The sequence below is a fragment of the Burkholderia anthina genome, assembly GCF_001547525.1.
GTDB lineage: Bacteria > Pseudomonadota > Gammaproteobacteria > Burkholderiales > Burkholderiaceae > Burkholderia > Burkholderia semiarida.
Genome location: NZ_LNJP01000003.1, coordinates 1,139,000 through 1,196,670 on the forward strand (window position 1 = coordinate 1,139,000; position 57,671 = coordinate 1,196,670).

Sequence of the window (57,671 nt, forward strand, 5' to 3'; positions counted from 1 at the left end):
TCGTCGTATCGGAAGACGGCCACGACAGCGACTACAACGACGGCATCGTCGTGCTCCAGTGGCCGATCGGCTGACCTGACGCACGATCGATGGCCGTCCCCGCCGGTGGCCTCCATGGCGGCCGGCGGGTTGCGCCGCGTTCAGCGGGCCCCGCCTGCTCCAGACCCCCTCATCACCGGAGACTTTCATGCCGCTCCTTTCGGCTTCGATCGTCAGCGCACCCGTCGTGACATCGGAGACTTACGTCGACATCCCGGGCCTCTACATCGACATCGCGAAGGCCGGGATTCGCGACGGGAAACTGCAGGTCATCCTCAACGTGCCGACGCCTTATGCGACCGGCAACAACTTCCCCGGCATCTATTTCGCGATCGCGACGAACAAGGGCACCGTCGCGGACGGCTGCTTCACCTATTCGTCGAAGGTGCCGGAGGCAACCGGCCGCATGCCGTTCACGCTCGTCGCGACGATCGACGTCGGCAACGGCGTCACGTTCGTGAAGGGCCAGTGGAAGAGCGTGCGCGGCAGCGCGATGCACATCGATTCGTACGCGAGCCTTTCCGCGATCGGGGAGACAGCCGCTCCCCCGTCGTCGCAAGGCGGCGGCAACCAGGGCGCCGAAACCGGGGGCACGGGGGCCGGCACCGTCGGCGGCGGCGGCGAGCGCGACGGCACGTTCAACCTGCCGCCGAACATCAAGTTCGGCGTCACCGCGCTCACCAACGCGGCGAACGACCAGACGATCGACATCTACATCGACGACAACCCGAAACCCGCCGCGACGTTCAAGGGCGCCGGCGTCCACGACCAGAACCTCGGCACGAAGGTGCTCGATTCCGGCAACGGGCGTGTGCGCGTGATCGTGATGGCGAACGGCAGGCCGTCGCGGCTCGGCTCGCGACAGGTCGACATTTTCAAGAAGTCGTACTTCGGGATCGTCGGATCGGAAGACGGCGCCGACGACGATTACAACGACGGCATCGTGTTCCTGAACTGGCCGCTGGGTTGATCGGCGGCCGTCACGAACGATCGCAATGGCGACGGGCACGACCACGCATTGCGCATCGTTCGGGCAGTCATTTGCAGTCCCACGCTTTGCTCCGCGCGCGGCCCGGTGAAATCCGTTCACCGGGCCGCGCGATGCGAGACCTTCCATCGAGACGAGGACGACATGTCACAACCCTTTACCCACGACGACCTGTACGCACTGCTGCAACTCGCGGGCAACGACGCCACCGCCGTGCAGGCCAACGGCGATCAGGCCGTGCTCGACCGGATGCGCCAGTTCATGACCGCGCAGCTCGTCGAGAAACTGCCGCAATACGACGTGTTCGTCGATATCGCGACGATCCCGTACAGCTTCGACCTCGGCAGTTGGCAGAACAAGGTGAAAACCGATGCGGCAGGCCAGGTCGTCGCGTGCACGGTGACGTGGGCCGGCGCGCCGGGCGTGCTGCCCGGCGCCGCGGCGAAGTTCGGCGTCGGCGCGGTGGTCAATTACTTCTCGAAGGCGACGCCGCAACCCGTGCAGCCGGAGCCCGTGCCGAGCGGCGGCGGCGAACGCGACGGCGTCTTCAACCTGCCGCCGAACATCGCGTTCGGCGTGACCGCGCTGGTCAATTCGTCGTCCCCGCAGACGATCGAGGTCTTCGTCGACGACAACCCGAAACCGGCCGCGACGTTCCAGGGCGCCGGCACGCAGGACGCGAACCTGAACACGCAGATCGTGAACTCGGGCAAGGGGAAGGTGCGGGTGGTCGTAACGGCGAACGGCAAACCGTCGAAGATCGGCTCGCGTCAGGTCGACATCTTCAAGAAGACCTACTTCGGGCTGGTCGGATCGGAAGACGGCGGCGACGGCGACTACAACGACGGCATCGCGATCCTGAACTGGCCGCTGGGTTGAGTCGCGTCAGTCCGACGAGCATCGCCACGCCGCCCGGCGTGGCGATGGGAAACGTTCCCGGGACGGGCCTGCCCCGTCCCGGTTCTTGAAGTTATTGGTTATCAGCAAAGCCGTTTCGCGAAACCGTGCCGCCTTGCGCTATCTCGATCGCCGCGCCTCGTCGTCACCACGCCCACCGCACGCCCGCATTCCCGGTGATCGTGCGCTGATGCTCGCCGCCGAGATTCGTCAAATAGCTGACCGTCGCATACACGCTGCCGCGCTTCGTCAGCTGTGCGACGAGCCCCGCGCCGATCTGCCCGGCCGTCTGCCCGATCTGCGTGCCGATCGCCGTCGAGCCGCCGAACGTCGTCTTGTCGTCGGCGCCGAACGCGCGCAGCACGTTCACGCGCAGGTACGGCTTCCAGTGCACGCCGCTCGCGTCGAACGCGTATTGCAGCCGCGCGCCGATCCGGCCGAGGAACGTGTTGCCGTTGTTCCACGCGACGCTCGACACGCCGTCGTCGAAGCGATCGAGCGACAGCCATTGCCACACGAGCTGCGCCTGCGGCTCGAGCGTCAGTCCGTTGCCGAGCGCGATCGGCAGCCCGGCTTCGATGGAGCCCGTGAACGCGTTGCCGTTCGTCGAGCCGTTCACGTTGTCGTTCGAATGCGAGCGCACGGTCAGCGCGCTGCCCATCAGCACGGCGTCCGTGTACCAGCCGCCCGGGCCGATGTGCGTCCAGTAGCCGCCGAGGTTGTACGCATTGACCTGCAGCGAGCCCACGCCCAGATCGCGCTGTGCGAGCGCGAAGCCGTTCACGTCGCCGACCGCGCGCGAGAAGCCGACGAAGAAGCCATAGTGATTGCGATGGCCGCTGGCGGTCGTATCGGCGTAAAGATCCTGGCCCACCTGCATCCCCCATACGGCGCCGTCGAACGACGGCGTCGCGTCGCCCTTCTGCTTGATGTTGCCGTGGCCGCCCCACACGCGGCCCCACGACGCGGGCACCGAACCGTTTTCGGCCAGCAAGCCCTGCTCGCCCTGCCGGTCATGGAACGTGTCGATCTGCAGCAAGCCGAGCTGGCGCGCGATGGCCGGCGCTTCCGCGTACAGCGGCACTTCCGGGCGGTAGATCGGTTCCGGATTGCCGCCGGTGCCCGCATGGTCGACCGCTTCGACGATCGATTCCGGCGTGCCTTCGGCGGCCGTGATCGGCGGCTCGGCGGGCGGCGTCGGCTGGCCGGGATGAACGACGGGTGTTTGCGGCTTCGGCGGCACCGTGTTGCGCAGGTACCAGTTGTCGCCCGTGCCGGTCGATGCACCGCCCTTCGCGAGGAAATACGTATAGGCGCCCGCGCTGACCGTCCCGCCGGACAACGAGAACGCGCCCGCGCTCGTCGTCGCGCCGTCCGCGGCCTGCACGACCTGGATGCCGTCGCCCGTCGTCTGCGCGCCCGCGCCGCCGACGTTCGTCACCTTCAGCGTGCTCGCGCCGCTCGCCGTGCCGCCGCTGACGACGAGTTTGTCCGACGGCGCGCCATCGCCGGCAAGCGTCGTGTTGAGCGCGAGCGTCGCGTTCTGGCCGACGTAGTTGCCCGCGACCGTCAGCGTGTTGCCCACGCCGCTGCCGCCGAGCTGCACGAGCCCCGCGTTGGTCAGGTTGCCGTTGATCCGGAAATTGCCGGTCGCGCCGCCGCCCAGGCTCGCCAGCGCGTTCGCGACCGACAGCGTGCCGTTGTTCGTCACGTTGCCCGTCACGCTGCCGTAGCCGCCGAGCGTGGCGCCCGCCGCCACGGTCACCGGCCCGCCGCCGCCCAGCGTCGCCGACGCGCTCGTCGCATCACCGACGATCACGGTGCCCGCATTGACGTTCGTGCCGCCCGCGTAGCCGTTCGTGCCATTCATCGTCAGCGTGCCGCTGCCGAGCTTCGTCAGCGAGCCCGCACCCGTGACGCCCTGCGTCAGCGTCGAGTTGAAGCCCTGCGTATCGATCGTGCCGTTGTTCGCCGTGATCGATACCGCCCGGCTCGAAGCGACGTTGAACGCGCTGCCGAGTTGCAGCGTGCCGCCATTGAACGCGAGCCCGCCCGACGCCGCGCCGAGCGCAGTGTCCGCGGCCACCGACAGCGTGCCCTGCGTGATCGTCGTGCCGCCCGAATAGGTGTTGCCGCCGGCCGATGAAGGCGCCATCGTCAGCGTGCCCGCACCGGTTTTCTCCATCGCGCCCGAACCGCCGATCGTGCCCGTGTACGTGCCGGCGCCGTCCTGCTGGAAGCGCACGAGCCCGTTGTCGGTGACGGACAGCGGCAGGTTCGACGCATTCGCCTGTAGCGCCGCACCCGCGTCGACGGTCGCGACGACCGATGCCGTCGTCGTGCCGAGCGTGCCCGTGAGATTCAGCGTGCCGCTTTGCACGAGCGCCGTCGAGAACGTACCGGTGCCGGCCCACGTCCAGTCGGTGCCGGCCATCGTCAGGCTCTGGAAATTCGCGAACGCGTTCGATGCGGTGCCCGAGCCTTGCAACGTCACGGTGTTGGCGCCCGCGCCGCCGTTGGCCGTGCCGACGATCTGCGAGCCCGTCTGCAGGATCAGCGTCACGTTGCCGTTGCCGCCCTGGATCGCGGTGCCGCCACCGCCCTGGATCAGCCCCGCGTTGGTGATCGTCGTCGCGCCGTTGGTCGAGCGCACGCCGATCCCGTTGTTGCTGATGATCCTGCCGCCGGCCTGGTTCGTGATCGTCGCGGTGAACGAGCCGCCGAGCGTGTTCGACACGACCGCGTCGACGCTGCCGCCGCTCGTCGCGGTGCCCGTCGTCTGGATCGTGCCGCTGTTGACCAGCGTGTCGTTGTTGCCCTGCATGTAGACGGCCGGCGCATCGCGGCCATTCGACGTCAGCGTGCCGCTGTTGGTGATCGTGCCGTTGCCCCCGAGCAGCGACGCCGCACGCGCGTTGTTGCCGGAGGTCGTCACGGTGCCCGTGTTGACGATCTGATTGCCCGACGCGCCGGGATTGCTTTGCCCCCATGCGGCCGTCATCCCGTACGCGTTGTTGCCGGTGGTCGTGATCGTGCCGTTGTTGACGAGCGTGTTGTCGTTGCCGTTCGCGGCCATCCCGTCGTTGTAGGTGCCCGACGTCGAAATCACGCCGGTCGCGCCGTTGGTGAGCGTGTTGCCGTTGTTCACGCCGAGCAGCACCGCGCCGCGATTCGCGACGCCCGTGCCGTTGCCCGACATCGACAGGTTGCCGTTGTTGGCGATCGCGCTCGATGTGTCGACGGAGAACGGGGTCGGCGCGGACGTCAGCACGTAGCTGCCCGTCACGGTCGAATCGAGGTTGATCGTCACGTTGGTGCTGCCGCCCGTGGCCACGACCGACGGTGCGTTCGCGCCGGTACACGTGACCGTCGTTCCGCTGCCCGGCGCGGTAGCCGAGCACGCCGCATACGCACTGACCGGCACCGCGCCGCTCAGGATCGCCATTCCGCCCAAACCCAGATTCCACGCCTTTCTTTTCATTTTTCCGCTCGCATTTATTGGTGACGTTATTGCTGCAAATCGGTGCGTGGAACGGGTTATAGCACCTGTCTTGAAACAATCGCAAGATCAGAATGCGTGATACCGGCAATCACGCCGCGAATCATTTCGCATCGGGAAATAAATGGAGTGGAATTGCCGCCATGCAGCATGCGAAGCCGCAGCCGGGGCGTGGGCGGCTTGGCGAGACGAGAAGTCGGTTGAATTTACCGACACTCGCTTAGCCATACTCATCGAACGTGATGCAATCCGAATCAATCGGAAAATTTGACGCGATTCGATGAATGACGGAAGGCGCGGACCATTGCGCGCCATTTGACGATGTTGCTTCGCACGATCGCGCGCCGTTCAAACACGGGCGCATTGCCGGATATCCGCGCGTCGACGAAAAACGCGCCCCACCGATACGATGCCGACCACCGCGGCCGGCATCCGGCGAACGATCAACCGGCCCGCGCCGGGACGGCCTTCGACATCGCGACCGGTTGCGCGAACGTGGCCGACGCGAGCTGCGTGCGCGCATCGCGCGCCACGCGGTTGAACGCCATACGTTGCGCGCCCTTCAGCCTCGCCGCCTTGGCCGCGTGAACGAGTTCGATCGGATCGACGAGGCGGGCATGCCGGCGCACCTCGAAGTGCAGATGCGGGCCGGTCGCGGTCCCCGTGCTGCCGACCGCGCCGACACGCTGGCCGCGCATGACGCGCGCGCCGGCTCGCAGCGTCGGCTCGAACGCCGACAGATGCGCGTAGTACGACGCGTAGCCGCCGTCATGCCGAATCACCACGTATTTGCCGTAGCCGCGCGGCTCGTTGCCGATGAACGTCACGACGCCGCGCTCCGACGCATGAACGGCGCGGCCTGCCGGCGCAGCCAGATCGACGCCCGAATGCACATGGCGCACGCCGGTGACCGGATGCACGCGTGTGCCGAAGCGCGAGCTGATGCGCTTCGCATTGACCGGCATCGCAAACCGCGCGCCGGCGAGCGGCATGCCGTCGAAGTCGTAATAGGCGCCCGGCGCACCCGCCTTCGGCGCGAACCACACGCCCGCGACGCGCTGGCCGCGAAAACGGACGTCGAGCGCCGTCACGCGCATGCGGCCAGGCCGCCCGGCGCTGTCGTCGCGTTCGAAGGCGACGCGGAAGGTATCGCCGGCCGCGGCGCGCTGCTTCGGATCGATGCGCCCGGCCAGCATGCGGGTGATCTGCGCGGCGACGCCGGCCGGCAGATCGGCGCGCGCCAGCGACGCGCGCAGGTTGCCGACGATCGCACCGGCGCGCGTGCCGCGATCCGGCTCCGCGAGCGTGAACGGCTCGGCCGATGCCAGATCGACGGTGCCCCGCTCGGCCGCCGGGTGTGCGTCCATCGCGGGCAACGCCGACGCCAGACCGTAATCGAACCGCGACGCATAGCCGCGCTCGACCGCGTCGCGCGCCGCCTCGCACAGCACGCGGTAAGCCACGCACGCGCCGAATCGAACGGCGAGATCGTCGCGATCGGCGCCCGCCGACAGGCCCGGCGCATGCGCGGCGTACGCGACGTCGAGCGGCACCGCCGCCGATGCGCGCAAGCCACCCCATGTCGTCCGGGCGGGATTGAAAAAGGGCACGTCGACAAGGTCGGGCGTTGCAGCCGTCACGGGCGCAACGGGCGCCGAAGTGTGAGTCGCCTGTGCCACCATGCCGTGTGTGCCCGCCATACAGGCCGTCACGACGGCACCGCGCAACAGCGCGCGGCTAATCGGGAAACACGGGACGCCGCGCCGGGCGGATTGACCTTGTTCGCGTGCGAGACGGAAACGCAGGTTCAACCGCATGACGTCGTCACTCGCTATCGAAGAAAAATCGGGAAAAGCCGGGTATCGCGGAAGAACGGCCGTCACGATCCGGCAACCTGGAAGCGAGTGTATCGGCGCACGCAAAATGACCAAATAGGCCTTGTCCTATTTGGCGGGACATACGCTTCGTACACGAACGAAATCGCAATTTCGCCGCGGCTCGTATTCGACCCCTTCATTCGCGCGAACCACCCGGCGCCGTGTACAGTCGAACGCTGCCGGCGGGTGAGCACAGCCACGCGCCGAACGATCTGTCTTCAACACGGAATCCCGTCATGTTTCTCGAACATCTTCATCCGGAACGCTGGACGTTCCTGTGGAATGCATTGTCCACGCTCTCCATCAAGCTGGCCGCCGGCCTGGCGCTGCTCGTCGCCGGCTGGTGGCTGTCCAAACGCGTCGGCAACTGGCTGAACCGGCTGCTCTCGAACAAGGAGCGCGTCGACGACACGCTGCGGCCGATCCTGTGCGACGTCGCCGTGTGGGGCATCCGCATCGTCGCGATCGTCGGCGCGCTGTCGCAGCTCGGCATCGAAACCGCGAGCATCGTCGCGGTGCTCGGCGCGGCCGGCCTGGCGATCGGGCTCGCGCTGCAGGGCACGATGCAGAACATCGCGGCCGGCATCATGCTTCTGCTGCTGCGGCCGTTCAAGGTCGGCGACTACATCGACGGCGGCACGGGCGTCGCGGGTACCGTCGAAGAGGTCGGGCTCTTCATGACGCGCCTCACGAAGCCGGACGGCATCTGCGAGTACGTGCCGAACAGCGCGCTGTGGGGCAGCTCGATCCGCAACTACACGCGCAACCCGACGCGCCGCCTCGATCTCGAAGTGGAAGTGTCCGTGCATGACGATATCGATCGCGCGCTCGATGCGCTGCACGCGCTGGCCGCGGCCGACCCCGACGTGCTGCAGGATCCCGCGCCGGACGTGATGGTGATGCGCTTCGACGACAGCACGGCCGTGGCGAACATGCGCGTGTGGACGCACACCGACAAGTTCTGGGCGATGCGCTGGCGCCTCGCCCGCCAGGTCCGCAAGACGCTCGCCGATGCGGATTGCGCGCTGCCGATCCGCACGCGCGAGCTGCACATCGTGCACGACGCGGAGCGCCGCGCGGACGGCGCGCGCATGCGCGTGTCGTAAGGCAGCGTGCCGCCCGCGACGTTACATCCTGACGATGTCGAGCAACGCCTTCCTGCCACTCTTTAAGTGAACACCGACATCGCGCCGTGCTTCGGGTCGCCCTCCGGCGTGAAGCTCGTTTCCCCCGTCATGCCGCGATAGACTCTGGCCAGCATCGCGACCGGCGCCGTCGCGGGTTCGCCGAGCGCGTGCCGACGAAGCGGGCCGGCGTGTCGTCGATCCAGTCGAGGCTTGTGAACAGTACTGCCGGAACGGCGGAGCGAAATGAAGTGAAGTGATGTGATGCGAGTAAACGGGTCGCGGTGCAACGCCGCGATCCGACGACGTTCCGGCCTGGTGTATGGCATACCCGTCGCACGCATTCGCCCCCGCCGATCCCCTCGATTTTCCCGCGTCGCGCACCGCCATTCCGGAAACCCGGACACACAAAAAACCCCACGAAAACAAGGATATTTGGCGTCTGCGACACAGTGTCCGAGTTCGGTTATATTACGCGCCCCTTGCCACCCCGCCCCCGCAAAACACGTCGCGCGCGGCCTCTTTCAACGCAGTCTGAAGCGCCGTCCGCTCGGGCTTGCCGTCAGGGCCCCGGCGCGTGGCGCACCGTCGCGACGCAGGCGCTTGCCTGCCCGCGGGAAGCCGATCCGAAGGTGTCCTTCCGAATGGCTTCCGTGCGCAAATGCAACGGCGCGCGGCGCCGATCCGGAATTCCGGATTCGCGATCCGGATCTCCGGACCCGTGTTTCCGCGCCACGGAACCGCGCGCCGGGCGGCATGGCAAACCGATGCATTCAAGTTGAAAAAGGGATCTCTGCTGTGATCAAAACGTTACGGGTAATACTGTCGGCGCTCGCGCTGTGCGTCGCGACATCGTCCGCGCAGGCCGCCGACACGAAGAAGGTCGACGTCCTGCTGGTGGGCGGCGGCATCATGAGCTCGACGCTCGGCGTCTGGCTGCACGAACTCCAACCGGACTGGTCGATGACGATGGTCGAGCGCCTCGACGGCGTCGCGCTGGAAAGCTCGAACGGCTGGAACAACGCCGGCACCGGCCACTCGGCGCTCGCCGAGCTGAACTACACGCCGGAGAAAGCGGACGGCAAGATCGACATCTCGAAGGCGATCGAGATCAACGAGTCGTTCCAGATCTCGCGCCAGTTCTGGGCGTGGCAGGTGAAGCAGGGCGTGCTGAAGAACCCGCATGCGTTCATCAACTCGACGCCGCACATGAGCTTCGTATGGGGCGACGACAACGTCCGCTTCCTGAAGAAGCGCTACGAAGCGCTGCAGGCGAGCCCGCTGTTCCGCGGGATGCAGTATTCGGAAAACTACGACCAGATCAAGCAATGGGTGCCGCTGATGATGGAAGGCCGCGACCGTTCGCAGAAGGTGGCCGCGACGTGGACGCCGATCGGCACCGACGTGAACTTCGGCGAGATCACGCGGCAGTTCGTCGGCTACCTGAAGACGCAGCCGAACTTCACGCTGTCGCTGTCGAGCGAAGTGCGCGAGATCTCGCGCAACGCCGACGGCACGTGGCACGTGTCGTGGGTCAAGCTGCACTCGGATGAGCCGCCGCAATCGGTCGACGCGAAGTTCGTGTTCATCGGCGCGGGCGGCGGCGCGCTGCACCTGCTGCAGGCGTCGGGCATCCCGGAAGCGAAGGACTACGGCGCATTCCCGGTCGGCGGTTCGTTCCTCGTGACCGACAACCCCGAGGTCGTGAAGCAGCACCTCGCGAAGGCCTACGGCAAGGCGTCGGTCGGTTCGCCGCCGATGTCGGTGCCGCACCTCGACACGCGGATCATCGACGGCAAGAAGATCATCCTGTTCGGGCCGTTCGCGACGTTCTCGACCAAGTTCCTGAAGAACGGCTCGTACTTCGACCTCGCGAAGAGCACCAACCTGCACAACGTCGCGCCGATGATGCGCGTGGGCGTCGACGAATTCCCGCTGGTGCAGTACCTCGCCGGCCAGCTGATGCTGTCCGACGACGATCGCTTCAACGCGCTGAAGGAGTACTTCCCGAACGCGAAGAAGGAAGACTGGCGCCTGTGGCAGGCCGGCCAGCGCGTGCAGATCATCAAGCGCGACCCGGTCAAGGGCGGCGTGCTGAAGCTCGGCACCGAGATCGTCGCGTCGCAGGACGGCAGCATCGCGGGCCTGCTCGGCGCGTCGCCGGGCGCGTCGACCGCCGCGCCGATCATGCTGAACCTGCTGAAGAAGGTGTTCAAGGACAAGGTCGCGACGCCCGAGTGGCAGCAGAAGATCCGCCAGATCGTGCCGAGCTACGGCACGAAGCTGAACGACAGCCCGGCGAAGGTCGTCGAGGAATGGACCTACACGAGCGACGTACTGCAACTGTCGCCGCCGCCGAAGATCGACCTCGGCGCGCCGTCGCAGGCGACCGGCACCGCGCCGGCCCGCCCGGCGAAGGCGTCGGCCGACATGGCGCTGTAACGCGCGCGACCCGCGCACGACCCGCGCAGAACCTGCGCGGCACCCCGCGGCACGCATTACGCCGCCCGACGCGGCCGCCCTCTCCGGGGCGGCCGTTTTTCCTGGCGCGCGCCGGGCGCAGGCGCCGGCTTCCGCTAGAATTGCGGCACGCGCGACCCCGTCGCCGCCCGATCCATCACCCGCATCGACACAACCCGAGCGACCGCCGGTGCGGCCCGCGTCCGAGCCGCGTGGGCGCCGCCCGCCGTGGCCGCGCCCGGCCGGGCGCGCCATCAACCGAATTCAGCTGGAGAAAGACCGTGTTTACCTGCCGAAACCAGAGCTGCGGCACGCAGTGGGAGCAGTCCGACGTCGTCATCAAGGACGAAGGCCAGGGGCTGCTGTTCCGCTGCCCACTGTGCGGCGCCCGCAACTATCTCGAACGCTTCGAGGACGACGAAGGCAACGTCGTCTACGAGCAGATGGAAGGCCGCCCCTACCTCGGAGACCTGTCTTGACCCAACCGACCGCCACGCCGTTCAGCGCGCTGCCGCTGACGCCCGCCACGCTCGCGAATCTCGCGCAGCTCGGCTATGTCGACATGACGCCGATCCAGGCCGCGAGCCTGCCGATCGCGCTGGCCGGCCAGGACCTGATCGCGCAGGCGAAGACGGGCAGCGGCAAGACCGCCGCGTTCTCGCTCGCGCTGCTCGCGCGTCTCGACGCGCGCCGCTTCGACGTGCAGGCGATGATCCTGTGCCCGACCCGCGAGCTCGCCGACCAGGTCGCGCAGGAAGTGCGCCGCCTCGCGCGCGCCGAGGAGAACGTGAAGGTGCTGACGCTGTGCGGCGGCACGCCGATGCGTCCGCAGGCGCAGAGCCTCGAGCACGGCGCGCATATCGTCGTCGGCACGCCGGGCCGCATCATGGATCACCTCGATCGCGGCAACCTGAAGCTCGATGCGCTGAACACGCTGGTGCTCGACGAAGCCGACCGGATGCTCGACATGGGCTTCTTCGACGACATCGCGAAAGTCGCGCGCATGTGTCCGACGACGCGCCAGACGCTGCTGTTCTCCGCGACCTATCCGGACGGCATCGCGAAGCTGAGCCAGCAGTTCCTGCGCAATCCGAAGGAAGTCAAGCTCGCGGAACGCCACGACGACAGCAAGATCCGCCAGCGCTTCTATGAAGTGACCGAGGACGAGCGGCTGCATGCGGTCGGCCAGCTGCTGAATCACTACCGGCCGGTGAGCACGATCGCGTTCTGCAACACCAAGCAGCAGTGCCGCGACCTGCTCGACGTGCTGCACGCGCAGGGCTTCCACGCGCTCGCGCTGCACGGCGAGCTCGACCAGCGCGAGCGCGACCAGGTGCTGATCCAGTTCGCGAACCGCAGTTGCTCGGTGCTGGTCGCGACCGACGTCGCCGCGCGTGGGCTCGACATCGCGCAGCTCGAAGCGGTGATCAACGTCGACGTGACGCCCGACCCCGAAGTGCACGTGCACCGCATCGGCCGCACGGGTCGCGCGGATCAGGACGGCTGGGCGCTGAGCCTCGCGAGCATGGACGAGATGGGCCGCGTCGGCGCGATCGAACAGGCGCAGAAGCGCGAGGTCGAATGGCATCCGCTCGCCGAACTGAAGCCGGCGGACGACAGCGTGCTGCTGCCGCCGATGGAAACGCTGCAGATCCTCGGCGGGCGCAAGGACAAGATCCGTCCGGGCGACGTGCTCGGCGCGCTGACCGGCGACGCCGGGTTCGACGGCAAGCAGATCGGCAAGATCAACGTGACCGAGTTCTCGACCTATGTCGCGATCGAGCGCGGCGTCGCGCGCGACGCACTGCGCAAGCTCAATGCGGGGAAGATCAAGGGCAAGCGGGTCAAGGTCCGGTTGATGGACGACGAGTAAGCGGGCCGCGGCGCGGGCGGTCGCAGCACCGCCGCGCGCCGCCCCGTACGTCACCCGAGTTCGGGATAACCGTGCGCGGCGGCTTCCCGCTCGAACCGCGCAATCGTGTCGTAGTCTGCCGGCGACAGCCGGTCGAATCCCCTCAGCCGCAGCACGCGCGCCCGCTCCGCATCGGCGGCCACCGCGCGATCGAGCGCATCCCGCAACGCGCCGACCTGCGTATCCGCCAGCGCCCGCGACGCGACGAACGGCAATCCCGGCGCGGATGCGGTCGTGCCGATCACGCGAATATCCTCGAGCAGCCCGGGCAACGCGTCGCGCACATACGCGAACGTCACGCAGTCGATCGCCGCGCAATCGGCTTCTCCCGACGCCAGCGCGCGCAGCACGTTCAGGTGCGAACCGAACGGCGTGACCGAGCCGAAGAACCGCCCGTCGTGCGCATACGGCGCGACCGCGTGCCGGAATGCATTCATCCCGCTGTGCGAATCCTCGCCGTTGAAGGCCGCCCGCAACCCGCGGCATGCAGCGAGCGTCGTCGCACCGCCCGCATGCACGCGCGCCGACACGACCAGCACGCTGCGGTAGCGCGCCCCGTCGCAGCCGTCCGCATCGAAAACGGGGGTCGCAATCAACCGCACGACGTCGCGCAAGCCGAGCATCCGGTACGGGTAGCCGCAGGTCTGCGACAGCAGCAAATCGTCGCGCCGCCACAGTGCCTGGAGGTCGTCGGGCGCGTCGGGCAGCGCGACGCCGGCCGGCCCGCCCGCGTTCGCGAACGCATCGAGCGCGTCGCGCAGCAGCGCGCGCCACAGCGCTGCGTGGCGCGGCGTCACGTTGTACATCGGCAGGACTGCAATCCAGGCGTTCATGCGGGCATTCTACGCATCGGCAGCGGTCAGGAAGCTTATGGGCCGCGACACGATAAGCAAATGCGAATCGATTGGTTGGCGTGGCCGTGCCGCCCCGGTACCGTTCGAAGGCCTGCCGGCGCCGCCACCGTGCGATGCCGGGCCAGCCGACCGTGATCCGCGAGACACCAGCGCACCCGGGGCGAGCGCACCGGTTCCATCGCTCGTTCCCCGCACTGCCCGATCCACCCGCCTCAACGCCATGGCCGAATACTTCGACGTCGACCACGCGCGCGCGATCGCCGCGCTCCACGCCCGTTTCACCGCCCGCACCGAGTGGCCGACCTGGCTGCTCGTCGTCGTGATCTACGGCGGCTGGCTCGCCGTGCTGCTGCTCGTGCGCGACGGGCACCTGTCGCGCGCCGCCGCGACGCCGCCGCTGATCCTGCTCGGCGCGTGGCACCTGTCGCTGCAGCACGAACTGCTGCACGGCCATCCGACGCGTTCCGCCCTGGTGAACAAGCTGCTCGGCTATCCGCCGCTGACGGTCTGGTATCCGTACACGCTGTATCGCGACACGCATCTCGAGCATCATCGCGACGAGGACCTGACCGTGCCAGGCGTCGATCCCGAAACGAACTACGTGACGCGTGAACGCTGGGCGCGGCTGCCGCGCTGGCGCCGGGCGCTGACGGTCGCGCGCAAGACTTTCCTCGGACGCCTCGTCGTCGGGCCGCCGCTCGCCATCGTCACGACGCTGCGCGATGCGTTCGCCGCGTTCCGGCGCGGCGACTTCCGTTATCTGCCGATGTGGTCGGCTCACGTCGCCTGCGTGGCCGCGCTGCTCGCGTGGCTGCACTGGGCGATCGGCGTGCCGTGGTGGTACTACCTGCTGGCCGTCACGTGGCCCGCGCTGTCGCTCGCGATGATCCGCTCGCTGTACGAGCATCGCGCCGCGCCGCATCCGAAGGCGCGCATCACGATCAACGAAGCCGGCTTCGCGATGCGGCTGCTGTACCTGAACAACAACTATCATCTCGTCCATCACGACCTGCCGAAGCTGCCGTGGTACGACCTGCCGCGTGCATACCGGATGCGGCGCGACGCGTATGCGGAGAAATGCGGCGGCTTCGTGATCCGCGGCGGGTATCGCGCGCTGCTCGCGCGCCATGCGTGGACGCCGACCGATTCGCCCGTGCATCCGTTCGACGAGGGCACGGCTTCGCTGTCGACGGGCAGCGGGATCAAGGTGGCGGTGGTCGACAGGGTGCTGCAGATCAGTACGTGATGTCGGCCCGCGCGTTTCGGCACCCATCCTTACGAAAAGCCGACAGCGCGGTTCGCCGCCCGTGAATTGCCAATTGCGTCGGCAATGCCCAGAATGGCCGCTCATCCGGCGCTTCCGACGAGCATTCGCGCCGGCTCCGCCGCACGGCCGCGCGCCGCATTTCCCCGACGACGATGCAACCGAACTCCCCACCCGGCGCGATCCGCGCGATCGGCAACGACTGGTCCGTTTCCGCGATCACCGCGGGCTTTCTCGCGGTCCTGATTTCGTACGCGGGCCCGCTCGCGATCTTCTTCCAGGCGTCGCAGGCCGCGCATGCGTCCAACGACATGGTGTCGTCATGGGTCTGGGCGATCTCGATCGGTGCCGGTGCATCGGGCCTGTTCGCGAGCTGGAAGCTGAAGGTGCCGGTCGTCACCGCATGGTCGGCGCCCGGCACCGCGCTGCTCGTCGGCCTGTTTCCGCAACTGACGCTCAACCAGGCCGTCGGCGCGTACATCACGGCCGCGCTGATCATCCTCGTCATCGGCATCACCGGCTATTTCGACCGGCTCGTGCGCCACATTCCGCGCGGCATCGCCTGCGGCATGATGGCCGGCATCCTGCTGCCGTTCGGCATGCACGCGTTCTCCGCGGCGACCGCGCAGCCGCTGCTCGGTTTCGGGATGATCGCGTCCTACGTGATCTTCAGGCGCCTGCTGCCGCGCTACAGCATCGTGCTCGTGCTGCTTGCAGGCGCCGCACTCGCGACGCTGCTCGGGATGACGCATCTCGGCAACGTGTCGCCGAGCCTCGCGCGGCCGATCTTCATCGCCCCCGAATGGACGCTCGGCACGACGCTCAGCCTCGCGCTGCCGCTCGTCGTCGTCAGCCTCACCGGCCAGTTCCTGCCGGGGATGACGATCCTTCGTGTGTCGGGCTATCACACGAGCGCACGGCCGATCATCACGGCGACCAGCGTGATGTCGCTGGTCGTCGCATGCTTTGGCGGAATCACGATCGTGCTCGCGGCGATCACCGCGGCGCTGTGCACCGGCAAGGACGCGCACGAAGATCCGGACCGGCGCTATATCGCGGGCATCGCGAACGGCGTGATCTATCTGATCGGCGGACTCTTCGCGGGGACGATCGTCACGCTGTTCTTCGCGCTGCCGAAGGCATTCGTCGCGATTCTGGCCGGGCTCGCGCTGATCGGCGCGATCAGCGCGAACGTGCACGGGATTTTCGAGGACGACGATCATCGCGAGGCGTCGGTGATCACCTTCCTCGCGACCGCGTCGGGGATGACGTGGCTCGGGCTCGGGTCCGCGTTCTGGGGGATCGTGATCGGGTCGGCGGCGTATGTGGTGTTGAACAGGGTGCGGCAGCCTGCATGATGTGCACCCTGCGCGGCCACTTCCCCTACCGCGCCGGCTGGCGCACCAGTTGCGCGAGCGCATCGGCCAGCGTCGTCGTGCCGTAGGCCCGCTCGGACACATCGGCCTCGACATCGATCCGCCCCGCGTTATGCGCGTCGTACAGATCGACGATCAGCTGTGCATGGCGTTCGCTGAGCCCGGCGCTCAGCAGCGTCGCGCTCCACGTGTCGCGCGGCAGTTCGTGCGCGACGATCGCGCGGCCCGCCGCCGCGCCCAACGTATCCGCGATCGCGGCCACGCTCACGCGCCGCGGCCCTTCGACGCTGACGATGCGCGGCCCGCGCCCGCCCTCCGGCGCATCGCGCAGCAGCCGCGCCGCAACGACGCCGACATCGGGCGCCCAGACCGTCGGAAACACCTTGCCGACCGGATGGTGGAAGCTCGGCAGCACGCCGGTGCCGAGCGCGACCGGCAGCACGCGCGCCCAGTTCTGCAGATGCTCGGCCGACCGCAGCAGCGTCAACTGCGTGGGAATCGTCTTCAACCGTTCCTCGAAGTCACGGAACAGGCGCGTGATACCCGTATTGCCTTCGAGCTCCGCGCCGTAGTCCGACAACGCGAGCAGCGCGGGTGGCGGGTTCGCGGCGAGCGCGGCGGCCGCCACATCGATCGTCCGCGTCATCGTCGCGGCCGGATCGGCGTCGGCCGTCGGCACCGGGCACAGTATCTGCACGGCCCGCGCGCCGTCGATCGCCGCGGCGATCGCGTGCGCGTCGGTCAGGTCCGCGATCGCGACATCGCAGCCGAGCTGCGCGAAACGGTCGCGATGACGTGCGTCGCGCAGCACCGCGCGCACGGAATGGCCTGCGTGGCGCAAGGTCGTCACGGTCGACAGGCCGACGTTGCCGGATGCTCCGAAGATCACGAACACGGTTCGCTCCTGGGGGGATGAAGGTGACGTGATTGTCGGGCCGCTCGGCGCGGACGGCGAGCAGGAAGAGATGAACAGCGCAGGAAACGATGATGGATCGGGTAGCGGCTGCAATGCGAGTCGTTCGCGGCTTCCCTTGTCGCTTCGAATCGTACGGTCTGCCCCCGGACGGGGGCGCACGCGGCAATCGCCCAACAGCCTGTTGGACGGTCACTCCGGGATCCGACGCGGCAACTCATATCCGGTGCGAAGTCATCGCTCCGTCATGCCGGGCGCCCCCTCCTCCCCGTCATAAGCCAGCCGCAACCCACCGCGCATACCCGACCGCGCAATCTCCGTCGGCGTCGCACCGAGCACGCGGTTCATCCAGTTCGCCATGTGGCTCTGATGCGCAAAGCCCGCCTCCAGCGCGATCTGGCTGATGCTGAGCCGGCCTTCGAGCAGCAGCGCCTTCGCGCGCTCCACCCGGCGCCGCACGACGTACTGGTGCACGGGCATCCCCAGCGTTTCGCGGAACAGCACCTTGAAATGCGGCACGCTGATCGACACGAGCGCCGCGAGCTCGGCCAGCGTCATGCGCCGGTCGAGATTCGCCTCGACATAGTCGATCACGCGCGCCGCCGCCTTTGGCGCCAGCGTGCGCCGACGTTCGCGAAACGCCGGCTGGCCGTCGACCAGCCGCGCGACGAGCGCGGTGCACAGGCTTTCCGCGTACAGCGGATCCGATGCGTCTTCAGCTTCGAGTTCGGCGGCCATCGCCCACGCGATGTGCTGCAGCCGAGGGTCGCGCACCTGCAGCCGCCGGCGAATCTGCGCGTGCGACGGCTTCAGTTCGAGCTGTTCGACCGTGCGCCGCACGAACGTATCGCCGAGCGCGATGTGCAGGATCCGGCAGTCGGCGCTGTCGGTCCACTGGCCGGGCAAGCCGGCCGGAATCACGTCGACGTCGCCGTGCGCCTGGATGCGCGACACGCGCTCGCCGTCGCACACGCAGTCGGCGCGCACCGGCGCGCCGATATGCACGCCGATCCGGTGATGCTCGGCCGCCGGAATCCGGTACGTGCCGGCACGGATTTGCAGCAGCGACGCGCCGAAGCCGCGCCAGCCCCGCCCGCGGCTGGAGCGCAGGCTGACCGGAACGCCGTTGTCCGCCGGCGCGGCAAGAATCGGATCGCTCATTGAGGGTCTCCACCAGATCGGGTGCCGAACGCACATTGTGACGCGTTTCGGGCCGGCGCGCCGGCCCTGCGTGGCCGCCGCCGAGTCGAGCAGAAAAAAGATCATCCGTTTCTGCTCGGGACGATCCTTGCGTGCGCGCCGGCTGGCGCCGCGAAGCCTACGATGGCCTCATCCGACACCTACGGAGCCCCGTCATGCCCCATGACTGCCCGCTACGCGCGGCGTTCATCGCGCCCTCGCCTTCCACCGCTCGCGCTTCATCCGCCCCCGGCTCCCGCCACCGCCGCACCGCCATCGCCGCGTGGTGCCTGCGCGTGGTCGGCTGGTACGGGCTCGAACGGCTGCTCGCGTCGATTCCCGACAGCAACGACGACTTCGCGCTCGTCTGACCGGCCGGTCGACACCCCGCCTACTTGCGCCGCCGCTCGTGCGGCGCGGCCGACGCCCCGTCGATCACCGGCGCGCCCTGCTTGATCAGGAAGTCGCGGAACAGCCCCGTCACCTGCGAGATCCGCCGGTCGGCGAGCGTCACCACATACCATTCGCGCTCGATCGGGTTGCCGGGAAACGGCAGTTGCCCGAGCAGCCGCGTGCGCAATTCGAGCGCGCACGCATGCAGCGACAGGAATGCGACGCCGAGCCCCGCTTCGGCCATCTGCTTGATCGCCTCGTTGCTCGACAGTTCGGAGCCCACATGAAAACGGTAGCCCGCGTTCTTGAACAGGCTCTCGACGGTCGAGCGCGTGCCCGCGCCGCGTTCGCGCACGAGCAGGTGCGCGGATTCGAGATCCTTCAGCGCGACGCGCTTGCGCTGCATCAGCGGATGGCCGGGCGCCGCGACGAACACCATCGGATGCTTCGCGAATTCGACCGCGTGCGTGCGCAGCTCCTTCGGCGCGCTGCCCATCACCGCGAGATCGATTTCATGCGTCGCGAGCATGCGGATGATGTCGTCGCGGTTGCCGACCTTGAAATACGTCTTCACGTGCGGGCGCGTCGCGGTGAATTTGACGAGCAGCGGCGGGATCAGGTATTCGGCCGTCGTGATCGCGCCGATCCGCAGCGTGCCGCCGAGATCGCCCGTCAGCGCGGCCACTTCGTCGCCGGCCTCGCTCCACAGATGCAGGATCTCGCGCGCGTAGCGCGCCACGATCTCGCCGGCCGCGGTCAATTGCACGCCGCGCCCGACCCGCTGCAGCAACGCGGCACCCACGGCCTCCTCGAGCAGGCGAACCTGCAGCGACACGGCCGGCTGTGTCAGGTTCAACTCCTCGGCCGCGCGCGACACGCTGCCGAGCCGCGCGATCATGTCCAGCGCCTTCAACTGCCGGAACGTCGCGGTCTTTCCTATAAGTGAATACATATGAGTCGCTTATAAACATTAAATTGTTCGACTGGGTACGAAACTATATCGTCGGTTCTTGAGCAATGTCATGCGAATCGTCATTCAGCGGGAGCCCACCATGGACAACACCACGCCCAACCTTGCAACGGACCGCGCACCGCGCCTGCCGCGCATCGTGATCGTCGGCGGCGGCGCCGGCGGCCTGCAGCTCGCCACGCGTCTCGGCGATACGGTCGGACGCCGCGGGCAAGCCGAAGTCGTGCTCGTCGACCGCTATCCGACGCACTTCTGGAAGCCGCTGTTGCATGAAGCCGCGTCGGGCCATCGCGATCCGGCTTCCCACACGATCGAATACGCGGCGCAGGCGAAGCGCCACGGCTTTCGCTTCGTGCAGGGCGCGCTGCAGCGGGTCGACCGCGCGGCACGCACGGCGACGATCGCGGCCGTGCAGGATGCGGACGGCACGGAAATCCTGCCGCAGCGGGAACTCGATTACGACGACCTCGTGCTGGCGGTCGGCAGCGTGACGAACTTCTTCAACGTGCCGGGCGCCGAGCGCCATGCGCTGCCGCTCGAAAACCTCGACCAGGCCGAGGATTTCCGCCGCAAGTTCCTCGCTGCGTGCACGAAGGCGAACCATCGGGCCGAGCAGCAGCCCGCGCGGCGCGCGGCGCCGATCTGCATCAACGTGATCGGCGCGGGCGCGACCGGCGTCGAGCTGGCCGCCGCGCTGCGGCACGCGATCCAGCAACTGACGACGTACCGCTTCAAGGCGCTGGTATCCGCGCGCGACGTGCACATCCGGTTGATCGAAGGCGGCCCGCGCATCCTGCCGGCGCTCGACGAACGGTTGTCCGGCAAGATGCACGCGCAGCTTCGCGCGCTGAACGTCGACGTGCTGACCGATACGCGCGTGGCGGAAGTCGGCGCGGATGCCGTGACGACCGCGACCGGCGAACGCCTCGCGAGCGACATCACGATCTGGGCGGCCGGCGTCGCCGGGCCCGCGATGCTGCGGGACATCGGCGACATCGCGCTCAACCGGTCGAACCAGGTGATCGTGACCGACACGCTGCAGACGCCCGACGATCCGCACGTGTACGCGTTCGGCGACTGCGCCGCGTGCCCGTCGACCGGTGCGGGCGGGTTCCTGCCGCCGCGCGCGCAGGTCGCGCACCAGCAGGCCGTGTATCTGGTCAACGCATTCGCGCGCCGCATCGCCGGCAAGCCGGTGGCCGGCTTCACGTTCCGCGATGCGGGCACCGTCGTGTCGCTCGGACACGCGGGCGCCGCGTATCAGGCGGGCATCGGCGTGCGCTCGCACTCGCTGATCGTCGACGGGCTGGCGGCGATCGGGCTGTACAAGTTCCTGTATCGCAAGCACCTGTTCAACGTGGTGGGTATGAAGCGCGCGCTGTTCCAGTCGCTGAGCCACTGGCTGCAAAGCCGTCACCAGCCGTCGATCAAGTTGCACTGAGCAACGACTCACACACGGCATCGCAACACGGCATATCGCGTGGCCATCGCTCGATATGCCGTATTTCCCTATGCATATGCGTGATTCGTCCGCAATGCGCGCCACACTGGTGCATCACGTTGAAGGCCGCCGATACGACGCCATTCCGGCGGGACATGCCGCGCGACACGCATCCCGCGCCCGCTGTGACTGGCCGCCCCATTCATTAGTCGGATCGTATGAGTCGGCTAAAAATATTAATTGGTCGCGTTTTCCGGATCGACGCTAAGGTGTGAGGCATTCCCGTCGGCGAACGGATCATCACGTTTCTGAAAAGGAATCACCGTGGTCATCGAAGCCATCGTCACCCGTCTCGACGCAGCATTCGCGCAGATCGAAGCAACACCGGATTCGCGCGAATCGCGCAACCAGCGCGACGCGATCATCCAGTGGCTCGACCGGGCATCGGAAGAAGGCTATCGACTCGGTCTCGTCACGACGCTGCCGGCCGCGCGGCTCAGCGACATGTTCGAAGGCCAGTTCGGCCGCGCGAACCTCGACCGCTTCTCAGTCGTCGTCACGGACGCCAATCAACAGGAGTCCGGATCGAATCAGCATCCGTTCGATGTCGCGCTGCAAGCGCTCGGCGTGCCGCCGGAGCGCGCGGTCGGGATCGCGAGCAGCGAGCCGGAACGCCGCGAGGCCGAGCATTTCGGGCTGTCGCGCTGCGTGAGCATCACCGATACGGTGCGCTCGATCGCATCGGCCGGGCTGCACTGAACGCCGGCACACGAGCCGGCCGCGGCCGGCCGTCATCGTCGCTCCGGCGGCAATCGGGCGCGTGCCTACCCGCATCCTGACATTCTGCTGTCAAAGTCGCTTGCGACACTTCGGGGCTCGACTACATCCCCGGAGACGGACGACGCACATACGCATCGTCCGGTCCGTTGCCCGCCACGATGACACGCCCGACCCGCACCGCCGCCGCCCTCACGATTGCCTGCCTGTTGCTCGCCGCTTGCGGCGGGAATGACTCGACAGCGCCTGCCACGTCGGCCGACAACAACGGCACGGCGCCGGCCCCGCAGCCGCAGCCCGCGCCGGCCCCGGCACCCGCGACCTACTACCAGACGAAGACGCCGTACCGTCCGCAACAGGACGCCGCGACGTACGAAGCGCCGCCGGCCGGCTACGCGCCCGTCTATACCGAACTCGTCGCCCGTCACGGCTCGCGCGGGCTGTCGGGCTTCAAGTACGACGGCGCGATCTACGCGATGCTGATCAAGGCCGAGGCCGACGGCGCGCTGACCGCGCTCGGCGCGCAGCTCAAGGCCGACACATACGCGATGATGAAGGCCAATGCGCTGCTCGGCTACGGCGTGCAGGGCATCTCGACACCCGGGTACGGCAACCTCACGCAAGCCGGCATCCGCGAACATCAGCAACTCGCCGCGCGTCTCGCGCAGCGGCTGCCTGCGCTGTTCGCCGCCGGCAATCGGCAGGTGGTGGTCGTCAACTCGGGCCAGGATCGCGCGGTCGACAGTTCGACGTATTTCTCGGCGGCGCTCGTTGCCGCGCAGCCGGCACTGGCGTCGGCCATCACGCTGCCGGCCGCGCCGTCCGGCTATCCGGCGAGCGCGCCGGTCGCGCAGCCGGCCGGCACCAATCGCTTCCTGCTGTATTTCCACGCGTTGAAACCGGCCACCGATCTCGTGACCGACGCGAGCGATCCGTACTACGCGACCTATCAGGCGAGCCAGGCGTACCAGGCCTATGCAAACGACGCGACGGTGGCCGCGAAGCTGAAGGCGATCAAGGCCGAGCCGCAAGCGGCCGACGTCGCGCAAACGGTGCTGTCCGCGCTCGTGTCGCCCGCCTTCATCGCGAAGCTCGGCGCCGACGGCTACACGTTCGCGAACACCGGCACCTATGCGTTCACGTCGACGGACGGCAAGTTCACCAACACGCTGAAGGGCGACGGCAAGACGAAGATCGCGACGGCCGTCGACGCAGTGAACGTGCTGTACAACCTGCTGCAGGTTGCGCCTGCGATGACCGCTGAAACCGGCGGCGTCACGATGGAGAAGTACATCGGTGCCGAGCAGGCGCAGTATCTCGCGTACCTGCAGGATGCCGAGGACTACTACCAGAAGGGCCCCGGCATCCAGGAAGCAAACCCCGTAACGTACCGGATGGCGAAGGGGCTGCAGGACGATTTCTTCGCCGAGGTCGACGCGATCGCGCGCGGCGACCTGACGCACGCCGCGAAGCTGCGCTTCACGCATGCGGAGGTCGTGATTCCGTTCGCGTCGATCATGAACCTGAAGAACGTGTTCGTGCCGACGCCTCAGTCGCAGACGTACACGTATGCGAACAACCCGTGGCGCGGCGATCAGGTATCGCCGATGGCCGCGAACATGCAGTGGGACGTCTATCGCAACGGGTCGCGGCTCATCGTGAAGATGCTGTACAACGAGCGCGAGACGGATTTCCAGGCCGCGTGCGACGGCGCGAAGATCGCGCCGGGCAGCCACTTCTACGACTACGCGGGGCTGAAGCAGTGTTACGGCTATCAGTGACGTGATGCGCGGGGCCTTCTGGCCGGAACCGCACGTTGAAACCCGGACGGCGCGGACCGTCCGGACTTCGCTACACACGCCGCATCCCGCTAGACCTTGCGCACGCCGTTCCGAAGCAGCGCCTGGTGCAGGAATGCCAGTTGTCCGTCGTCCAGCACGCGCTTCGGTACCACGCGGAACATCACCGATGACTGATAAAGCAGGATCATCTGACGATCCTCGCTCCAGTGAATGAGATCCGCATAGCGAATTTCGTCGCGCGAAGTCGGCGTTTCGACAACGAAGCGATCGCCTTCGAAAATGACCGTGTAAAGCTGATGAAGCGCCCTTTGCTGGTCGTAAATCTTGCGGCCTGCGCGCGGCATGATCAGGTGATTCAGAACGGGCACGCCGATCGCCACGACAGCCGCGATTCCCGCGGCCATCCAGACATGGCGCCATTCCGGAAAATGCCCGCTTGCTACGCGGACACCGCCGACCAGCAGCACGACATACACGATCGCGAGAGTCGCAAACGACTTGAGCAGGGCTTTCCCGTTGTACCTGCGCCAAAGATTCACGCGGTATGCGTGGACGAGATCATCCGCGGTTATTTGAAAAACGACTTCGGTATCGCTCGTGGGCATGGGCGGGCTCGGAATGTTCTCGGGTTCCTGGATTTGCTGTGGATGCTTCACCGCGGGCTGCGCGATCCAGACGGCCGGCAGTGCACGCGCACGATGACGTGCAAACCGAGCCGCGCGATATCGCCTGCCGGTCGATGCACGGCGACAATATACCTGCGTGGAATGACGTCCACGCGGGGCGCCACCGCGGCAGTGGCGCAGCCGGCGGCCGGCGCGGGCGGCTGAGCGATCCTGTCGGGGCGAACTCGCATCGGCTCGCACGGTCGAACGAGCATCGTCGGAGAATCCCCATGAAACGCGTCGCCCTCGCCGCTGCCCTGACCCTGTTTGCCGCCATCAGCCTGCCGGCCATCGCCGGTACGCCCTCCGGAGCCGTCGCGCCGGCTTCGGCTCACGCATACGCGAAGAATTGCGTACCGTCGCGGGATGCCGCACAAGGCGCCCGTTCTCTCTCCAGCGCGCCGCCGATCCGCGTCTGCGTCGGCGATTCCGACACGCAGTTGAACCTGCCGTGGTTCCTGACCGACGTTCTCACCGCCGTTGACACGCATCAGTCGCCGAGCGGCCTGCTCCACAAGATGCGCGACGATTTCTGAATCCCGGCCGGCCCCGCCTCGTTCATGGCTCGTCGGGCCGCTCCAGCACCTCGATGAACGTGCCGACGATGCCGCGCCACATCGCTGGGTCGGCGATGCGCGCCAGCAACCGCCGCAATTCGCGTCGTTCGTCGTTCGACAGCACGCCGTGCGCGCCGCGGATGCTGTCGTAGCTCGGCGTACCGCGCGACGCGAGTGCGCGATCGAGCGAATAGTCGCGGGTCTCTCCGTCCACAGAAATCCGGATCCACAGCGAACCGCCGTCCGCCACGGCGGCGCCATCGGTCACGACGACCGTGGGTGCGGCATTTTCTTCCATCACAACGCTCCGGTTTGACGCGCTGGCGGCAGGTTGCCGGCCACGGCGCCACATTGAAATGTTTCTTTTTGAGACACAATCACAAAACTGCGCCGATTTTTAGACAATAATATTTCGTAATGGCGCGCCGCATCTTATACTGGCCGCGCACCATCCTCGTGCCAAGAGACGGTGTCTTTTGTCCCGGCCGCACACACTGTGCGGCCGGGGCTTTTTTCGGTACGCTGCGTCGATATACATGCTTGATGCGCGCATGTTATTGAGCAATGCTGCCAGATGAATGGCCGATCGCGACAGGCTCACCCGATGCCGTCGCGACGGCCGAATCGATCGGCGTCCCGAAACCGGCGCGCGAGCCGCATGGCCCGAATCAGGCATGCGGCATGCGCGCCGTTCGCGCATCGACCAGTTCGACTTGCCACGCCATGCGTACAACATCAAAGGCAATCGCACGACTGTGGGCGCTCACGCCCGGCTCGAAGCCCCTTTTTCAGCGCAGCGGCGCGTGGCCGCGCGTCGTCTTTTTCGTCGCCGTGATCATTTGCGTGCTCGTGCCGGTGCTGGCGATCATGCTGGCCGACCGCTATGCGCGCGATGCCGTCACCGCGCACGAGCGTGTCGTGGCAAACGACATCGTGGCTTCCGTGGATCGCATTCTGGACGGCGTGCGCCTCCGACACGCGGACGAGTTGACCGCGCTCGTCGGTCGGCCGTGCGCGACGGTGTTCCGGACGCTCGCCGAAGTAAGCACTCGCCTGCGCTATCTGCGTGCCGTCGCACTGGTGAGCGACGGTCGCGTCACGTGCTCGTCGGCGCTCGGCTCGATCGACGTGCCGCTCGCCGCGTACGCGCGCGAACCCGAACCGGGATCGATGATCGTCACGCTGCTGCGTCAGACGCCGTTCCAGCATGGCGTTCCGGTGCTGTCCGTGTTCCGCGCCACCGCGCATGGCGCGGGCGTCCTGTACCTGATCGAAGGCGACTACGTGGCCGATGCGCTCGCGCACGGCGCCGGCAACGAAGCGGAAACGGCCACGCTGTCGATCGCCGGCTCGGGGCGTCTCGATCAGCACGGTGCGTTCACGCCGGAAACGGATGCAGGCCCCGCGGGCGGCAGCACGATGGCCTCGCGGCGCTGGCCGTTCACGGTGTCGGTCGTCGCATCGGCGCGCTACGCGTCACAGGTCCAGCGCCACTACCGGCTGATCTGCGCGACGATCGTGCTGCTGGCCGACAGCCTCGTGATGGCCGCCTACCTGCTCGCGATGGCGCCGCGGCGGCTGCTGCTGAAAGCCGTGCGCCACGCGCTCAGGCGCAACGAGTTCCATGTGGTGTACCAGCCGATCGTCGACGTGCGGACGCGCAGGACGGTCGGCGTCGAGGCGCTGTTGCGCTGGCAGCATCCGAAGTGGGGGGCCATCAGCCCGGCCGCGTTCATCCCGCAGGTGGAATCGAGCCCCATGTTGCCGAAGATCACCGAATTCGTGCTGCGCACGGCCGTATCCGAACTGACCGCGCTGACGCCGGCCGCGCCGCTGCGTATCGCCGTGAACGTCGCGCCGCAGGACCTCGAGCGCGCGCGGTTCGTGGCCGTCGTCGAGGACGCGATTCGCGCGCTGCCGCCCGGCTTCACGCTGGTGCTCGAAGTCACCGAGCGCATCCTGCTCGAGAAGAACGCGCGTACCACCGAGATCTTCCAGGCGCTGCGGTCGAAAGGCGCGAAGTTCGCGATCGACGATTTCGGCACGCATCACAGCAATCTCGACATGCTGTCGCGCTTTCCGTTCGACTACGTGAAGATCGATCGACAGTTCGTGTCGCAACTGGACAGCGGCAGCGCGAGGCTGATCGAGGGAATCGCGGCCGTCGCGCATCACTACGGCCTGAAGATCATCGCGGAAGGCGTGGAGACGGAGGCGCAGCATCGCGCGCTGCATGCGGTCGGGATCCAGTACGCGCAGGGGTACCTGTATCAGCGGCCGCTGCGCGCGGAAAACCTCGAGCGCGATTTCGCATGGGCGACCGCGTAGCGCCGCCGCGGCCGGCGGCTACTGCGCGCCGTACTGACCGCCGAGGCGCACACGGTCCTGCTCGACCCATCCTTCGAAGTCGTCGCCGGTCTTGCCGTTCACGTACATGATGTCGTACCAGCGCCCGTGCGACTTGTAGACCGTCACCGAATCGCCGGGGACGATGAAAGTCCGTTTCGTGACGCACCGCGCGTCGGGCGCCGAATGGAAATACGCGCGCCCCGTGCCGACGACCGTGCCGGACGCCGGTGGCCGGAAGTTGTCGTCCGGGCCGCTCGTGGCCGCATCGAGCTTCCCGCAGTCCACCGTGCTCGTCGCGTGCGCGCCGTTCGCGCCCAGGCCCGCGCCGAGCACCAGCATCGCGATGCCCATGCGCATCGTCATTTTCATCTGTTTCATTCGTTCTTTGCGCCGTCGCGTTTTTTCGGTTTGCCGGTTCGCGGCCGGCACACGCTCGATCCCGCGCGACCGTCGTCGCTTCCGGATGATACGACCGCCGTCGACATTCACAAAAACGGACCACCATGCCGAAACATGTCCTATAGTCAGTCAACAGACATCATTCGACAACGGGACGCATCGACGTCCACGGAGGAGACGTGAAGCTGAAACAGGCCATCGACCGCATTCCGGGCGGGCTCATGCTGGTCCCGATGCTGCTCGGCGCGTGCGTGCATACGTTCGCGCCGAACGCCGGCAAGTACTTCGGCTCGTTCACCAACGGCCTGATCGCCGGCACGGTGCCGATCCTCGCCGTGTGGTTCTTCTGCATGGGCGCGACGATCAACCTGCGCGCAGCGGGCGTCGTGCTGCGCAAATCGGGCACGCTGCTCGCGACGAAGATCGTGGTCGCGTGGCTCGCGACGGTGATCGCCGCGCGGTTCATCCCCGACGACGGCATCCGCACCGGCCTGTTCGCGGGCCTGTCGCTGCTCGCGATCACGACCTCGATGGACATGACCAACGGCGGCCTCTACGCGGCCGTGATGCAGCAGTACGGCAGCAAGGAAGAGGCCGGCGCGTTCGTGCTGATGTCGATCGAATCGGGGCCGCTCGTCAGCATGCTGATTCTCGGCGCGGCGGGGGTCGCGGTGTTCGAGACGCGGCTCTTCGTCGGCGCGGTGCTGCCGTTCCTGATCGGCTTCACGCTCGGCAACCTCGACGTGGCGCTGCGCGAATTGTTCGGGCGCTGCGTGCATCCGCTGATCCCGTTTTTCGGTTTCGCTCTCGGCAACGGCATCGACCTGCACGTGATCGCGAAGAGCGGGCTGCCGGGCATCGCGCTCGGGCTCGCGGTGATCGTCGTGACGGGCGTGCCGCTGATGCTGGCGGACAAGGTGATCGGCGGCGGTAACGGGACGGCCGGGCTGGCCGCGTCGTCGACGGCCGGCGCCGCGGTCGCGAACCCGGCGATCATCGGCGAGATGATCCCGAAGTTCAAGCCGATGGTGCCGGCGGCGACGGCGATCGTCGCGACCGCGTGCCTCGTGACGGCGATTCTCGTGCCGATTCTGACGGCGATGTGGGCGAAGCGGGCGGCAAGGGCGGCAGGGGTGCCGGTGAGAGTGGCGGCGCCGGTCGGGAATGGCGGGGCGATCGAGCATGAGGGGCATGTTTGACGGGCAGGTTCGAGTCCGGTCCCCGGCACCGACCATCCCGGCACCCGCCCGACATGCCGGACACCACACCGCAAACGCATGCGTCTCGCAGAAGCGCCACACGATCGCCGCGCGCCGCGGGTTGCCGCGGACGATCGATGCGGCCCGCACGGGATGGCGCATCGCGCTCCGGCTTCCTGCCGCCTGATGCCATCAGGCCGCCGCCGGCGCGAAGCGCCGGCAGGCGCTAAAATCCGCCGCCTGGGCATCCACGACGGACAAGCGTTTTGACGGCGTTCGAGCAGGGCTTCATCCTTACCCGCCATTGGCGGGACACCGCATCCGGCATCGAGATCGAGTTCTGGCTGGCAACCGGACACGGCCCGCGCCGCGTGCGGTTGCGCCCGCAGGAAGCCGTCGCGTTCATCCCGGCCGAGCAGCAGGCGCTCGCGGAACGCACGCTGGCCGGCGAGCGCGACGCCGAGCTGCGTCCGCTCGCGCTGCGCGATTTCCGGCGGCGCCCGGTCGTCGGCCTCTATTGCAAGCGCTACCGCCATCTGTCGGGGCTCCAGAAGCGTCTGGCCGCCGCGGGCGTCGATGTGTACGAAGCCGACGTGCAGCCGCCCGACCGCTATGCGATGGAGCGCTTCATCACCGCGTGCGTGGCGTTTCGCGGCCAGCCCGGCCGCGACGGCACGCTGACCGGCGGCGAGCTGAAGCCCGCGACCGGTTACCGGCCCACGCTGCGCTGCGTGTCGCTCGACATCGAAACCAGCATCCACGGCGAGCTGTACTCGATCGCGCTCGAAGGCTGCGGGCAGCGCCAGGTCTACATGCTCGGCCCGCCGAACGGCGATGCAAGCAGCGACGCAGGCCCCCTGGACTTCGACCTCGACTACTGCGACAGCCGGCCCGCGATGCTTGCGCGGCTCAACGACTGGTTCGACGAGCACGATCCCGATGCGGTGCTCGGCTGGAACCTCGTGCAGTTCGACCTGCGCATCCTGCATGCCCATTCCGAGCAGTACGGCATCCCGCTGAAGCTCGGGCGCGGCGGCAGCGTGCTCGACTGGCGCGCGCACGGCCAGCAGCCCGATCACTTCTTCGCGGGCGCGGCCGGCCGGCTGATCCTCGACGGCATCGACATGCTGAAATCCGCGACGTGGACCTTCCCGTCGTTCAGCCTCGAATACGTGTCGCAAGCGCTGCTCGGCGAAGGCAAGTCGATCGACAACCCGTACCAGCGGATGGACGAGATCCAGCGCCGCTTCGATCACGACAAGCCCGCGCTCGCACGCTACAACCTGAAGGATTGCGAGCTCGTCACGCGCATCTTCGACAAGGCCGACCTGCTGTCCTTCGCGCTGGAACGCGCGAGCGTCACGGGGCTGGCTGCCGATCGCACCGGCGGCTCGGTCGCGGCGTTCACGCACCTGTACCTGCCGCGCATGCATCGGCTCGGCTATGTCGCGCCGAACCTTGGCGACGTGAAGGGGCAAAACAGCCCCGGCGGCTTCGTGATGGATTCGCGGCCCGGGCTGTACGACTCGGTGCTCGTGTTCGACTACAAGAGCCTCTATCCGTCGATCATCCGCACGTTCCTGATCGATCCGGTCGGCCTGATCGAAGGGCTCGCGCACCCCGGCGACGACGCATCGGTGCCCGGTTTTCTCGGGGCGCGTTTCTCGCGCACCGCGCACTGCCTGCCCGACATCGTGCGCCGCGTGTGGGAAGGCCGCGACGACGCGAAGCGGCAGCGCAACGCGCCGCTGTCGCAGGCGCTGAAGATCATCATGAATTCGTTTTACGGCGTACTCGGCTCGACGGGTTGCCGGTTCTTCGATCCGCGCCTCGCGTCGTCGATCACGATGCGCGGCCACGAGATCATGCATCGCACGCGCAAACTGATCGAATCTCAGGGATACGAAGTGATTTACGGCGATACCGATTCGACGTTCGTGTGGCTCGGCCGCGCGCACGACGACGACGAAGCCGGCGCCAAGGGCCGCGCGCTGGTCGAACACGTGAATCGCTGGTGGCATACCCACCTGCGCGAGCAGTTCGGGCTCGACAGCGCGCTGGAACTGCAATACGAGCGGCATTACCGCCGCTTCCTGATGCCGACCGTGCGCGGCGCGGAAGAAGGCAGCAAGAAGCGCTATGCGGGGCTCGCGGCGACCGCCGACGGCGGCGAGGATCTCGTGTTCAAGGGGCTCGAAACGGTGCGCACCGACTGGACGCCGCTTGCGCAGCAATTCCAGCGCGAGCTGTACCGGCGCGTGTTCAGGCGCGAGCCGTATCAGGATTTCATTCGCGACTACGTACGCCGCACGCTGGCCGGCGAATTCGACGACCAGCTCGTCTACCGCAAGCGCGTGCGCCGGCCGCTGCGCGAATACGAGCGCAACGTGCCGCCGCACGTGCGCGCGGCGCGCATCGCCGACGAGTTCAATCATGCGCAGGGCCGGCCGCTGCAGTATCAGCGCGGCGGCTGGATCAGCTACGTGATGACGACGGCCGGCCCCGAGCCGCTCGAGACGATGCGCTCGCCGATCGACTACGCGTTCTACCTGAGCCGCCAGCTTCAGCCCGTCGCCGATGCGATCCTGCCGTTCCTGCGCGACGATTTCGAACGCGTGATCTCCGGGCAGGGGCAGTTGTTCGGCGATTGACGGACCACGATCCGGCCCGAACACGAGAACGCCGCGGCGGCCCGCCGGGAAGCGCCCATTGCGCGCCGCCCCGCAGGCATCCGGCTAAAATGCCAGCCTGCCGCGCGTCCCGCCGCGGCTGGAGGACACCATCATGACCGCACGTCGCGGCGCCGCGGTCGCCATCGCGCCCGGCCACGAGACAGCCAGCCTGTCGAAAGCCCAGAACACGTTCAATACGCTCGTCAAGCAGATCGAAAAGCGGCGCGAGCGGCTCGGCGCGTGGGAAGCCGTGATGCCGGCGTTCCAGAAGAAGTTCGTGGACGGGCTGTTACCGCTCGAACAGGAAGCGACGGCGCTGCGCATCCGGCTGATTCATCTGCTCGACGACGCGTTTCTGCAGAAGGGCCTGAGCAAGGCCGAGCAGCGCATGCTGTCCGAGTTGATCGCCGACATGGCGAATGATTTGCTGAACGTGAGTGACGACCCGGCGCTGAAGATCATCTATAACCGGCATGCCGCGTCCGGAAACGTCGGCGCCGCCGCGGCCGATCCCGAGCCGGCGGAACCGGCACGGGAAGCCGAACCGCAATCGCAACCGCTGGACGATCTCGACGCGCTGTCGCCCGACGAACTCGCGGAACGCATGCAGGCCGAACTCGACGCGCAGTTCGAGCGCGACATGGCCGCTCACGCGGCCCGCGAGGCCCAGCGCGCGAAGCGCAAGAAAGCACCGAAGCAATCGGCCGCGCAGGCCCGGATCGAAGCCGAGCGGGCCGAGTCGAGCAAGTCGATCCGCGAGATCTATCGCAAGCTCGCGAGCGCGCTGCATCCCGATCGCGAAACCGATCCGCAGGAGCAGCAACGCAAGACCGTGCTGATGCAGCGGGTCAACCGCGCGTACGAGAAGGGCAACCTGCTGCAACTGCTCGAGCTGCAGCTGGAGATCGAACAGATCGACCGGCGCGCGATCGACGGCCTCGGCGAAGCGCGACTCACGCGCTACAACGGTATCCTCGAGGAACAACTGCGCGAGCTCGACCAGGAGATCGTGCACGTCGAGAACGACTTCCGGCGGACCTACGGCATCGCGTCGTCCACCAAGGTCGCGCCCGATACCGTGCTGCGCATGCTCGCGCGCGACATTGCCGGCATGCAGCGCAGCAACCAGGATCTGAGCGTCGCGCTGCGCGAGTTCGAGGATCCGGAACAGGTCCGGGGCTGGTTGAAGGACATGAAGCGCCGGCCGGCATCGTCGCGCTTCGACGACGATTCGTATTGAGCGGCACTGAGGTATCGGCGAACGCGCGACACGCACGCGCCACGCGTCACCGCCCGCCGCCCATCCCGCCCATCAGCGTCATCAACTGCTCGCGCAGCCACCGGCTCCCCTGATCCTGATCGGCGCTGCGATGCCAGTAGCAGAAGTAGTCGAGCCCCGGCATCTCGAACGGCAGCTCGAGAATCCGCGCCGGATAGCGTTGCAAGAGCCGCAACGGCGCGGTCAACGCGAGATCGCCGCGCATCGCGATCAGCGGCGCGACCATGTAGTGCTGCACGCGCATCTGAATGTTGCGGCGCAGCCCGAGCCGCGTCAGTTCCGCGTCGACGTGCCCGCTTCCCTTGCGGCGGCTCGACACGTGGATGTGCCCCATCGACAGGTAGTCGTCCATGGTCAGCGTGTCGCCCTTGAACGGATGATCGTCGCGGATCATGCACGCGTAGCGGTCCTGCACGAGCAGCGCCTGGTGCAGATGCGGATCGCCGATCAGCGGCGCGTCGATCGCGATGTCGACGGAGCCGTTCGCGAGCGCGGTCGCGACTTCGCGGCGGTCCAGCGTATAGCTGCGCACGTGCATGCCGGGCGCACGCGCCTGCAGCAGCTCGCCGAGCGCCGGCAGCAGCAGCGCTTCGGTCAGGTCGCTCATGCTGAGCCGGAACACGCGCGCCGAAGTAGCCGGATCGAACACGTCGCCTTCGTGCGCGCTCGAATCGAGCAGTTGCAGCGCCTCGCGCACGCGGCCGACGATGTTCTCGGCCATCGGCGTCGGCATCATCCCGGCCGGCGTGCTGACGAACAGCGGATCGTTCAGCGTCTTGCGCAGCCGCGCCAGCGCGTTGCTGACGGCCGGCTGCGTGAGGTTCAGCACCTCGGCCGCGCGCGTCAGGTTGCGCTTGTTGTAGATCGCCTCGAATACGACGAACAGGTTCAGATCAATCTTCGAAAGGCGCATCGCCGAATCTCCTTGCCGGCATATTAATACGGTGTGCGCCTCCCGTTCGCCCACGTCGCCGGCCCGCGCGGCGCGCCGCTCATCCGCGCGGCGGCGGCGTCAGGTACGGCGCGGTCGCACCGGGTTCGCCGTCCTTGATCTCCATCCGCGCGATCGCCTGCAGGTGCACCTCGTCCGGACCGTCGGCGAAGCGCAGCGCGCGGCCCCAGGTCCACAGGTCGGCAAGCGGCGTATCGGGGCTCAGGCCCGCCGCGCCGAATACCTGCATCGCGCGGTCGCACACGTCCGTGTAGACGGTCGGCACGAGCGCCTTGATCATCGAGATTTCCTTGCGCGCGGCCTTCGCGCCAACCTTGTCGATCATCCATGCGGCCTTCAGCACCAGCAGGCGCGCCTGGTCGATCTCGATGCGCGAACGCGCGATCCATTCGCCGACCGTGCCGTGCCGGTTCAGCGGCTTGCCGAACGCGACACGCGACTGCGCGCGGTCGATCATCAGCGCCAGCGCCAGCTCGGCCGCGCCGATCGAACGCATGCAGTGGTGGATGCGGCCCGGCCCGAGGCGGGCCTGCGCGAGCGCGAAGCCGCTGCCTTCCTCGCCGAGCAGGTTGCGCACCGGCACGCGCACGTTGTCGAACGTGATCTCGCAATGCCCTTCCGGCGCATGGTGATTGACCACCGTGATGTTGCGCACGACCGTCACGCCCGGCGTGTCGCGCGGCACGAGGATCATGCTCTGCTGCTGGTGCGATTCGGCCTCGGGATCGGTCTTGCCCATCACGATGAAGATCTTGCAATTCGGATGCGCGGCGTTCGTGATGAACCACTTGCGGCCGTTGATCACGTACTCGTCGCCCACGCGCTCGATGCGGGTCGTGATGTTGGTCGCATCCGACGACGCGACGTCGGGCTCCGTCATCGCGAACGCCGAACGGATTTCCCCGCGCAGCAGCGGCAGCAGCCACTGTTCGCGCTGCTCGGGCGTCGCGAACATGTGCAGCAGCTCCATGTTGCCGGTATCCGGCGCGTTGCAGTTGAACACTTCCGACGCCCAGCTCACGCGCCCCATGATCTCGGCGAGCGGCGCGTATTCAAGGTTCGTCAGGCCCGTGCCGGGCTCGTCGTCCTTCAAATGCGGCAGGAAAAGGTTCCACAGCCCTTCCGCTTTCGCGCGTTCCTTCAGTTCCTCCATGAACGACACGGGATACTGGCCCGCATGCACCTCGTCGTTCCACTGACGGATGCGCGGCACGATGTGCGCGTCCATGAATGCCCGCACGCGTTCGCGCAGCGCTTCCACTTTCGGGGTGTAGCCAAAGTCCATGATCGACTCCTCGAGATTGCGTGTTTCCGTTCGTCCGCTTCAGAAGGCCGAGACGCCGCCGTCGACGGCGACGGCCTGCCCGGTTAGATAAGTGTTTTCCTTCGCGCACAGCGTCAGCATCGTCGCGACGATTTCGTCGGGCCGGCCGAGCCGCTTCATCGGCGAGCCCTGCGCGAGGAAATCCCGGCGCTCGCCGATATCGCTGTCCGTGACCATCGGCGTCGTGCTGTAGAACGGGCACACTGCGTTCACGCGGATGCCGTGGCGCGCGTATTCGAGCGCGGCCGTCTTCGTGAGCCCGACCACCGCATGTTTCGACGCCGCGTATGCGGCCAGCTTCGGCGCGCCGCCGAGCCCGGCCATCGACGCGACGTTCAGGATCACGCCTTCGCGCTGCACGAGCATCTGGCGGATCTGGTGCTTCATCCCGAAGAACACGCCCTTCGCGTTCACCGCGAAGCTCAGGTCGAGGTCGGCTTCGTCGGTGTCGATCAGCGCCTTCATCGGCGGTGCGATGCCCGCGTTGTTGATGCCGACGTCGACGCGCCCGAAGCGCGCGACGGCTTCATGCACGAGCGCTGCGACGTCGGCTTCGATGCGCACGTCGCAGCGCTGCGCGATCACGTCGGCGCCGCCCGCGCGCAGCGGCCCGGCCACGCGTTCGAGCGCGTCGCCGTTCAGGTCGCCGAGCGCGAGCCGCGCGCCCATCGCGGCGAGTTCGCTCGCGAGCAGCGCGCCGAAGCCGCTCGCGGCGCCGGTGATCATCACGGCCTGGCCCGCGTAGCTGTCGAGTTTCATCGCGCGCTCAGATCGTCAGGCCGCCGTCGACGACGATGCATTCGCCGTTCGTATAGCTCGCCGCGTCCGACACGAGATACAGCACGGTGCCGGCCATTTCGCGCGGCTCCGCGTGGCGGCGCAGCGGGATCTTCGCCTTCCACGTCTCGTAGATGTCCTTGTCGGCGAACAGCGCGCCCGCGAACTTCGTCTTCGTGAGCCCCGGCAGCAGCGCATTCACGCGGATGCCGAGCGGCCCGCATTCCTTCGCGAACGCCTTCGTCATGTTGACGACGGCCGCCTTCGTGATCGAGTAGATGCCTTGCCGGTCGCCCGGCTGCAACGCATTCACCGACGCTGTGTTGACGATCGCGCCGCCGCCGTGCGTCTTCATCAGCTTGCCGGCCTCGACCGACATGAAGAAGTAGCCGCGGATGTTCACGTCGACGGTCTTCTCGTACGCGGCGAGATCGGTATCGAGGATGTGCCCGAAATACGGGTTCGCGGCCGCGTTGTTCACGAGGATGTCGAGGCGGCCGTACTTGCCGCGGATGTGCTCGAACGTCGCGGCGATGTCCTCCAGGCGCCCGACGTGGCACGCCAGCGCCTCGGCGCGCCCGCCCGCCGCGACGATCGCGTCGGCCACGGCCTGGCAGTCGTCGAGCTTGCGGCTCGACACGATCACGTGCGCACCCTGCTCGGCGAGCAGCTTCGCGATTTCCTCGCCGATGCCGCGGCTCGCGCCCGTCACCAGTGCGATCTTGCCCGTCAGGTCGAACAGGTTCGTTGCCATGTTGCTGTGCTCCTCCATTGATTGTGTTGTCGTGTCGCCGCTCGACGAGCGTCGCAAGCGCGACGCTTCGCGGGCGACGTCAGCGATGCGCGTCGATCACGCCGACGGCGAGTTCGGCCAGCCGGCCGGCCATTTCGCCGACGCGCAGCGCCTGCTCGCTCGATGCGTTGCCCTGCAGCGCGCGCGCCTTCACGCCCTGCGCGATCGCCGCGAGCCGGAAGAAACTGAACGCGAGGTAGAAATGCCAGTCGCGGATCGGCGCGATGCCACGCAGTTCGCAGTAGCGCGCGACAATCGCCGCTTCGTCGGGAATACCGAGTTCGGCACGATCCTGGCCCGCGAGCCCGCGCACCTGCCCGCCGGACGGCAGCCGCAGGCACATGCAGAAATACGCGAGATCGGCGAGCGGGTTGCCGAGCGTCGATAGCTCCCAGTCGAGCACGGCCTGCACGCGATAGCCGTCGCGCGCGAACATCAGGTTGTCGATCCGGAAATCGCCGTGCACGAGCGCCGGCCGGCCCGTGTCCTCGGGGCACGCTTTCGGCAGCCAGTCGATCAGCGTCTCCATCGCGTCGAGGCGCTCCGTCTCGGCCGCCCGATACTGCTTCGTCCACACGCCGATCTGCCGCTCGAAGTAGTTGCCGGGGCGGCCGTAATCGGCGAGGCCCACCGCGTCGACGTCGACGTCGTGCAGCGCGGCCATCGTCTGCAAGAGCGCGTCGTAGCAGGTCGCGCGCTCGGCCTTCGGCAGTTCCGGCAGCGCGGGATCCCAGAAGATCCGGCCATCCTCGAAACTCATCACGTAGAACAGGCTGCCGATCACGTCGCGGTCTTCGCACAGGTGATACGGACGCGCGACCGGCACCGCGGTGCCCGACAGCGCGGTGAGCACGCGGAATTCGCGGTCGACCGCGTGCGCGGATTTCAGCAGTTCGCCCGGCGGCTGGCGGCGCAGCACGTAGCGGCCGCTCTTCGCGTTCAGCAGGAAAGTCGGATTCGACTGGCCGCCGGCAAACTTCTCCGTGTCGACCGGGCCTTCGAAGCCCGGCACGTGCGTTTCCAGATAGCGCGTGAGGCGGGCTACGTCGAGTTGCTGGGAAGGGTTCGTCATCGTCGCGATCGTTCGTGGGTCAGCCGTAGGTGCGCAGCGCGTGTCGTTCGGGATCCTCCAGATGCGGGATGCCGTTGAACGACGCGAGGTGGAACGCGTCGGCGTTGAAGAAAAACTGCGAAAGACTGCTGTTGCGGATCTGCAGGTTCAGCGCGATCGCGCTCGACGGCGGCGCCGCGAGCACCTGCTGCACGGTCACCGCGATCGGGCCGCCGGAGCTCACCGCCAGCACGCGCCGGCCGCCGCCTGCGCGGATCGCCGCGCGCGCGGCGGCCACGCGCTGCTGGAAATGAGCCCACGTTTCGGGCGCCGCATCGCCGAGCTTGTCCTCGGTCCACAGTTGCAGCACCTGCCGCAGCGCGCGAAAGTGCTCCTTCATCGAGCCGGCCGCGAGCCGCGCGATCTCCGGGTAGTCGCTGGCGGCTGCCGCGAACAGGCCGTGGAAATCGTATTCGTTCAGGCCCGGATGGCGGTCGACCGCGACGCCTTCGCGGCCCATCCCGCGCAGGATCGCGGCGACCGTCTGCGCATGACGGTTCATCGTGCCGCAGACCACGCGGTCGAACGTCAAGCCCTGCCGCGCGAAGTATTCGCCGAGCCAGGCGCCCTGCTGGTCGCCCGCCGCGGAAAGCCGGTCGTAGTCGTCGGTGCCGAACGACGCCTGTCCGTGCCGTACCAGAAAGAGTTCAGCCATTGCACTCGCCCGAGGGAAAACCGAAGGCCCAGCATAGCGATTGAGCGGGCATTTTTGAAATTTATTTTCTGAATCACCGAGTATTCATCGTGTGAATTCCCAGCATTCAAACGACTCCCTCGCGTCCGCTTTCGTCGGCCACCGCGTCGCGGCACGCGAATTGCGTCAGCCCACACCGTGTCGAATAAATCCAGGAGGGATGCGATGCTCGGTACGATCCTCATCATCGTTCTGATTCTGCTGCTCATCGGAGCATTTCCTGCATGGCCGCATAGCCGAAGCTGGGGCTACTGGCCATCGGGGACCGTCGGGCTGATCGTCGTCATTGTCGTGATACTGGTGCTGCTCGGTCGGATCTGACGCTCCGGCACCGGCGAGGGGACGCGTCACAGCCGGCACGGGTGCGTGCCTTCCGCAGCCTTCGCCGTGGATTCTTTACACGACGAAGCCCGCGAAGACATGCACCCGATGCCGTCGACGCGGCCCGTTACTGGCCGCCCTCCAGACGCAACTGGAGCCTGCTCTTCACCGACGTCACGCCCGGTACCCGGCGGGCCGCATCCACTGCGGCCCGGTCCTGGGACTCGTCGGTGATCTGCCCGGCGAGCGTCACGTCGCCCGTCTTCGCGTTCGCGAACACGGTGACCTGCGCATGGTCGACGCCGGGCGCTCTGACGATCGCCTGGCGAACCTTCTTCGCGAATGCACGGTCGGCCGCGCGTTCGGCCTTCTTCGCCGCGCGTGGCGACGCGGGCGCCGACGCCGCCTGCTCGGCGGGTGCGGCGGCCGTGGCGGACTGCGCATGACCGGCCAGCGGCGACAACGCAACGAAACCTGCAGCGACGATTGCAAAACGGGACTTCATCGGATTCTCCTGGACAGGAACGAACGGGTACGACGAATGGGCCGGCCGTCAGGCCGTGACACCGGACAACCCACGGGCGCGGTCGCGTCCGTGCGGCGCCGTGAGCGCGTCAAGCGCACGCACGTCGGCTTTCAGCGCGGGCGACAACGTCGCACGCAGATGGTCGATGAAAGTGCGGACCTTCGCGTCCACGAAGCGGCGCGACGCATACATCGCGTACACGTCGAGCATCGCCAGCCGGTAGTCCGGCAGCACGCGCACGAGCCGCCCGCTGCGCAGGTCGTCGATCGCCGAATAGATCGCGAGCGAGCCGATGCCGAGTCCCGCACACAGCGCGATCGACAGCGCTTCCGGCGCATTCGCGTGAAACGGCGCGGCCGTTACCGCATGCGACGCGGTCTGGCCGCCGGGGCCGTGCAGCAGCCATTCGTCGTTCGCTTCCGCCGGCGTGTCGAGGCGCAGGCAGGTATGGCGCGCCAGGTCGGCGGGCACGGACGGCGCGCCGTAGCGGGCGAGATAGGCCGGCGACGCGACCAGCACGCTGAAGGACGTGCCGCATGAATGCGCGATGCAGGCGGAGTCGGGCAGGCTCGCGGCCGTCACGACCGAGACGTCGTAGCCTTCCTCGACGAGATTGGGCATCCGTTGCGAATAAGTCATCTCGATGGCGACTTCGGGAAAGCGCGCCCGATAGGCCACCGCCGACGCGGTCACGTGGCTCTGTCCGAGCCCCGGCATCGTATGCACGCGCAAGCGTCCGTACGGACGGATCAGCGCGTTCCGGGCCTCGGCATTCGCCTGGTCGACCTCGCCCAGGATCGATTGCAGGCGCTCGAAATAGCGGCGCCCGCTGTCGGTCAGCGCGATTTTTCGGGTGGTCCGGTTCAGCAGCCGAATCTGCGCATACGCCTCCAGGCTCGCGACGGCCCGCGACACCTGCGCGGTCGCCATATCGGCCTGTTTCGCGACGGCGGTGAAGCTGCCGGCCTGCACGACGCGCACGAATGTCCGCATGTTTTCGAGCATGTCCATTTCGATTGATCGTCCGGTCCGGTGCTGCATCCACGCGACGCGCCGGCGGAGCGCGGCGGCGCATTCGATGTCGTCGATTGTCGGGCCATCCGCGCCGCGGCTTCAGCCCCCCGACCGGGGGGCTGAAGCGTCGGCCGATCATGTGGAATGCTTGGCGTTTGCGTCGACGGCCGCCCGAAGCGAACGATCCGCGGCCGGCGTCGCCAGCACGATCTTGCCGATATGCCGCCCCGAATCCATCAGCTCGTGCGCCGCGCGCGCGTCGCGCAGATCGAACAGCCGATAGACCTGCGGCTTGACCGTGCCTTGCCGGATCAGCGGCCACACGGCCTCCTCGAGCTCGCGAATGATCTGCGCCTTCTCCGCGTAGGTGCGCGAGCGCAGCGTCGAGCCGATGTGCGTGAGCCGCTTCGTCAGCATCGGAAACAGGTCGAGCTCCTTCGCGGGGCCATTGATCACGCCGATCTGCACGATGCGCCCGTTCATCGCGGCCGCCGCGAAATTACGCGCGACGTAGTCGCCCGCGATGATGTCGACGACCACGTCGACACCCTTGCCGCCCGTGAAGCGCGCGACCGCATCGACGAAATCCTCGCTGCGATAGTCGATCGCGAGATCCGCGCCGAGCCGCATGCTCGCGTCGCGCTGCGCGTCCGACCCGACGGTCGTGACGATCGCCGATGCGCCGAACGCCTTCGCCAGCATCGTCGCCGTCGTGCCGATGCCCGACGCGCCGCCGTGGATCAGCACGCTTTCGCCGGCTTTGAACCCGCCGCGCTGAAACAGATTCAGCCACACCGTCATGAAGGTTTCCGGCAGCGCCGCCGCCTCGGCCATCCCGAGGCCGTCGGGAATCGCGAGCGTGTTGCTCTCGTTCGCCACCGCGTACTCCGCGTAGCCGCCGCCGGGAATCAGCGCGCAGACACGATCGCCGACGGCGAACCGCGTGACGTCGCGCCCGATCGCGACGACCTCGCCGGCGATATCGAGGCCGGGAATGTCGGACGCGCCAGGCGGCGGATCGTACAGCCCCTTGCGCTGGAATACGTCGGGGCCGTTGACGCCGGCCGCGTGAATCCGGATCAGCACGTCGCCGGGGCCAGGCGCCGGTACGGCGCGGGTCGCGGGCACGAGCACGTCGGGGCCGCCGGGACGCACGATTTCGATCGCCGTCATGTGGGTGGGAAGAGCGTTCGCGTCATCAGTCACGATATGATCCTCAACGTTCGTCGATGCGCGGCCGATTCGCGGGCCATCCCCGAATCGCGGCATCGCCATGTAAGTGAAGCCAGTCTATGGGCGATGCCGCGTGCGGGCACGCAGCGAATTACCGGTCGGGGAATGCAAAAATGCATCAGTCGGGACACACGATGAACTGGGACGACGCGCGCGTCTTTCTTGCGATCCATCGCGAGCGCACGCTGCGCCGCGCGGCGCGCACGCTCGGCGTCGATCAGGCGACGGTCGGGCGGCGGCTCGCGACGCTCGAGCACATGCTCGGCGCGACGCTGTTCCTGCGCTCGTCGAAAGGCTATCTGCCCACGCCGGTCGGCGAACTGGCGCTGCGCGCCGCCGAGGCGATGGAGCAGCACGCGCACGAGCTGGTGCGACTGACGCAGGGCGTCGACCGGCGGCTCGCCGGCGAGGTGAAGATCACGACGACCGACGCGCTCGCGATCGAGTTCGTGATGCCGTCGATCGCGCGGCTGCACGCGAAACATCCCGACGTCTCCGTCGCGCTGAACACGTCGACCCACATCCTGAATCTCGCGAAACGCGAAGCCGATATCGCGATCCGCACGGTGCGGCCCGAGAACCCCGATCTGGTCGCGCGCCGTCTCGCACGCTGGGACATGGGCCTGTTCGCGTCGCCCGACTATCTGCACCGGCACGGCGAACCCGAGCGCGGCCGCGCGTTCGCGGGCCACGACCTCGCCGTCTACCAGCCGTACGTCGAGGCCAGCCGCAAGCCCACCCTCGCCGGCGAACCGATCGACGGCGGGCGCATCGTCACGCGCACGAACTCGAACCTGATGCTGCGTGCGGCGCTGCGCGCGGGCCTCGGCATCGGCGAGATTCCCGTCCACATGGGGGAGCGCGACGGGCTCGCACGCATCTGGCCGGACCGCGTGCGGGAGTCGCCGTACGAGGTCTGGCTCGTCACGCACCGCGACCTGCGCCACACCGCACGGATCCGCGCGGCGATCGACGAGATCGTGGCCGCGTTCGCCGCGCACGGCTGACGCGGGCGGCGCCGCGTCAGCCGGTCATTCGTCGTCGCGTCGCACCCGTGACGCATCGAGCGCCAGCCCGCTGCGCACCGCCTGGATGCGCGACGTCACGTTGAGCTTCTCGAAGATGTTCTTCAGGTGCCACTTGATCGTCTCCGGCGCGACGCGCAGCGCGCGGGCGATTTCCTTGTTCGACAGGCCGCGCGCGACGTAGTCGAGAATCTCGACTTCACGGGCGCTGAGGTTGCCGGGCGCACCCTGCCGCGCGGCCGGCGCCCCGCTCGATGCCCGCTGCGCGTCGAACGCACGGGCCAGATCGCGCAGATACCACGCGCCGACTGCCGGAAAGCGGTCGGCACGCTTCTGTACGCGCGCCAGCAGACGCTCGGCCGCCGCCCCTTCGTCGACGAAGGTTCGGACGAGCCCGTTGCCCTGGCCGTATTCGAGCGCACGCGCCAACGCCGCGAGCGCCGCGCTTTCGTCGCCCGCCTGATCGAGCGCGATCGCATGCAACACGGCGGCCTGCGCCGCGAACCAGTCGAATCCGCGCGCGGCCAGCACCGCATGCACGGTCGCCATGCACTGCGCGGCCTCGTTCGCGCGCGCATCGGCAAGCAGCAGCCTTGCCTGCGCGGATTGCGCCATCTGCCACGTCTCGACGTGGCTCGACGCTTCGTGCGGCGGCACGGGCGACACCAGCGACGCCAGCGCGCGCCCCACACGATGAGCCTGCGTCGGCTGGCCGGCGGCGAGATGCAGCCGGATGCCGGTCGCCATGCATGCGACGCGCAACCGCAGCCATTGCCGGCTGCATGCGATGTGATCGGCTTCGTCGAGTATGTCGTGCGCGCGCGCGTCGTTCCCCGACCGGAATTGCAGCAGCGCGGCAGTCTGCATGAACCTCAGCAACGGCCCGAGCGAACAAGCCTGCATCGCGATGTCGAAGCGGTCGGCCTGGGCGTCGCGCACCTTCGCCCAGTCGTTCCATTCGTAATAGATCGCCGACAGGTAGCCGGCCGACAGCGCCGTCGCCGCCGACAGGCGCCCCGCCGAGCGTTCGGCGGCCCGCAGTGCCGTCTCGAACGTCTTCGACGCGTCGTGCAACCGCCCGGCGACGAACTCGGCCAGGCCCGCCATGTTCTGGCGGTACACGTTCGCGTAAAGCGGCTCGTGCCCCGACGCCGCGTGCTCCGCGCGCACGCCGAGATCCAGCACGTCGCCGAGGCGGCCCGCGTAGCCCAGCCCGAAGATCAGCGTCGTCTGCCCGATCTGCTCGACCCAGGAACCGGCCGGCGGTGCGGCCGCCAGCACGCGCTCGCCGAGCTGCAGCGATTCGATGCTGCGATCCGACAGCCCGGCGATCAGCGCGCGCACGGCCAGCAGTTCGGTCGCCGTGACGGCATCGGTATCGAGCCGCCCGATCTCGATGTCGGCTTCCAGCGCTTCGAGCGCGCGCCGCGCATCGACGATCTGCATCGACAGCGCGAGCGCCCACGTATGCGCGATCCGCAGCCGCAGGCGGCCCGTCAGCGCCTGCGCGGGCAGGCGCGACACCCAGTCGAGCACGGTACGCACGTCGCTCGACGCGATGAGCTTCATCGCGCACGCCTCGACCCAGCCGGCGGCCGCGTCGAAGTCGCCGGCCGCGAGCGCGTGCCTGACCGCGTCCGGCCATTGCCGCTCGGCCGCGTACCACGCGCTCGCGCGGCGATGCAGCGCGGCCACCGCGCCGGGCTCCCGCAGCGCCAGCTCCTCCCGCAGGTAGTGCAGGAACAGCGCGTGATAACGGTAGCGCTGGCGGCCGCCGTCGATCGACCGGATGAAGAGGTTGTGCGCGCTCAGCCATTCGAGGCAGTCGAGCGCATCGTCGCGACCGGTCAGCGCATCGCACAGCGCCGGCGTCATCCGGTCGAGCACCGCCGTATGCAGCAGGAAGTGGCGGATCGCGTCCGGCACCTGCGTCATCACGTTCTCGTTCATGTACGCGGCGATGCCGGCACGCGCGCGGCCGACCTGTTCGGCCACGCGCGCCGCGTCGCTGTCGTCGTGCAGCGCCAGGGCCGCCAGTTGCAGGCCCGACACCCAGCCTTCGGTCGCCGCGCGAAGGCGCCCGACGTTTTCCGCATTGAGCGGCTTGCCGGCCACCCGCTCGAAGAATGCGCGCGTCTCCGCGTCGTCGAAGCGCAGGTCGTTCTCGTCCACCCGCACCAGCTCGTCGCGCGACTCGAAATAGCTGAGCGGCAACGCGGGCACCGAGCGGCACGACAGCACGACATGCAGGTTCGACGGCGCGTAGCGCAGCAGATCGAACATCGCGTCGTGGATGACCGGCGACGCGAGGCGATCGAAGTCGTCGAGCATCAGGAACAGGTCGACGCCCGCGCTGTCCAGTTCGTTGAGCAGTTCGTCGAATACGGTCTTCAGCGGAATCAGCGCGCGATCGCGCAACAACTGCCGCGCGCGGGCGCCGACGCCGCCGGTCGCGTCGACGATCGCGGCGACCACGTATGACGCGAAGATCGACGCGTTGTCGTCGTCCTGGTCGAGACTCACCCACGCGACTTTCACGCCCGACGCCACCAGTGCCTGGCGCCACTCCGCCAGCAGCGTGGTCTTGCCGTAACCGGCCGGCGCGCTCACGAGCGTCAGCCGACGGTCCAGGCCACGCCCGAGCCGCCCGAGCCGCGCGATGCGCGCCACGATCCCGCGGGCCGACGCCGGCGCCAGCTTCGTGCGCACCAGCACTTCGATCGCATCGGTGTCCGGCGGGCGGGCCGGTTGTCTGCTGTCCGTCGGCGCCATGCTGCTCCTGTTCTCCTCGCGCTGATCGCGTGTCCGCCGGCGCCGCGAGCGAAGCCGTCGACCGGCCCGGTCTCGCCGTGCGCCGCAAACAGCATAACGATTCGGCGCCGGCCGTCAAAAGTAGGTGATGTCCGTACCGGCGTGTGCGCACGCTGCGCATATCGGCCGCGACATGGGACCCGCATTGTTCTCGAACCGGCGCGCGCTGTTCAGCCCCCCATTCGGGGGGTATCCGGCGGCGAGGAAGTCGCCTCGTCCCGAGCGGCCGGCGCCGGCGGCGGCCGGGCGCGCCGCTCAATCGGACTGGTAGCGCTCGCGCAGCGCGCGCTTGTCGATCTTCCCGACGCTCGTCTTCTCGATCGCGTCGACGATCAGCAGCCGTTCCGGCACCGCATAGCGCGAGATCAGCCCGCGGTCGGCCACCTGCTTCACATGCGCTTTCAGCTCGTCCGGCCCGACGCGGCCGACCTGCTCGTCGGTCAGGACGACCAGCGCGAGCGGACGCTCGCCCCAGCGCGCATCCTTCACGCCGATCACCGCTGCCTCCCGCACGGCCGGGTGGCGCGACAGGATGTCCTCGAGTTCGAGCGACGACACCCATTCGCCGCCCGTCTTGATCACGTCCTTGATCCGGTCGGTGATCTGCAGCCGGCCGTCGGGATCGATCACGCCGATGTCGTTCGTATGCAGGTAGCCGCCCGCCCACAGCGCGGCCGACGCCTGCGCGTCGCCGAGATAGCCGGGCGTCGCCCACGGCATCCGCACGACGACCTCGCCCGCCGACCGGCCGTCGTGCGGCACGTCGCGACACTGCGCGTCGACGATGCGCAGGTCGACGAGCGGCAACGGCAAGCCCGCCTTCGTCCGGCGCGCGATGTCGTCGTCGGCCGACGCGCCGCCGCCCGCCCGCGGCGGGTCGATCTGCGCGATCGTCATCAGCGGGCAGGTTTCCGACATCCCGTATCCGGTGTAGACCTCGATCCCGCGCGCGAGCGCTGCCCGCGCGAGCCCGTCGGACAGCGGCGAGCCGCCGACGATCACCTTCCACGCCGACAGGTCGGCCGCCGCCGACGCCGGGCTGTCGAGAATCATCGCGAGCAGCGTCGGCACGCAATGCGAGAACGTTACCGCTTCGCGCGCGATCAGCGCGACCAGTCCGTCCGGCGAATAACGGCCCGGATAGACCTGCTTGAGCCCGAGCGCGGTCGCGATGTAAGGCATCCCCCATGCGTGCACGTGGAACATCGGCGTGATCGGCATGTAGACGTCGTCGCGATGCACGCGGCCGCGATCGCGCGCGCTCGACAACGCCGCCATGCCCGCGAGCGTATGCAGCACGAGCTGGCGATGCGTGAACGCGACGGCCTTCGGCAGGCCGGTGGTGCCCGTCGTGTAGAACGTCGTCGCGCGGGTGTGCTCGTCGAAATCGGGGAACGCGAAATCGGGCGAACCGGCCGCGACGAGCCGCTCGTATTCGTCGGCGAAGCCGTCAGGCAGGTCGATGTCGTCGCCGTCGGCGATCAGCACGACGTGCCGCACCGAGTCGAGCCGGTCGCGCATGCCCGCCAGCAACGGCAGGAAATCGCGGTGAACCAGCACCACGCGTGCACCCGAATGGTCGAGCGTATACAGCAACTGGTCGGGCGACAGCCGGACATTGGCCGTCATCAGTACCGCGCCCATCATCGGAATCGCGTGGTAGCACTCGAGGTAGCGATGGCTGTCCCAATCCAGCACGGCGACGACGTCGCCCGCGCCGACGCCGATCGACGACAGCCCGCTCGCGAGCTGCCCGATGCGATGCCGGAACGCCCAGTAGTCGTGCCGGACGCGGTCGCCGTACACGATCTCCTGCTCGGGCCGCGTCGCCAGCGGCGCGTGAAGCAACTGCTTGATCAGCAGCGGATACGCGTGGGCGGACGGTGCCGGTTCGGCTTGCGGATACGAGTACGACGAATTCATGAGTGTCTCCATGGGCGACCGGTCGGGTCGTCGAGCGTGCGGCCACGATACCGGACCGCCCGGCTTTCGCGTCCCCCCTGTCCGGGGGGAGCCAGCCCTTGTCGAAACCGGCCGCCGGCCGCCCGTGCACGTAACACGGCGATTGGCACGCGATACCCACCCGTTCGGGGAGGCGCTCACCGCAACACGCCGCTGTAGGATGCATCGCAGCGCGTATCCTTCCCGTGGGGTGCCCGTTCACCCGACCGGACATGACCGGAACGCCGCGCCGCCGATGCGGGATCGCCCTCTCCGGCTCGCGCATGCGGCCACCGGCTCGCGCCCGCCACCTACCCCATCTCCCCAGCAAGGAGCAGCCATGACTTCCGACACGACGCAGATGAGCCGCACGCCCGCACCCGACCCGGCGGAGAACAATGCGTATTTCCCGTCGCCATATTCGCTGTCGCAGTACACGTCGTCGAAGACGGACTTCGACGGCGCGGATTATCCGAATCCGTACACCGGCGGCAAGTGGAAAGTTCTGATGATCGCGACCGACGAGCGCTACGTCCTGATGACGAACGGCAAGATGTTCTCGACCGGCAATCATCCGGTCGAGATGCTGCTGCCGATGCACCACATGGACAAGGCCGGCTTCGAGATCGACATCGCGACGCTGTCCGGCAATCCGGCCAAGCTCGAACTCTGGGCGATGCCGCAGGACGACGAAGCCGTGCAGAGCACCTACCGCAAGTACCTGCCGAAGCTGAAGACGCCGCTCAAGCTGTCCGACGTGCTCGACCAGCATCCCGGCGCCGACTCGCCGTATATCGCGGTGTTCATTCCCGGCGGCCATGGCGTGCTCGCCGGCATTCCGCACAGCCAGGACGTCAAGCGTACGCTGCGCTGGGCGCTCGACCACGACCGGCACATCGTCACGCTGTGTCACGGGCCCGCATGCCTGCTGTCGGCCGCCATCGACGAAGATCCGCGCGACTACCCGTTCAAGGACTACGAGATGTGCGTGTTTCCGGATGCGCTCGACACCGGGCCGAACCTCGACATCGGCTACATGCCGGGCCCGCTGCCGTGGCTCGTCGCGCAAAGCCTCGAAAAGCTCGGCGCGCGCGTGCTGAACAAGGACATGACCGGCCGCTGCCATCAGGACCGCAAACTGATCACGGGCGACAGCCCGCTCGCGTCGAACGGCGTCGGCAAGCTCGCGGCCGCCGCGCTGCTGAAGGAAGTCGGGCACTGACGGTTCGCGCCGCCTGGGGCGGCGTCTCGCCGGGGCGTGGCCGCCCGTCTCCAATCGATCGACCGGGCCGTACGGTAGTATGGCGATCCAATGGAACCCCGATGGATCCGAACGAGTGGCCATGCCCGAATTTTCTTCATCTGCCGGCGCCGGCCAAGGCGCGCAAGCGCTCGTCCTCATCGCCGAGGACGAACCCGAGATCGCCGAGATCCTGATCGCCTATTTCGCGCGCAACGGCCTGCGCACCGTGCACGCCGCCGACGGGCGCCGCGCCCTCGAACTCCACCTGTCGCTGAAGCCCGACCTCGTGCTGCTCGACGTGCAGATGCCGCACGTCGACGGCTGGAAGGTGCTCGCCGAGATCCGCCATCGCGGCGACACGCCGGTCATCATGCTGACCGCGCTCGACCAGGACATCGACAAGCTGACCGGGCTGCGCATCGGCGCCGACGACTACGTGGTCAAGCCGTTCAACCCTGCCGAAGTCGTCGCGCGCGCGCAGGCCGTGCTGCGCCGGTCGATGGGCGGCGCGCGCCAGGACGAACAGCGCGTGCTGCGCGCGGCGCCGTTCGAGATCGATCTCGAGCACCACGAAGCGACGGTCGAAATCGACGGCACGCGCCGCACGCTCGTGCTGACGCTCACCGAATTCAAGCTGCTCGCGCAGCTCGCGCGCGCGCCGCGCCGCGTGTTCAGCCGCGCCGAGCTGATGGCCACCTGCCTGCCGGAAGGCGATGCGCTGGAGCGCACGGTCGACAGCCACGTGAGCAAGCTGCGCAAGAAACTCGACGATCTCGGCGTCGCGGGCGTGCCGGCAAGCGTGCGCGGCGTCGGCTACAAACTGTGGAGCGGCGAGTGAGACTCGACGGCCTGAGCCGCCAGATCGCGCTGACGATGGGCGCGATCGCCTTCGGCGTCACGGTGCTGATCGTCGTGACGGCCTACGCGTTCTACTACCTGCTGTACCAGTACTCGCCCCAGTCGTTCCAGACGGTGAGCTGGCTGCCGAGCGGGCCGGAGTGGGTGTGGATCATCTCGACCACGCTGGTCGGTCTGTTGATCGCGGTCGTCGTTGCGATCAACCTGTCGCGCCGCATCCTCGTGCCGCTGAATTCGGTGACGGACAGCATCCGCCGCGTCGCGCGCGGCGATCTCGGGGCGCGCGCCGTCGCCGGCGACCGTTCGCTGAAGGAAGCGGCGCTGCTCGCCGACAACTTCAACGCGCTCGCGAGCGAGCTGCAGCGCGTGACCGCCGAGCAAACCTTCTGGAACGCGGCGATCGCGCACGAACTGCGCACGCCCGTGACCGTGCTGCGCGGGCGGCTGCAGGGGCTCGCCGAAGGCGTGTTCACGCCGAGCGACGCGCTGTACCGCAGCCTGCTCGCGCAGGTCGAAGGGCTGACGCGGCTGATCGAGGATCTGCGCGTGGTCAGCCTCGCCGACAGCGGCCACCTCAGCATCGAGATCCGCGACACCGACCTCTCCGCCGAGGTGCGCGCCGTGGTCGACGCGTTCGCGCACGCGCTGCAGGCCGCCGGCCAGCATCCGGAATTCGATCTCGACCCGCGGCGCATGCGCTGCGATCCGGTCCGCATCCGCCAGGCGTTGCTCGCGTTGCTGGAAAACGCACGCCGCCACGCGGTGCCCGGCGCGATCCGGATCCAGACGCGCATCGAGAACGGGATGTGCCGGCTGCGCGTCGAGGACGACGGCCCGGGCATCCCGGCCGAGTTCGCGCCGCACGTGTTCCAGGCATTCCGGCGCGTCGACGAGACGCAACCCGGCGGCACGGGCCTCGGGCTCGCCGTCGTCGCGGCGATCGCGCGCGCGCACCGCGGCGAAGCGCTGTGCGTGCCGACCGGCGCGGGCGGCACGCGGTTCGAGGTGCAGTGGCCCGACGATCTCGTGCCGGCGCCCGACAGCGCGCGCTTCCCGGCGTAGCACGACGCCGCTCCCCGCTCACGCACGCGGTTCGCGCCCGACCTGTTCGAGCGGCGGGCTGAACCCGGCGCCGTGTACGCCATCACGGGCACCGCCCCGCTTCCCGGCCGCGCGCCGCACGCCCCCGCGCGCGCGGCGTCGGCACGGTCGAATGTCAGCCGCGTGCCGACGGCCACGTAGCGCAATCCCTCCGTTCCTCGCCTCGCGCGATCGCCGGCGTCCGTACCGCGCCGAAGCCGCGCGGGTGAAACGGAAATGAACACCTGGGGTTATCGATTGATCCCAAAGATTCATTGGACAGTGTCTCCGCCGCCGCGCGATGCTGGGCCGGCCCGTGAACGCAGCGTCATTGCAACGCCGCGCACGAACATGGAGTGAGACAGATGCCCAACGACCACCGTCAACGGCGCCACACACTGTGGCTGCTGTGCGCGCTTTCATTCATCCTGTACGTCGATCGCGTCAATCTCGCGACCGCCGCCGGCGCGATCAAGGCCGAACTCGGGCTGTCGAATACCGAGCTTGGCATCGCGTTCTCCGCGTTCGCGTATTCGTATGCGATCTGCCAGATCGGCGGCGGCTGGATCGCCGACCGGTTCGGCGCCCGCATCACGCTGATCGGCTGCGGGCTGATCTGGGTCGTCTCCACGTTCACGACCGGGCTCGTGCACAGCCTCACGCTGCTGTTCGCCGCGCGCCTGCTGCTCGGCGTCGGCGAAGGCGCGACGCTGCCGGCCCAGGCCCGCGCGATCACGCACTGGTTCCCGCGCGAGCGGCGCGGCGTCGTGCAGGGCTTCACGCACTCCTTCTCGCGGCTCGGCAACGCGGTCACGCCGCCGATCGTCGCCGCGCTGATGACATGGCTGTCGTGGCGCGCCGCGTTCTTCGTGATCGGTGCGGTCACGCTCGTCTGGCTCGCGTGGTGGATCGTCGGCTTCCGCGAGCATCCGGTGGGCGACGACGACGGCCGCAGGCGCGCAGCCCGCCGTGCCGCACCGTCCGGCCCGACGCCGTGGGGGCCGCTGTTCCGGCGCATGGCGCCGACCATCTTCGTCTACTTCTGCTATGGCTGGACCGCCTGGCTGTTCTTCACGTGGTTGCCGACCTTCTTCCTGAACGGCCAGGGCTTGAACCTGAAATCGACCGCGTTGTTCGCGTCCGGCGTGTTCTTCGCGGGCGTCGTCGGCGACACGCTCGGCGGCTGGCTGTGCGACCGCATCTATCGGAAGACCGGCAATCTCGCGATGTCGCGGCAAAGCGTGATCGTCACGAGCTTCGTCGGCGCGCTCGTCTGCCTGCTGCCGCTCGCGTTCGTGCACTCGACGGCCGGCGTCGCGCTGTGCCTGTCGGGGTCGTTCCTGTGCCTCGAACTGACGATCGGACCGATCTGGGCCGTGCCGAGCGACATCGCGCCGACGCACGCCGGCATCGCGAGCGGGATGATGAACGCCGGCTCCGCGATCTCGGGAATCCTGTCGCCGATCCTGTTCGGCTATCTCGTCGATCGCACGGGCAGCTGGATGGTGCCGTTCATCGGCTCGGTCGCGATGCTGCTGATCGGCATCGTCGCCGCGCTGCGGATTCGCCCGGACCGCGCGCTGTCCGAATCGATACCGGCGCTCGCGGACGCGCCGGCCGCGCCGTCGGCGCACTGAATCCGTTCGCCGCGGTTCGCCTGCCGCGGTCGTCTTGCTGGCGTCGCCGTCACGCTTCACTGCGTTCCGCGATGGTGGGTCGGCTGGGTCGGCCAGCGCGGCTTGATCGGCTTGATCGGCTTGATCGGCTTGATCGGCTTGATCGGCTTGATCGGCCTGCTCGGCTGATTCGGCTGATTCGGCTGATTCGGTCTGCGCGGCTGGCGCGGCTGACTCGGCCGCCTCGGCTGGCAAGCCGCGCCATTATGCGGCGCCGTCATCCTCTGCCCGGTCGCGGTGAAACAGCGCGAGAAACTGCTGCGCGGGAATGCTCAGCGGCCGGTCGCGCCGCACGAGGCTGCCGTACGACGGCAGCTTCTGTTCGAGCGTGTAATCGATGATCGCGACGAGGCCGTGCGCCGCATTGCGCTGCGCGACCGTCAGCGGAATCACGCCGAGCATCGACGAACGGTCGACGAGGTTCATCGTGGTCAGGATCGACCCCGTTTCGACGAGCCCGCGCGGCATCGGCTGGTGACGCGCGCGGAATTCGCGCTCGACGACCTCGCGCGCCGGGCTGCCGGCCGGTTGCAGGATCCACGCGTAATCGAGCAGCGCGTCGAATTCCACGGGCCCCGCGCCCGCAAGCGGATGGTCGCGGCCCGCGATGATCGCGAGCGCCTCGTCGTCGACCACGCGGAAGTCGCAATCGGTCCCGACGTGGCGCCCGATCACCACTTCGAGCACGCCTTCGCGAAGCTGCGGCATCAGCCGGTCGCTCGTATCCACCGCGATGTCGATCGCGAGCAGCGGATAACGCGCCTTCAACCTCACCAGCGCCTCGGTCAGCCGCCCCGGCGACGCCGCCATGATGCTGCCGATCGCGAGTCGCCCCGCGCTGCCGAGTTGCAGTTCGCCGAGCTCGCGGTTCAGCGCCTCCATGCTGCCGCGGATGCCGCGGAAATAGCCGAGCACGCGCTCGCCGGCCGGGTTCAGCACGAGCCCGCGCCCGATGCGATCGAACAGCCGCTGGCCGAGCGCGCTCTCCAGCTCGGCCAGCATCTTCGTCGCGGCCGGTTGCGTGAGGCCCATCTGCTCGGCCGCGGCACGCAGCGTCGAGCATTCGTCCACGGCCAGCAACAGCGCGATCTGGCGCATGCGCAGCCGGTTCAGCAACTGCGGCGTCGAATCTCGTCGGTCGATCGAGCCCATCTCTGATTACTCCAGGTTATCGATTCATCAAGAGTTTTCAATTTACCGACTCATTCCGTCTACCTAGCATGAACCCCGTAGACGAACGAACGGCCGCATGCCGCTACCGGAGACACCGCATGAACACCCCCTCGTCCACCGCCACCCTGCCCGTCGTCGCGCTGACGCTCGGCGACCCCGCCGGCATCGGCGCCGAACTGATCGCGAAACTGCTCGCCCGCCCCGACGCGACCGCCCGCGCGAATCTCGTGCTGATCGGCGACCGCTGGCTGTGGGAAGCCGGCCAGCGGGTCGCCGGCGTCAGCGTCGACGTCGAGCCCGTCGCGTCGCTGGCCGCCGTGCGCGGCCGGCCGGCGACCGCGCGCGCCGCGTTCGTCGCGGTCGATACGGTCGATCCCGCGCAGGTCGAGGTCGGCCAGGCCGGCGCGCCGGGCGGCCGCTCGACGCTCGCCGTGCTCGACCAGTGCCTGGACGCCGCACTCGCCGGCGACATCGACGCGATCTGCTTCGCGCCGCTGAACAAGTACGCGATGAAGCTCGGCGGCCTCGAACATGACGACGAACTGCACCACTTCGCCGCCGCGCTCGGCGTGATCGGCTACTTCTGCGAATTCAATACGCTCGGCGAGCTGTGGACGGCGCGGATCTCGTCGCATATCCCGCTGAAGAATGCGGCGGCGCAGTTGAGTGTCGAACGAATCGAACAGGCGTCAGAACTCATCTACCGGTCGCTGCTCGAGAACGGCGTCACGGCGCCGAAGGTGGCGATCGCCGCGTTCAACCCGCACGGCGGCGACGGCGGCAGCTGCGGCCGCGAGGAAGTCGACATCATCGAGCCGGCGGTGCGCAAGCTGCAGTCGCGCGACTGGCCGACCGACGCACCATTCCACGGCCCGTTCCCGGCCGACACGATCTTCCTGAAGGCGCAGGCCGGCGACTACCAGGCGATCGTCACGATGTACCACGATCAGGGGCAGATCGCGATCAAGCTGCTCGGCTTCTCGCGCGGCGTGACCGTGCAGGGCGGGCTGCCCGTGCCGATCACGACGCCCGCGCACGGCACCGCGTACGACATCGCGGGCCGCGGCACGGCCGACGTCGGCGCGACCTGGCAGGCGCTGCAGATCGCCTGCCGGATGGGCGCCGCGCGCCGCACGCCCACCGTTTCGGCGTGACGTTCGCGCGCCCTTTACACACGACGACATCGATTCCCGGAGACACCATCATGAAAATCCGTTCCGTACGCGCTCGCGTATTCCAGTGGAAAGGCAAGACCGTTCCGCCCCAAGGCAACTTCTGCTCGAATGCGATGGATCTGCTGTACGCGCCGCAGGAAACGATGAGCACGTTCCGCTTCCATGCGTGGACGGTCGTCGAAGTCGAGACCGACGACGGCATCGTCGGCCTCGGCAACGTCGCGCTCGCGCCGCACGTCGCGAAGGTCATCATCGACCAGTACCTCGCGCCGCTCGTGATCGGCCAGGACCCGTGGGACTACGAATACCTGAACCAGCGGATGTACCGCGCCACCCACGCGTGGGGCCGCAAGGGCATCGGCATGGCGGCGATCTCGGCGGTCGACATCGCGATCTGGGACATCCTGGGCAAAAGCGTTGGCAAGCCGGTGTTCAAGCTGCTCGGCGGCCGCACGAAGGAAAGGATCCCCTGCTACTACTCGAAGCTCTACCGCACCGACCTGAAGGCGATGCAGGACGAGGCGCAACGCTATCTGGCCGAAGGCTTTCGCGCGTTCAAGATGCGCTTCGGCTACGGGCCCGCGCACGGGCAGCAGGGCGTGGCCGAAAACCTGAAATCGGTCGCGGCGATCCGCGAGGTGATCGGCTACGACAACGACCTGATGCTCGAGTGCTACATGGGCTGGAACCTCGAATACGCGAAACGCATCCTGCCGAAGCTCGAGAAGTATCAGCCGCGCTGGCTGGAAGAGCCGGTGATCGCCGACGACATCGACGGCTACGCGGAGCTGAACCGGCTGACGCGCATCCCGATTTCCGGCGGCGAGCACGAATTCTCGCTGTACGGCTTCAAGCAGCTGCTCGACCGCAAGGCCGTGTCGGTCGTCCAGTACGACACGAACCGCGTCGGCGGGATCACGATGGCGCACAAGATCAACGCGCTGTGCGAGGCGTACAGCGTGCCGGTGATTCCGCATGCGGGCCAGATGCACAACTATCACCTGACGATGAGCACGCTCGCGTCGCCGATGAGCGAGTACTTCCCGATGTTCGACGTCGAGGTCGGCAACGAGCTGTTCTATTACATCTTCGACGGCGAGCCGGTGGCCGAGAACGGCTTCCTGCAACTGCGCGACGACGTGCCGGGCCTCGGCCTCACGCTGAAGACCGCGTTCCTCGACCAGTTCGACATCGTCGAGTGAGGCCGGCCATGAACGCGCGCTACCAGGGCGTCTTTCCGGTCGTGCCGACGATCTTCGACGCGCACGGCGCGCTCGATCTCGACGGCCAGCGCCGCTGCATCGATTTCATGATCGATGCCGACTCGCACGGCCTCTGCATCCACGCGAACTATTCCGAGCAGTTCGCGCTCGGCGACGACGAACGCGATCTCCTCACCCGCACCACGCTCGAACACGTCGCGGGCCGCGTACCGGTGATCGTCACGACGTCGCATTTCAGCGCCCGGATCTGCGCGGAACGCAACCGGCACGCGCAGGCGCTCGGCGCGGCGATGGTGATGGTGATGCCGCCGTACCATGGCGCGACGTTCCGCGTCTCCGATGGACAGGTGCGCGCGTACTTCCGCGAAGTCGCCGACGGCCTCGACATTCCACTGATGATCCAGGATGCGCCGGCGAGCGGCGTCGCATTGTCGGCCCCGCTGCTCGCGACGCTCGCGCGCGAGATCGACGCGGTGTCGTACTTCAAGATCGAGACGGCCGGCGCCGCGACGAAGCTGCGCGAGCTGATCGCGCTCGGCGGCGACGCGATCGAGGGGCCGTGGGACGGCGAGGAAGGCATCACGCTGCTCGCCGATCTCGATGCCGGCGCGACCGGCACGATGACGGGCGGCGGCTATCCGGACGGAATTCGCCGGATCACCGACGCGTATTTCGCCGGACGCCGCGACGATGCATACGACGAGTACGCGCGCTGGCTGCCGCTGATCAACTACGAAAACCGCCAGTCGGGCTTCCTCACCGCGAAGGCGCTGATGAAGGAAGGCGGCGTGATCGCGTGCGACCGGCCACGTGCGCCGTGGCCCGAGCTGCATCCGCTGGTACGCGCGGGGTTGCTCGACACGGCGCGGCGGCTCGATCCGCTCGTACTGCACTGGGGGCGCTAGACACCGTTTTTTCACCCGCAACGCGCGTGCGTTGCGCATCGGCGTGACGGCGGCCCGACAGAAGGCCGCCGCCGCTCATCGGATGGATGGAGACACCATGAACCTGCTGAACCCCGCGACCCCGGCCTACGACGCCGGCGAAGCCATTCCGCGCCGCCGCTGGCTGCGCGTGATTCCGCCGCTGCTGCTGGCCTGCATCATTTCCTACATGGATCGCGTCAACATCGCGTTCGCGATGCCCGGCGGGATGAACGCCGATCTCGGCATGGACGCGACGATGGCCGGCCTCGCCGGCGGCATCTTCTTCTTCGGCTATCTGTTCCTGCAGATTCCCGGCGGCCGGCGCGCGGCGCTCGGCAGCGGCAAGGCCTTCATCGCGTGGTCGCTCGTGAGCTGGGCCGTGCTGTCGGTACTGACCGGGCTCGTCACGCACACGTGGCAGCTGCTGGCGCTGCGCTTCCTGCTCGGCGTGGCCGAAGGCGGGATGCTGCCCGTCGTGCTCACGATGGTCAGCCACTGGTTTCCCGACCGCGAACGCGGCCGCGCGAATGCGATGGTCATCCTGTTCGTGCCGCTCGCCGGCATGATCACCGCGCCGCTGTCCGGCTTCATCCTCGCCGCGTACGACTGGCATCACCTGTTCTACAGCGCGGGCGCGCTGTCGGTGCTGTGTCTCGTCGTCTGGATGCTGTTCGCCGACGACGGCCCGGAGACCGCGCGCTGGGTGTCGCCGCGCGAGAAAGCGTACATCCTCGACGCATTGCGCGACGAGCAGGAGCGCAAGCGCGCGGCCGGCACGCCGGCGGCCGCATCGTTCGGCGCGCTGCTGCGCCACCCGACGATCTGGCTGCTCATCGCGATCAACTTCTGCTATCAGGCCGGCGTCTACGGCTACACGATGTGGTTGCCGACCCTGCTGAAAAACCTCACG

At 68.0% G+C, this 57,671-nt stretch carries 49 protein-coding genes (2 of these 49 running past the window's edge); 28 read left to right on the forward strand and 21 right to left on the reverse strand.

Annotated features, from left to right (window positions below):
* From WS64_RS25260 to WS64_RS25270, 3 genes are all read left to right on the forward strand, one after another.
* Positions 1-74, forward strand: the end of a protein-coding gene (locus WS64_RS25260; RefSeq protein WP_059574709.1) for a fucose-binding lectin II. It extends 316 nt beyond the left edge of the window; only the last 74 of its 390 coding nucleotides appear in the window; its start codon lies off the left edge, out of view; the stop codon is at positions 72-74.
* Between the two features lie 113 nt (positions 75-187).
* Positions 188-1,009 carry a fucose-binding lectin II gene (locus tag WS64_RS25265; protein WP_060968063.1) on the forward strand — a complete coding sequence of 274 codons (822 nt, stop codon included), beginning with the start codon at positions 188-190 and terminating at the stop codon, positions 1,007-1,009.
* 162 nt (positions 1,010-1,171) lie between these two features.
* Positions 1,172-1,906 carry a fucose-binding lectin II gene (locus WS64_RS25270; RefSeq protein ID WP_060968064.1) on the forward strand — a complete coding sequence of 245 codons (735 nt, stop codon included), beginning with the start codon at positions 1,172-1,174 and terminating at the stop codon, positions 1,904-1,906.
* A gap of 163 nt (positions 1,907-2,069) precedes the next feature.
* On the opposite strand, the gene WS64_RS25275 is transcribed toward WS64_RS25270, so the two are convergent.
* Entirely contained in the window at positions 2,070-5,369 is a 3,300-nt protein-coding gene (locus tag WS64_RS25275; protein ID WP_060968065.1) for an autotransporter family protein, read from the reverse strand.
* 497 nt (positions 5,370-5,866) lie between these two features.
* Complete coding sequence (locus WS64_RS25280) at positions 5,867-7,240, reverse strand: M23 family metallopeptidase (protein ID WP_060968066.1); 1,374 nt, start codon at positions 7,238-7,240, stop codon at positions 5,867-5,869.
* Between the two features lie 296 nt (positions 7,241-7,536).
* On the opposite strand from WS64_RS25280, the gene WS64_RS25285 reads away from it, so the two are divergent.
* From WS64_RS25285 to dbpA, 4 genes are all read left to right on the forward strand, one after another.
* On the forward strand, positions 7,537-8,406 hold the full coding sequence (locus WS64_RS25285) for a mechanosensitive ion channel family protein (protein ID WP_059645234.1): 870 nt from the start codon (positions 7,537-7,539) through the stop codon (positions 8,404-8,406).
* Positions 8,407-9,180: 774 nt separating this feature from the next.
* Positions 9,181-10,866, forward strand: a complete 1,686-nt coding sequence (mqo, locus tag WS64_RS25290) for a malate dehydrogenase (quinone) (protein ID WP_244166652.1) — start codon at positions 9,181-9,183, stop codon at positions 10,864-10,866.
* A 299-nt stretch (positions 10,867-11,165) separates the two neighbouring features.
* Complete coding sequence (locus WS64_RS25295) at positions 11,166-11,363, forward strand: hypothetical protein (protein WP_006483193.1); 198 nt, start codon at positions 11,166-11,168, stop codon at positions 11,361-11,363.
* Positions 11,360-12,757 (forward strand): ATP-dependent RNA helicase DbpA, encoded by a 1,398-nt coding sequence (gene dbpA / locus WS64_RS25300; RefSeq protein ID WP_059574722.1) that lies wholly within the window; start codon positions 11,360-11,362, stop codon positions 12,755-12,757. Before WS64_RS25295 ends, dbpA begins: the two co-directional genes overlap by 4 nt.
* Before the next feature lie 50 nt (positions 12,758-12,807).
* Here dbpA and WS64_RS25305 read toward each other — a convergent pair whose 3' ends face one another.
* Positions 12,808-13,629, reverse strand: a complete 822-nt coding sequence (locus WS64_RS25305; protein ID WP_060968068.1) for a phosphate/phosphite/phosphonate ABC transporter substrate-binding protein — start codon at positions 13,627-13,629, stop codon at positions 12,808-12,810.
* Between the two features lie 241 nt (positions 13,630-13,870).
* On the opposite strand from WS64_RS25305, the gene WS64_RS25310 reads away from it, so the two are divergent.
* Both WS64_RS25310 and WS64_RS25315 read left to right on the forward strand, forming a co-directional pair.
* Complete coding sequence (locus tag WS64_RS25310; protein ID WP_060968069.1) at positions 13,871-14,896, forward strand: fatty acid desaturase; 1,026 nt, start codon at positions 13,871-13,873, stop codon at positions 14,894-14,896.
* 173 nt (positions 14,897-15,069) lie between these two features.
* Positions 15,070-16,272, forward strand: coding sequence for a benzoate/H(+) symporter BenE family transporter (locus WS64_RS25315; RefSeq protein ID WP_060968070.1), 1,203 nt, complete (start codon positions 15,070-15,072; stop codon positions 16,270-16,272).
* Between the two features lie 25 nt (positions 16,273-16,297).
* Here WS64_RS25315 and WS64_RS25320 read toward each other — a convergent pair whose 3' ends face one another.
* Both WS64_RS25320 and WS64_RS25325 read right to left on the reverse strand, forming a co-directional pair.
* Complete coding sequence (locus WS64_RS25320) at positions 16,298-17,185, reverse strand: NAD(P)H-binding protein (protein WP_060968071.1); 888 nt, start codon at positions 17,183-17,185, stop codon at positions 16,298-16,300.
* Positions 17,186-17,437: 252 nt separating this feature from the next.
* Positions 17,438-18,364 (reverse strand): AraC family transcriptional regulator, encoded by a 927-nt coding sequence (locus WS64_RS25325; protein WP_060968072.1) that lies wholly within the window; start codon positions 18,362-18,364, stop codon positions 17,438-17,440.
* A 194-nt stretch (positions 18,365-18,558) separates the two neighbouring features.
* Here WS64_RS25325 and WS64_RS25330 point away from each other — a divergent pair, with 194 nt between their 5' ends.
* Complete coding sequence (locus tag WS64_RS25330) at positions 18,559-18,753, forward strand: hypothetical protein (RefSeq protein ID WP_059645220.1); 195 nt, start codon at positions 18,559-18,561, stop codon at positions 18,751-18,753.
* 20 nt (positions 18,754-18,773) lie between these two features.
* Here the strand turns inward: WS64_RS25330 and WS64_RS25335 are convergent, their stop codons facing one another.
* On the reverse strand, positions 18,774-19,727 hold the full coding sequence (locus WS64_RS25335; protein WP_060968073.1) for a LysR family transcriptional regulator: 954 nt from the start codon (positions 19,725-19,727) through the stop codon (positions 18,774-18,776).
* 100 nt (positions 19,728-19,827) lie between these two features.
* On the opposite strand from WS64_RS25335, the gene WS64_RS25340 reads away from it, so the two are divergent.
* From WS64_RS25340 to WS64_RS25350, 3 genes are all read left to right on the forward strand, one after another.
* Complete coding sequence (locus WS64_RS25340) at positions 19,828-21,186, forward strand: NAD(P)/FAD-dependent oxidoreductase (protein ID WP_060968074.1); 1,359 nt, start codon at positions 19,828-19,830, stop codon at positions 21,184-21,186.
* A gap of 324 nt (positions 21,187-21,510) precedes the next feature.
* Complete coding sequence (locus WS64_RS25345; RefSeq protein WP_060968075.1) at positions 21,511-21,945, forward strand: HAD family hydrolase; 435 nt, start codon at positions 21,511-21,513, stop codon at positions 21,943-21,945.
* Positions 21,946-22,124: 179 nt separating this feature from the next.
* Positions 22,125-23,744 carry a histidine-type phosphatase gene (locus tag WS64_RS25350; RefSeq protein ID WP_060968076.1) on the forward strand — a complete coding sequence of 540 codons (1,620 nt, stop codon included), beginning with the start codon at positions 22,125-22,127 and terminating at the stop codon, positions 23,742-23,744.
* An 89-nt stretch (positions 23,745-23,833) separates the two neighbouring features.
* Here the strand turns inward: WS64_RS25350 and WS64_RS25355 are convergent, their stop codons facing one another.
* Positions 23,834-24,370 carry a YcxB family protein gene (locus WS64_RS25355; protein WP_060968077.1) on the reverse strand — a complete coding sequence of 179 codons (537 nt, stop codon included), beginning with the start codon at positions 24,368-24,370 and terminating at the stop codon, positions 23,834-23,836.
* 290 nt (positions 24,371-24,660) lie between these two features.
* On the opposite strand from WS64_RS25355, the gene WS64_RS25360 reads away from it, so the two are divergent.
* Positions 24,661-24,966, forward strand: coding sequence for a hypothetical protein (locus WS64_RS25360; protein WP_060968078.1), 306 nt, complete (start codon positions 24,661-24,663; stop codon positions 24,964-24,966).
* Positions 24,967-24,988: 22 nt separating this feature from the next.
* Here WS64_RS25360 and WS64_RS25365 read toward each other — a convergent pair whose 3' ends face one another.
* On the reverse strand, positions 24,989-25,285 hold the full coding sequence (locus WS64_RS25365) for a hypothetical protein (RefSeq protein WP_059574748.1): 297 nt from the start codon (positions 25,283-25,285) through the stop codon (positions 24,989-24,991).
* 425 nt (positions 25,286-25,710) lie between these two features.
* Between WS64_RS25365 and WS64_RS25370 the strand changes: the two genes are divergently transcribed.
* Positions 25,711-27,315: an EAL domain-containing protein gene (locus WS64_RS25370; RefSeq protein ID WP_081103964.1), complete on the forward strand. Its 1,605-nt coding sequence runs from the start codon at positions 25,711-25,713 to the stop codon at positions 27,313-27,315.
* Positions 27,316-27,333: 18 nt separating this feature from the next.
* Here the strand turns inward: WS64_RS25370 and WS64_RS25375 are convergent, their stop codons facing one another.
* Complete coding sequence (locus WS64_RS25375) at positions 27,334-27,705, reverse strand: SH3 domain-containing protein (protein ID WP_060968589.1); 372 nt, start codon at positions 27,703-27,705, stop codon at positions 27,334-27,336.
* A 209-nt stretch (positions 27,706-27,914) separates the two neighbouring features.
* Between WS64_RS25375 and kdgT the strand changes: the two genes are divergently transcribed.
* From kdgT to WS64_RS25390, 3 genes are all read left to right on the forward strand, one after another.
* On the forward strand, positions 27,915-28,934 hold the full coding sequence (gene kdgT, locus WS64_RS25380; protein WP_060314703.1) for a 2-keto-3-deoxygluconate transporter: 1,020 nt from the start codon (positions 27,915-27,917) through the stop codon (positions 28,932-28,934).
* A gap of 266 nt (positions 28,935-29,200) precedes the next feature.
* On the forward strand, positions 29,201-31,585 hold the full coding sequence (locus WS64_RS25385; protein WP_060968079.1) for a DNA polymerase II: 2,385 nt from the start codon (positions 29,201-29,203) through the stop codon (positions 31,583-31,585).
* 133 nt (positions 31,586-31,718) lie between these two features.
* On the forward strand, positions 31,719-32,846 hold the full coding sequence (locus WS64_RS25390; protein WP_060968080.1) for a J domain-containing protein: 1,128 nt from the start codon (positions 31,719-31,721) through the stop codon (positions 32,844-32,846).
* Between the two features lie 46 nt (positions 32,847-32,892).
* Here WS64_RS25390 and WS64_RS25395 read toward each other — a convergent pair whose 3' ends face one another.
* From WS64_RS25395 to WS64_RS25420, 6 genes are all read right to left on the reverse strand, one after another.
* Positions 32,893-33,798 carry a LysR family transcriptional regulator gene (locus WS64_RS25395; RefSeq protein WP_060968081.1) on the reverse strand — a complete coding sequence of 302 codons (906 nt, stop codon included), beginning with the start codon at positions 33,796-33,798 and terminating at the stop codon, positions 32,893-32,895.
* Positions 33,799-33,877: 79 nt separating this feature from the next.
* Positions 33,878-35,122 carry an acyl-CoA dehydrogenase family protein gene (locus tag WS64_RS25400; protein WP_060968082.1) on the reverse strand — a complete coding sequence of 415 codons (1,245 nt, stop codon included), beginning with the start codon at positions 35,120-35,122 and terminating at the stop codon, positions 33,878-33,880.
* A gap of 39 nt (positions 35,123-35,161) precedes the next feature.
* Positions 35,162-35,920, reverse strand: coding sequence for an SDR family NAD(P)-dependent oxidoreductase (locus WS64_RS25405; protein WP_060968083.1), 759 nt, complete (start codon positions 35,918-35,920; stop codon positions 35,162-35,164).
* A 7-nt stretch (positions 35,921-35,927) separates the two neighbouring features.
* A complete protein-coding gene (locus WS64_RS25410; protein WP_060968084.1) occupies positions 35,928-36,692 on the reverse strand; it encodes an SDR family oxidoreductase in 765 nt (254 codons plus the stop codon).
* A 79-nt stretch (positions 36,693-36,771) separates the two neighbouring features.
* Complete coding sequence (locus tag WS64_RS25415) at positions 36,772-37,803, reverse strand: phosphotransferase (protein ID WP_060968085.1); 1,032 nt, start codon at positions 37,801-37,803, stop codon at positions 36,772-36,774.
* A gap of 19 nt (positions 37,804-37,822) precedes the next feature.
* A complete protein-coding gene (locus WS64_RS25420; protein WP_059645178.1) occupies positions 37,823-38,497 on the reverse strand; it encodes a histidine phosphatase family protein in 675 nt (224 codons plus the stop codon).
* Positions 38,498-38,701: 204 nt separating this feature from the next.
* Here WS64_RS25420 and WS64_RS33535 point away from each other — a divergent pair, with 204 nt between their 5' ends.
* Positions 38,702-38,857: a DUF3309 family protein gene (locus tag WS64_RS33535; RefSeq protein ID WP_006483086.1), complete on the forward strand. Its 156-nt coding sequence runs from the start codon at positions 38,702-38,704 to the stop codon at positions 38,855-38,857.
* A 127-nt stretch (positions 38,858-38,984) separates the two neighbouring features.
* Here the strand turns inward: WS64_RS33535 and WS64_RS25425 are convergent, their stop codons facing one another.
* The 3 genes from WS64_RS25425 to WS64_RS25435 all read right to left on the reverse strand — a co-directional run bounded on the left by WS64_RS25425 (position 38,985) and on the right by WS64_RS25435 (position 41,672).
* A complete protein-coding gene (locus tag WS64_RS25425; protein ID WP_060968086.1) occupies positions 38,985-39,362 on the reverse strand; it encodes a BON domain-containing protein in 378 nt (125 codons plus the stop codon).
* 48 nt (positions 39,363-39,410) lie between these two features.
* Positions 39,411-40,394: a LysR family transcriptional regulator gene (locus WS64_RS25430; protein ID WP_060968087.1), complete on the reverse strand. Its 984-nt coding sequence runs from the start codon at positions 40,392-40,394 to the stop codon at positions 39,411-39,413.
* A 138-nt stretch (positions 40,395-40,532) separates the two neighbouring features.
* Positions 40,533-41,672 carry an NAD(P)H-quinone oxidoreductase gene (locus tag WS64_RS25435; protein WP_208606869.1) on the reverse strand — a complete coding sequence of 380 codons (1,140 nt, stop codon included), beginning with the start codon at positions 41,670-41,672 and terminating at the stop codon, positions 40,533-40,535.
* A gap of 92 nt (positions 41,673-41,764) precedes the next feature.
* Here WS64_RS25435 and WS64_RS25440 point away from each other — a divergent pair, with 92 nt between their 5' ends.
* Entirely contained in the window at positions 41,765-42,637 is an 873-nt protein-coding gene (locus tag WS64_RS25440; RefSeq protein ID WP_060968590.1) for a LysR family transcriptional regulator, read from the forward strand.
* 24 nt (positions 42,638-42,661) lie between these two features.
* Here the strand turns inward: WS64_RS25440 and WS64_RS25445 are convergent, their stop codons facing one another.
* Together WS64_RS25445 and WS64_RS25450 are read right to left on the reverse strand one after the other, a co-directional pair.
* Positions 42,662-45,427: a LuxR C-terminal-related transcriptional regulator gene (locus WS64_RS25445; protein WP_060968089.1), complete on the reverse strand. Its 2,766-nt coding sequence runs from the start codon at positions 45,425-45,427 to the stop codon at positions 42,662-42,664.
* A 294-nt stretch (positions 45,428-45,721) separates the two neighbouring features.
* Positions 45,722-47,389 carry a fatty acid--CoA ligase gene (locus WS64_RS25450; RefSeq protein ID WP_208606871.1) on the reverse strand — a complete coding sequence of 556 codons (1,668 nt, stop codon included), beginning with the start codon at positions 47,387-47,389 and terminating at the stop codon, positions 45,722-45,724.
* Between the two features lie 358 nt (positions 47,390-47,747).
* Here WS64_RS25450 and hchA point away from each other — a divergent pair, with 358 nt between their 5' ends.
* The 4 genes from hchA (at position 47,748) to WS64_RS25470 (ending at position 52,225) form a co-directional block, all read left to right on the forward strand.
* Positions 47,748-48,629, forward strand: a complete 882-nt coding sequence (gene hchA, locus WS64_RS25455) for a glyoxalase III HchA (protein WP_060968091.1) — start codon at positions 47,748-47,750, stop codon at positions 48,627-48,629.
* 121 nt (positions 48,630-48,750) lie between these two features.
* The gene (locus tag WS64_RS25460) at positions 48,751-49,488 is read left to right on the forward strand and encodes a response regulator (protein ID WP_059574782.1); all 738 of its coding nucleotides are present in this window, start codon (positions 48,751-48,753) and stop codon (positions 49,486-49,488) included.
* The gene (locus tag WS64_RS25465; RefSeq protein ID WP_060968092.1) at positions 49,485-50,570 is read left to right on the forward strand and encodes an ATP-binding protein; all 1,086 of its coding nucleotides are present in this window, start codon (positions 49,485-49,487) and stop codon (positions 50,568-50,570) included. Before WS64_RS25460 ends, WS64_RS25465 begins: the two co-directional genes overlap by 4 nt.
* Positions 50,571-50,953: 383 nt before the next feature.
* Positions 50,954-52,225, forward strand: a complete 1,272-nt coding sequence (locus WS64_RS25470; RefSeq protein ID WP_060968093.1) for an MFS transporter — start codon at positions 50,954-50,956, stop codon at positions 52,223-52,225.
* A gap of 243 nt (positions 52,226-52,468) precedes the next feature.
* Here WS64_RS25470 and WS64_RS25480 read toward each other — a convergent pair whose 3' ends face one another.
* Positions 52,469-53,416, reverse strand: a complete 948-nt coding sequence (locus WS64_RS25480) for a LysR family transcriptional regulator (protein WP_060968095.1) — start codon at positions 53,414-53,416, stop codon at positions 52,469-52,471.
* Between the two features lie 119 nt (positions 53,417-53,535).
* Between WS64_RS25480 and WS64_RS25485 the strand changes: the two genes are divergently transcribed.
* The 4 genes from WS64_RS25485 to WS64_RS25500 form a co-directional block, all read left to right on the forward strand.
* Positions 53,536-54,591, forward strand: coding sequence for a 4-hydroxythreonine-4-phosphate dehydrogenase PdxA (locus WS64_RS25485; protein ID WP_060968096.1), 1,056 nt, complete (start codon positions 53,536-53,538; stop codon positions 54,589-54,591).
* Between the two features lie 50 nt (positions 54,592-54,641).
* Entirely contained in the window at positions 54,642-55,814 is a 1,173-nt protein-coding gene (locus WS64_RS25490; protein ID WP_060968097.1) for an L-rhamnonate dehydratase, read from the forward strand.
* 8 nt (positions 55,815-55,822) lie between these two features.
* Positions 55,823-56,740, forward strand: coding sequence for a dihydrodipicolinate synthase family protein (locus WS64_RS25495; RefSeq protein ID WP_060968098.1), 918 nt, complete (start codon positions 55,823-55,825; stop codon positions 56,738-56,740).
* A 97-nt stretch (positions 56,741-56,837) separates the two neighbouring features.
* Positions 56,838-57,671 carry the 5' portion of an MFS transporter gene (locus WS64_RS25500; RefSeq protein ID WP_060968099.1) on the forward strand. It continues 459 nt past the right edge of the window, so the window shows 834 of its 1,293 coding nt (coding positions 1-834); the start codon lies at positions 56,838-56,840; the stop codon falls past the right edge of the window.

Excerpts from the sequence above, each read along its gene's own strand:
- WS64_RS25265 (WP_060968063.1), top strand. The coding sequence starts at position 188 with ATGCCGCTCCTTTCGGCTTCGATCGTCAGCGCACCCGTCGTGACATCG.
- WS64_RS25270 (WP_060968064.1), top strand. The coding sequence starts at position 1,172 with ATGTCACAACCCTTTACCCACGACGACCTGTACGCACTGCTGCAACTC.
- WS64_RS25275 (WP_060968065.1), bottom strand. The coding sequence starts at position 5,369 with ATGGCGATCCTGAGCGGCGCGGTGCCGGTCAGTGCGTATGCGGCGTGC.
- WS64_RS25280 (WP_060968066.1), bottom strand. The coding sequence starts at position 7,240 with ATGCGGTTGAACCTGCGTTTCCGTCTCGCACGCGAACAAGGTCAATCC.
- WS64_RS25285 (WP_059645234.1), top strand. The coding sequence starts at position 7,537 with ATGTTTCTCGAACATCTTCATCCGGAACGCTGGACGTTCCTGTGGAAT.
- mqo (WP_244166652.1), top strand. The coding sequence starts at position 9,181 with ATGGCAAACCGATGCATTCAAGTTGAAAAAGGGATCTCTGCTGTGATC.
- WS64_RS25305 (WP_060968068.1), bottom strand. The coding sequence starts at position 13,629 with ATGAACGCCTGGATTGCAGTCCTGCCGATGTACAACGTGACGCCGCGC.
- WS64_RS25310 (WP_060968069.1), top strand. The coding sequence starts at position 13,871 with ATGGCCGAATACTTCGACGTCGACCACGCGCGCGCGATCGCCGCGCTC.
- WS64_RS25315 (WP_060968070.1), top strand. The coding sequence starts at position 15,070 with ATGCAACCGAACTCCCCACCCGGCGCGATCCGCGCGATCGGCAACGAC.
- WS64_RS25325 (WP_060968072.1), bottom strand. The coding sequence starts at position 18,364 with ATGAGCGATCCGATTCTTGCCGCGCCGGCGGACAACGGCGTTCCGGTC.
- WS64_RS25330 (WP_059645220.1), top strand. The coding sequence starts at position 18,559 with ATGCCCCATGACTGCCCGCTACGCGCGGCGTTCATCGCGCCCTCGCCT.
- WS64_RS25335 (WP_060968073.1), bottom strand. The coding sequence starts at position 19,727 with ATGTATTCACTTATAGGAAAGACCGCGACGTTCCGGCAGTTGAAGGCG.
- WS64_RS25340 (WP_060968074.1), top strand. The coding sequence starts at position 19,828 with ATGGACAACACCACGCCCAACCTTGCAACGGACCGCGCACCGCGCCTG.
- WS64_RS25350 (WP_060968076.1), top strand. The coding sequence starts at position 22,125 with ATGACACGCCCGACCCGCACCGCCGCCGCCCTCACGATTGCCTGCCTG.
- WS64_RS25355 (WP_060968077.1), bottom strand. The coding sequence starts at position 24,370 with ATGCCCACGAGCGATACCGAAGTCGTTTTTCAAATAACCGCGGATGAT.
- WS64_RS25360 (WP_060968078.1), top strand. The coding sequence starts at position 24,661 with ATGAAACGCGTCGCCCTCGCCGCTGCCCTGACCCTGTTTGCCGCCATC.
- WS64_RS25365 (WP_059574748.1), bottom strand. The coding sequence starts at position 25,285 with ATGGAAGAAAATGCCGCACCCACGGTCGTCGTGACCGATGGCGCCGCC.
- WS64_RS25370 (WP_081103964.1), top strand. The coding sequence starts at position 25,711 with ATGCGTACAACATCAAAGGCAATCGCACGACTGTGGGCGCTCACGCCC.
- WS64_RS25375 (WP_060968589.1), bottom strand. The coding sequence starts at position 27,705 with ATGAAAATGACGATGCGCATGGGCATCGCGATGCTGGTGCTCGGCGCG.
- WS64_RS25390 (WP_060968080.1), top strand. The coding sequence starts at position 31,719 with ATGACCGCACGTCGCGGCGCCGCGGTCGCCATCGCGCCCGGCCACGAG.
- WS64_RS25395 (WP_060968081.1), bottom strand. The coding sequence starts at position 33,798 with ATGCGCCTTTCGAAGATTGATCTGAACCTGTTCGTCGTATTCGAGGCG.
- WS64_RS25400 (WP_060968082.1), bottom strand. The coding sequence starts at position 35,122 with ATGGACTTTGGCTACACCCCGAAAGTGGAAGCGCTGCGCGAACGCGTG.
- WS64_RS25405 (WP_060968083.1), bottom strand. The coding sequence starts at position 35,920 with ATGAAACTCGACAGCTACGCGGGCCAGGCCGTGATGATCACCGGCGCC.
- WS64_RS25410 (WP_060968084.1), bottom strand. The coding sequence starts at position 36,692 with ATGGCAACGAACCTGTTCGACCTGACGGGCAAGATCGCACTGGTGACG.
- WS64_RS25415 (WP_060968085.1), bottom strand. The coding sequence starts at position 37,803 with ATGACGAACCCTTCCCAGCAACTCGACGTAGCCCGCCTCACGCGCTAT.
- WS64_RS25420 (WP_059645178.1), bottom strand. The coding sequence starts at position 38,497 with ATGGCTGAACTCTTTCTGGTACGGCACGGACAGGCGTCGTTCGGCACC.
- WS64_RS33535 (WP_006483086.1), top strand. The coding sequence starts at position 38,702 with ATGCTCGGTACGATCCTCATCATCGTTCTGATTCTGCTGCTCATCGGA.
- WS64_RS25425 (WP_060968086.1), bottom strand. The coding sequence starts at position 39,362 with ATGAAGTCCCGTTTTGCAATCGTCGCTGCAGGTTTCGTTGCGTTGTCG.
- WS64_RS25430 (WP_060968087.1), bottom strand. The coding sequence starts at position 40,394 with ATGGACATGCTCGAAAACATGCGGACATTCGTGCGCGTCGTGCAGGCC.
- WS64_RS25435 (WP_208606869.1), bottom strand. The coding sequence starts at position 41,672 with ATGGCGATGCCGCGATTCGGGGATGGCCCGCGAATCGGCCGCGCATCG.
- WS64_RS25440 (WP_060968590.1), top strand. The coding sequence starts at position 41,765 with ATGAACTGGGACGACGCGCGCGTCTTTCTTGCGATCCATCGCGAGCGC.
- WS64_RS25445 (WP_060968089.1), bottom strand. The coding sequence starts at position 45,427 with ATGGCGCCGACGGACAGCAGACAACCGGCCCGCCCGCCGGACACCGAT.
- WS64_RS25450 (WP_208606871.1), bottom strand. The coding sequence starts at position 47,389 with ATGAATTCGTCGTACTCGTATCCGCAAGCCGAACCGGCACCGTCCGCC.
- hchA (WP_060968091.1), top strand. The coding sequence starts at position 47,748 with ATGACTTCCGACACGACGCAGATGAGCCGCACGCCCGCACCCGACCCG.
- WS64_RS25460 (WP_059574782.1), top strand. The coding sequence starts at position 48,751 with ATGCCCGAATTTTCTTCATCTGCCGGCGCCGGCCAAGGCGCGCAAGCG.
- WS64_RS25470 (WP_060968093.1), top strand. The coding sequence starts at position 50,954 with ATGCCCAACGACCACCGTCAACGGCGCCACACACTGTGGCTGCTGTGC.
- WS64_RS25480 (WP_060968095.1), bottom strand. The coding sequence starts at position 53,416 with ATGGGCTCGATCGACCGACGAGATTCGACGCCGCAGTTGCTGAACCGG.
- WS64_RS25485 (WP_060968096.1), top strand. The coding sequence starts at position 53,536 with ATGAACACCCCCTCGTCCACCGCCACCCTGCCCGTCGTCGCGCTGACG.
- WS64_RS25490 (WP_060968097.1), top strand. The coding sequence starts at position 54,642 with ATGAAAATCCGTTCCGTACGCGCTCGCGTATTCCAGTGGAAAGGCAAG.
- WS64_RS25495 (WP_060968098.1), top strand. The coding sequence starts at position 55,823 with ATGAACGCGCGCTACCAGGGCGTCTTTCCGGTCGTGCCGACGATCTTC.